Source organism: Rhodococcus sp. NPDC060084 (assembly GCF_042730335.1).
Lineage (GTDB): Bacteria > Actinomycetota > Actinomycetes > Mycobacteriales > Mycobacteriaceae > Rhodococcus.
The window spans coordinates 114,792-172,462 of record NZ_JBHWWX010000004.1; the positions used below are offsets into that span (position 1 = coordinate 114,792).

A 57,671-nucleotide genomic window follows, 5' to 3' on the forward strand; every position below is an offset into this window, starting at 1 on the left:
GAGGAGAGGTGCGGGCAGCCACTCGTATTTGGGTTGTTGTGCGCGGACCCGTCGGACGATCGAGGCAACCGTCCCCTCGTAGCCGGCAGCGACCTCGGCATGGACCGATGCTTCCTCGGCTCGCGCCTGCCGGATCTGTTCCATCAGCGTCGCTCGACGGCCGAGTGCATCGTTCCGCTGCGTGGTGAGTTCGTCGATGCGTTCCTGCGCGCGCCGCGCGTTGAATTGCGCTTTGCGAATGGCGATTTCACTGACACTGCGGGTGAGTTCCACAGACCCGCCGTCGACCGGGTCGGTCACCGCAACACACAGGTCCTGAAGCTCGTTTGGGAGCTTGTCCCGAAGTACACGGAGCGCCTGCGCCTTCTCGCTGGTGACCAGCACGCGCTGGCCACGCGCCAGCAACGCGGACACGATGTTGGCGATGGTGTGGGTCTTGCCCGTACCCGGTGGGCCTTCGATCACGACGCCGCTGTCACCCGCGAGCCGGTCGAGGATCTCGCGTTGTTCCTCGTTCGCGGGTAGTGGAAGCAGCGGATCCCCGGTGAAGAGACCCGACGGCGTGCCGATGCGGTCGAGCCATGTGACACGGTCCGCCGGTTCGATCGCCTCCACGAGTTGCGCCAAACCGAGCGGCACCGGGTTCGCTTCGTCGGCGGCGGACTCGGTCATGCGGTTGTAGTACTCGATGAGCGCGTGGGCACCGCGCTTGCGCAGGACGAGTGCCGGTGACGGGGTGACGAATGCGTCGGGCGCCGATGCTTCTTCTGCACGCTCGGCGACCTCGACACGCAGGGTGAGCGCGCGCTCGGCCCAGCTCTTCAAGAACGCCCGGGCGGCGGGGTCGAGGGGCGACGCGACCTGAGTGACAAGGGAGTCGTGCAGTTCCCGGACACTCGACGGGTCGAACACCTCCAGTCCGGTGAGGATCTGGACGTCTTCCAACGACGGGCCGGCGCCGGGATCGAGCCGGACCACCAGGTCGCCGGAGTCGCCGTGCCGCTCGATCAGAGCGGACTGCGTGATCAGGTGCGTCCGAACCCGCGCGCCCGCAACCCGCTCGGACAGATGCAGCAAACCCGACGCGACGACGAGTTCGAGCGATTCAGGCTGGTCTTCGAGGTCCAGCATCGTTCGCTGCAGGAACGTGTACAGATGCGATGCGGCTCGTCGTTCACGGTCGGCAGCCGCCCATGTCCGCCAGTCCGTGAGCCAGGCGTCGAACCCTGCCACGGTGTCGGGGGCCGTCGGGTCGAGTGCGGGTTCGATGTCGGAGTCGCCGATATCTCCGCGAACATACGTCGCGAACTCTCCGGAAGGGAGTGGCGGGTCTTCGAGCTGAGCACGACGCGCGCGCAGGAAGACCTCACCCGACGCGGCGTGGGCTTTCAGGCCGGCTCTGATGTTTCCCTCCTCGAGGGACATCACGGCACGGTGTTTGTCGACGATGCGAACCGGTGCGCTGCGGGCTTGGACGAGCTCTGCCATGAAGGCAAGCAGGCGTTGCACGCGGTCCCTCAGTTCGGGATCGTTATCCCTCGACGCGACGTCCACTCCACACCCTGCTTCCACCCGCCGACGGCAACGGACCACACCACCTTAGAAACCGTCTCCGACGGGTCCGCGTCCGGTCCCGCCTCGTCCCCGCACAAGTGCATTGAATTCCGCCGACACTACCCTTCGACCTGCGTAAAAATCCCCTGCTGTTACCGCCAGGACAGTGCAGGGGCACCAGTTGCGAGCAATCAGCCGACGCCGGGCTTTCCATGCATGCTATTTGCTCGCCCAACGGGGATCCGCGCACGGAAATGCGCGAGCGAATCACCATTGAGCGCGCAGATCGACAACGGTTCGGCTCATCAACCCTCACTGAGCAGGCGACCGCATCCCCATTCGTCGGTCGGAGCAACCACCCCTGGTGTCCGCCCGATAGAGCCAAGTCCGCGTCCGGTACCTGGCTGCGTCCCTAGCCGGTGGCTTCGACAAAGCGCGAACCAGAAGGCACCGGCTTGTTAACCAGCTCCCGCGGCGAGTGAAGATTCACGTACAACCGCGGAATCGAAGCCGGCGTCACCGCCAATTCTGCCGAGTGCGCGACAGTCTCGAGACGAGTCCGCACCGGGAGAAGCTGAAAGGCTACGCTCGGCTGGTAGTCGTGGGCAGCGGGGCTTCACACCCCGCCCAGCCGTTTCAGCAACTCCTCTCCACCGACCGTCCGTATGAATGTCGGATCCCCGCACACGATCAACTGGTCACGTGCCCGGGACAGCCCCACATACAATCGTTCCCGCGATCGCTCCTGCGGCCGTGATTCGTTCACGGCAAGCACGACGGCCCGACGCTCGAGTCCTTTGAATCCCAGGACGTGACCGTAGAACACCTGGTCGCTGTCCCAGAAACTCTCCCAGTACGCTTCAGGCCCGGCTTGCTGCCTCTCGACCTGCTCCGGATGTCGACTCCCGGTCGCGAGGAGCACGACATCCTCGGGCCGCCAACCGCTTTCGAGCAACGTCTCGATGGCATCGTCGGCGCGATCGAGCGCATCTTCCGGTGCGCACGGAACGAAGGTGACGTCGGGTCCGTCGCCGCCGAGCAATCGCATGCGTTGCCCGACGAGCGGTGTGAAACACCCGGCGATCTGCTTGGTGTTGCGGAGGTTCTGATCGAGCACCAAACGGCACCAGCGCAACCGGGGGAACACCTTCCCGATCGAAGACCCGCTGCCCTTCGTCGCTGAACACGTAGATCTCGCCGGCATCCTCGTCTCTCAATACAGCGAGAACCGGCCGCCACCAATCGTCGGCGAAGTCCTGCGCTTCGTCGACGACCACGGCGTCGAACCGCTGCCCGTTCGGAAGTTCGGCTGCGAGTTCCGCCATTCGCGCCGGGAGCACATGCTCCCAGAACGCCACGGTTTCTTCCGTGCGCACGCTCTCCGGCGGACCTTCCGGGGCACCCCAGCGTCGGCCGAGTTTGTGAAATTCACCGACATAGGCGGGACGCTGTTTCCGTGGCAGTGCCCTGGTGACGCGTTCGAGGTAGGACGCGAGCCCGTGGGAATAGCAGATCAGCGCGACACGCTTGCCCTCCTTGGTGAGCCTGCGAGCCTTTTCGATCGCGAGGAAGGTCTTGCCACTTCCCGCTCCTCCGCGGATCTCGACGCGGGGAAGCAGACGCGCCGCATCGAGTACCGCGGCTTGCTGCTGGGTGAGCAAGTTGCCGGCGTCTTCGTTCTCGAGTGCGCGCGAGACCACGTCGCGCTGAGGCAATCCACGCCCCGACAGCACATCTGCGAGTTCGAGGATCGAATCCGCGTCGATCCCGGTTCTCGCGACGTGCTGATCGATGAGCACCTTCATGAGCTTGCCGACGATTCCGCTCAGATCGTCACGGTCGACCACCTTCCAGCGGGGACATTCCGGCAAGGCGAAGTCTGCGGGAAAGGAACTGTTGGGGAACACGACCACGTGATCCCACCGCACGTGGCCGACGGGACGGCGGGGATCGTCGTCGACGTACCGGCGTAACGCGTACATTGCGCCTCGCACCTGTCCCACCGGATCGATGACGGCGGGTCCGCCCGGGCGACGCTGATACCACGCGCCGTTCTCGTACCAGACTCCCCCGCCCTTGACCTCGAGGCAGATCACACCGTAGCCCTCGAGCGCCACGACGAAATCTATTTCGTGGTCCTTGTCGTGGTCGGTGACGCGCTGGTTCGCGACCACGAGGTCGTTCGGCCCGAGCTGATCGATCAGCGCCCGCCACACCACTTCTTCGGTGACATGCGCGAACCTCGGCTCCTGGGGAATACGAATGCTCATCGCAGATCTCGCGACGGCAGTACCCGTGACCGTTCAGGCATCGACGTCGACCCCGTACCGCACCGCAAGGGCCGCAAGGCCGTCGTCGTAGCCCTGCCCCACCGCCCGCAGACGCCACTTGCCTGCCCGGCGGTAGATCTCGGTGAGCACCATCGTGCGTTCGGTGGTCCCGGCGTCGAGAACGAAGGTCGCGGCAGTGCCGTCGTCGCTGTCGACGCTGACGGAGACGGCGCCGAGGTCACCGAAGGTACGGTCGCCGTCGATAGCCGCCGCGATGGCGATGCGCTCGCACTCGGCGGGCAGCGACGCGAGGTCGACGCGGACGCACTGCTCACTGCTGCCGTCGATGGTCAGTTCCACCACCCCGTCGTCGAACACGGGGTTGTTGTAGAAGACGAAATCGTCATCGGTGTCGACTTTTTCGTCCGAACCGAGCAGGAATGCGACGATGTCGATGTCGAACTCGTCGTCGACAGCTTCGGCTTTCCACGCGATGTTCACCGACCAGGACGTGATCTTCGCGGGCAGGTCGGTCACCTCGCCGAGCGACAGCACCGGCGCCGTCATTCGGGATTCGGTCCGCATGTGCGGTGGGATCACACCCTTCTCCACCGCGGCGTTGACGTCGTCGGGGGTGAGGACGGGCAGCGCGCGTTGCAGCACCCGGGGCATCCGCTTGTCGCTTTCGCCGCCGCCGAGGACCAGCGCGTCGGTGACCGCGGCCGTGAAGTTGAGGGCGGGCCTGGCACCGAGTTGCGCGATGCGTGACCGCATCATCACCGCTTCGAGATGGGTTCCGCCCAGCAACAGTACTTTTCGGCCCGACCACAACTTGGGCTTGTGGCCCTGCAGCGCCCAGCCCTGTGCCGGCGCCGTGTCATCGGGGGCGGGGGCGGTGACGACCTGCGGAGTCTCCACCGGGATCTGTGCCTGCGGCACGACATCGATGACGGTGGCGACCTTGGGCTCGCCGGGAGCGACCCGGGTGAGAAGGTCGTCGAGGTGTCGCTCGCTGATGACGGGAATGCTTTCGGCCATCGCCTTGCGCACCTTGGCGGTCTGCACGACGGGGTCGTTGCACACCAGCACACTGGTCTGCCGGCTCACCTGGTTGAGGACGTCGAGCCCTGCTTCGGTGAGGCGCTCGGCGAGTGCCGTCCGCGGCGTGGCGGTCGACCCGCTGATCACGACCTTCATACCCTGCACGAGACCGGCGTCCGTGAACTTGCCCGGGTTCTTCCACCGGCAGGGAACCCGGGTCACCGATGCCGGGTACACCGACTTGCTGCTCCGACAGTTCACGACGGGCAGCGGAAGTTGCAGTGTCTGTGCCATTCCGGCGCTGCGCAGGAAGATTTCGGTCAGCACACGAGCGTCGTCGTACGCGTCGTGTGCCTGGAGTTGCTGAATCTGCCAGTGCTCCGCGAGCGTCGCGAGCCGGTAGTTGGGAAGGTCCAGGTCGAGGCGGCGCGACAACGCGAGCGTGCACAGCCGCTGCTGCACCGGAAGTGTCCTTCCCGCCCGCCGGAACTCGGCGTCGAGAAAGCCGTAGTCGAACGACGCGTTGTGGGCGACGACGGTGCCGCCGGCGAGAATGTCCGCCAGCTCCGACGCGATGTCTTCGAAGCGCGGCGCTCCCGCGAGCCGCTCGCGGGTGAGGTTGTGGATGTGCACCGGCCCGGGGTCGCAACCGGGATCGACGAGCGACGAGAACTCCCGCTCGACCGAACCGTCCTCGCGCAACGCGAGCGCGGCGACGCTGAGCACGCGGTGGGCGTTTGCACGCACACCGGAGGTCTCGACATCGACCACCACCCAGCGATGCCCTCGGGGCAGCGTGACGGTTCCACTCGCCGGCGCACGAAGATCGATCACGTCTACCCCTCCGGATGTCCCTCCGGACCGAGCAGAAACTCGGTCCGATCGGACATTCTTACCGGAGGTTTCGACGCGTGAAAATTCGGCCCCGAATTCGGGTCGACCCTGTAACGCCGCCGCTCATTCCGCCGATATGTCTGGCTTCATCGACCGGGAATTAAGTCGAAGAATGGGCTGTGAGCAGCACCTTCAGCGCGCCCGTCTCCCCTGCTCGACTGAAGACGTCGTACGCCTCCATGAAATCGTCGAGGTTGAATCGGTGCGTAATCATCTGCGACGTATCGAGCCGGCCGCTTGCCACCAGCCCGATGAGCGTGGGCGTGGAATACGTGTCGACGAGTCCGGTCGTGATGGTCAGATCCTTGATCCAGATGTCCTCGAGATGCAGTGTCGCGGGCGAACCGTGGACGCCGAGGTTCGCGACGTGTCCGCCCGGCCGGACAAGCGCCACCGCCTGCTCGAACGTCTGCGGCACGCCGACCGCTTCCATCGTGACGTCGGCTCCGAGCCCACCGGTGAGGTCACCCACGACCGCTGCGACATCGTCGCGTCCACCGTTCAGAGCGATGTCCGCTCCGAAGGATCTCGCGGCTTCCAGGCGACTGTCGGCGAGGTCGACGGCCACGATATGGCTGGGACTGAACAACTTGGTGCCCAGAATCGCGGCGAGACCGATCGGCCCGGCGCCGATGATGACCACCACGTCGGCCGGACGCACACACCCGTTGAGTACTCCCACCTCGTACGACGTGGGCAGGATGTCGGCGAGCATGAGCATCTGCTCGTCACTGACCCCCTCGGGGATCTTGTAGGTCGAGTTGTCCGCGAACGGAACTCGCACCAGTTCGGCCTGGGTTCCGTCGATCAGATGTCCGAGAATCCAGCCGCCTCCGTTGAGACATTGGCCGTACCGCGCCTCGCGGCAGTATCGGCATCGGCCGCAGGCGGAGACGCACGAGACCAGTACGCGGTCACCGGCCATGAGATTGCGAACGCCGGAGCCGACTTCGACGACAGTGCCCACGGCTTCGTGACCGAGAATTCGTCCGTCCGTCACCGCCGGAACGTCACCACCGAGAATGTGCAGATCGGTGCCGCAGATCGTCACCGCGTCGACGCGCACGATCGCGTCGGTCGGTTCGGTGATCGTGGGGTCGGGCACGTCTTCCCACGCGCGTTGTCCCGGACCATGAAATACCAGTGCTTTCATCCTCGGCCTCCCGCCGATCGATGGCGATTCACTCTCCAGAATGACACCGGCCGGGACGTCTCCGGGGCATATCCGGGCTTTCGGACGCCGCGACCGCACGCATGCCGATCACGCCGAATCCGGTCCGGAGCAACCGATATGCCGCTTCCGTCCGCATCGAGACGCAGCGACCCGGTGCGGACGAGATCAGTCCTCATCGCCGCGCGGAACTGTGCCGGGACGCGCCTTCCGGAAACCGTCGCTGTCGATCGGAATTCCATGGCCTCTTCTCCCGAGAATTACCCCCTCATTCTGCTAGTTTTCGTCGCACGGCATCGAATTCCGTCCCCTCGACGTGGCTCCGGCGCAAAAGTCGAAACGGAATGGACGAACTACAGCCCGCCGGCAGAACGTCCTACGACGAAAGCGACCCGCCCGTGACGACGACGACCGACACCACTCCGGCCCCCGCGCCTCATGAACGCGTCTCCCTTCCCATGCGAATGCGGCATGGAATCATGGAGTGGCTCAGTCGGTTCAGCTTCCTCGGGCTGGTGGTGGCGTTGCTATTCTATTGCTGGTCGCTCACGCCCTCGCTACTTCCGCGTGCGTGGTATCTGCAGGGGGTCGCCACCGGAATCAGCATCGTGACGGGCTACGGGATCGGCGTCCTGGTGGCATGGGGGATACGCAAATGCGGATTCGACGTCCGAGTGCCACCGAAAGCCGCAAAGGTCCTCTGGATACTGCTCGCGTTGGTCGCGATCGTGGTGGTGCCGACGTTCCTCGCGCTCGGGTCGCGCTGGCAGAACATCAGCCGCGAACTCGTGGGCATCGAGAGCGGAAGCAACTGGGACTATCCCGGCGTGCTGGCCGTAGCCCTGTTCCTCTCGCTGATCCTCCTTCTCATAGGGCGAGGTCTGCGTCGTGTCGCGCAGTTCATCACTCGGCAGGTCGTGCGGATTCTGCCGGTGCCCGTCGCGCGGGCAGTGAGTGTCGTGGTGGTGGGAGCCGTCGTATTTCTTGCGCTCGAGGGCCTGCTCGCGGCCGGGATCACGCGTATCGCCGACGGGTCGGCGAAGGTGGTCGACGAGGGCACCGCAGCCGGTGTCGTGCAACCGCAGTCGCCCGACCGGTCCGGATCCGACGCGTCGGAACAACCGTGGGACTCGCTCGGACGCGAAGGCCGGACGTTCGTCGCCGGCGGACCGACACCGGAGGAGATCGGTGCGGTCACCGGTAGGCCGGCCATGATGCCGATCCGGGTCTACGCGGGTTACCGCTCGATCGATAACGCCGGAGGACAGTCCGAACCCGAAGAGATGGACACCCTCGCTTCACGTGTGGTGGCGGAACTCGACCGCACGAACGCATTCGATCGGGAGTATCTGGCCGTCGCCACCACGACGGGACGTGGATGGGTCAACGAAGACGTCGCGTCCAGCCTCGAATACCTCGCGGACGGAAACTCGGCGATCGCCGCGATGCAGTACTCCTTTCTGGCGAGTCCGCTGGCGTTCCTCGCCGACCGGGTTTCCCCACGCAACGCCGGTCGCGCACTGTTCGAAGCCGTGTACGACCGCTGGAGCGACCTGGACCCGAACACACGGCCGAAGCTACTGGTCTTCGGTGAATCCCTCGGGTCGTACGGCGGCCAGTCGGCGTTCTCCGGGGCGCAGGACATGATCACCCGCACCGACGGTGCCCTGTGGGTGGGCACCCCCGATTTCACCGAGCAGTGGCGCAGGATTACCGACTCGCGCGACCCGGGCAGTCGCGAGATCCTTCCCGTCGTCTACGGCGGTCAGAATGTGCGCTTCGCCGCCACACCTGCGGATCTCACCGACCTCCCCGGACTGCGCCAATGGGAGTTCCCCCGCATCGTGTACTGGCAGCACCCGAGCGATCCGATCGTCTGGTGGTCCACCGACCTGATCCTGAACCGCCCCGATTGGCTCCGGGAAGAGCGCGGCGCCGATGTCGACAAGAGCATGTCGTGGATCCCGTTCGTGACGTTCTGGCAGGTGACCCTGGACATGGTGTTCGCCGCTGACGTACCCAGTGGCCACGGCCATGACTACGGCACCGAAGCAGCGTATTTCTGGGCGGACATCCTGGGAATTGAGGACCAGGCATTCGCTCAGCGCGTCTTCGATGCCCTCTCTGCGGGACCAGGCTGAGGGCGCGGACTCCGCCGAAGTTCGTTCCGCTCCGCCGAACCGGGTGTGCTAGCGTCTGGCGCCAACTGCGGATCCGGGGGGCTCATGAGCAGGCGGGGCTTGGCGACGTGTTCTCTCGTGGCCGCAATAGCTGTCACGACAGGATGCGGGTCTCCACCACCCCCCGACGAACGTGCTCGAGCCGAGACGGTTGTCGAGACGTCGGAAGTGCGCACACCGCGCGTCGTCGACGACTCCGGACGTCCTCCCGTCACCTTCGATCCCTGCCTCGACCTCCCCGACGATGTGATGACGGAGGCCGGCTACAACGCGGCGCACAAAGAGTTTTCGGATATGCCGATGGGGTCGTACACGTTCCTGGGCTGCACTTATCGGGATCCCACTGTCGTTCCCGGAGTTCGCCGCGGATACAGCCTTCTCGTGCTGGCAGGCAACGTCACACTCGAAGAAGAACTACAAAAGAACGGTCACGTTGCTACCGAGACCATGATCAACGACCGCCCCGCCCTCCTCGAGATCGATCCCGCCACTGGCGGGACCTGCAGGTTCGTTCTCCGAACGGCTTTCGGCATGGTTATCTTCAGCAGGATTTACCACAAGGACCACCCTGGCCCCGTGCCGCAACGCGAATGGTGCGAGGGACTGGAAGCGCTCGTAACGGCGCTCGAACCATCTATCACGAGCTGAGCCGAAACCGCTTGGGAGGAAACCTGTGTCAGCCTTCGTTCGACTCGAACCCCATGTGATCGACGAACTAGTCACCATCTGTAACACCATGCTTGCCGAGCTGCACAAGGTCGGGGAAGCAACTGAGAGGCTTTCCGCAACGCACGGTTTCGGCGATCTCGAATCCGCCCGCCAACTCGCCGCCGGTTACAGCCGCAAGGCGGCCGGCACACCAGAATCCGCGCGCGAGCGGATCGAACAGTTCATCGACACTCTGACCCAACTGCGCGACGCGTTCGCGTCGGGAGGCGAGGACTTCCTCGACACGCAATTCGACTGGGCACGCGCACTCGATACCGCGGACAGGGACGTGTAGATCTTGATCTGCGCGTCGAACGGAGATTCGCTCACGATATTCGCCGCGCGAATCTCCGTCCGGCGCGCATTTCCTCCCTTTCAGATGGTTAACGGGGAGCGGCGTCCACCAGGTCGTGGGCGACGCCGTAGTCCACGCGCATACGGTCCATCGCTGCGTCCCGAACCTTGTACGCCCGCGCTGTTGTCCGAGCCTTGTCCGGGTAGCGCCGCTCCTGGATCCGGTTGACGAGGGCGAGCGCGGGGCCGGCCCGGCGCACCACGTGCTTGAGCGGGCTGTCCGGGATCCCCAGCGCATCGGCCTCCGCATCACCTACGAAGACACGCTGCAGGCAGTGCATCAGCGTGCGAGCGAGAGATGTTCGCACACGGTCGTTTCCGGGCAGGAGGTTCGCGAGTTCCGGGACGAGATAGTCGTCGGTGAGTGCGGCCACGAAATCTCGGTCGTCCTGGCTCGGTCCCGGAGAGGTCAACCGGTACAACTCCTCGACGAGCACGTGATCGGCTTCTTTACACAGGTTGAGTTCGTCGCTCATGCCGATCACATGCCCGACGTAACGCCACAGGTGGTAGATGTCGTCGAGTTCCGTCCGGGTGAAGCGCACGCCGAGCGTCTGCATCGCTTCGACGCAGATGTGCCCGAATTCGGCGATGGTGAACGCCATATAGGGCTGTGGGATCGGCACTCCCCATGCGTCCTCGTCCCACAGTCCGCTCGCGACGATCCCCCGGCGCACGTGTGCGTGGATGAGCCGCACCCGGACGGTGAATGCGAAACCTTCTCCGTTGCGGCGCATTCCGTCGCGCGCGATCACATGCCGCAGCCACTCCCCCACCTCGACGGAGCGCACCGCCGGCTGGCTCACGTAACGACCGGTCAGCGCGAGAGGTTTCCCGGCGATCTCGCTGGCGGCACCCCGAAGCAGCGACGCCGCCCCGAGCACCATGCCCATCACGGGGGTGTGACGGATGAGGGCATCGCCAGCGTTGTCCAGGCGGTCGTGGTCGAGCCACTCGGGTTCGTCGTCGAGGCGTGTGAACAGCGCTCGTAGCGACTCGGGAGCGTTCGGGACAGCGTGGATACCGTCTGCCAACGCCCTGCGTACTTCGGCTGTGGCCGAGGAGGAACCGAAGTCGTCGGCGACGACCGCGTCGGCCAGTGGGTCGGCCTGCCACATCCCGTCCAGCCATCTGCTCGCGAGGTCGCCGTAGCGGCGCACAGCGAGATCTGCGTTGACAAGTTCGCGCGGAATGCGTCGATTCATGCATTCCATGCAAACACGAGAAATCCTCACTTACTATTCATTTCTTGTGACCAGCACACCGAACGGCAATTCAGCCGGTAGAGGGGTACGAACATCCCCGACTCAGCGCCGTGCCAGAGAGATGCGTACGCACCTTCTCACGTCCACTCACGAGCTTCTCGAGCGTCGGCCCGGGGCACGCGTCAGTACGACGGCTCTCGCCGAACACGCCCACGTGAGCATCGGTACCGTCTACCGCTACTTCCCGGACATGGACGCCATCATCGACGAACTGAGGATGACGGCCGTCCACAACATCACCACGGCGCTGTCGACGGCAATCGCCCGTGCGATGGACCAGGCGCCCCTCGACGCGATGGTCACGGTCGTGGAAGGGCTCACCTCCGCATTCGAGAAGCATGCCCCGGTCCTGCGAGTGTCCTACACCTCGAACGAGGCCGAGTTCGGCTTCGCCTGGGCCGACATCGAGGCCCCCCTCCGCCCCTTGGCGCGCATCATTCCTACACGCCTGCGCCCCGATCTCGACGACGACGCACTCGACGACCTGGTCTTCATCGTCATGGGTGCCACCGCGAGTCTGTGCTCCCGGATCGCCCTGCTCCGGCCCCCGGATGCCGACCGGACGAAGCTGATCTCGGTAGCGGCGAAGATGCTCCTGGCGGCAGTCGAAGGTGCGTGACCGATCAGCCGCGCACGTCCTCGAGTAGGTCGTCGTCCAGCGAGACGCGAACGAGCGCCGCAGCAAGCGGAGCGAACCGGCCGTCGGGCGCGTGCTTCTCCAATTTCTCCGACTCTGCTGGCACACCGAGCGCTTCGGCGCCTTGCCGGGCACGCTTGTCGAGGTAGGGCCGGAGCCAGGTCCACACGTCCTGGACTTCGCGCAGGAAGATTTCCGCTCCCACAGGTCCGATTCCGTCGAATTCCTCCAGCAGACGGGCCGCTGCCGCAGCGTCACCGTCAGCACGCTGTGCCAGTTTTCTCAGATCGCCCTGGTACTCGGATTCGACTCGTTCGCCCATCTCGCGCAACCGAGTGGCAGTGCTCTCGTCGTACCGAACGTAGTGACCGCGTCCGAGCGCAGCAATCACGTCCGGACGTGGCGCCTTCGCCATTGCCTCCGGGGTACGCCATCCTGCCTGAAACAGTTCTTTCGCCGCAGCGACGGCGATATCCGCCGATATTCGCGTACTCGACAGCAACGCGAGGACGAGAAGCTCGAACAAGGGCTTCGGGGTGTCTTTCAGTGTGATGCCCGCATCCTCCGCGTACGTTCGTCCGGCGCGATCGAGCAGTTTTGTCACGGTGTCCATCGACATCCTCCTGGAAGCGGCTGGTTCTGTCGTGGTACCCGAATTCCCGACCCACACACTCACCCACTTCGACGGGGATACGCTGCTGCGAAGCCCCGTCGAAGGAGCCTGATGACCGAGGACGCACCGAACCGCTCCCCCGCCGGCATCGTCGCCGGAGCAACTCTCGAAGAGAAGGCGGGCTTGACCAGCGGGCTGAACTTCTGGTTCACCAAACCGCTTACCCGGTTGGGCATTCCGTCGATCATGCTCACAGACGGGCCGCACGGTGTCCGCAAGCAGTCCGAGGGCGGCGACCATCTCGGGCTCGCCGACTCGGTACCGGCGACCTGCTTTCCGCCCGCCGTCGCGCTCGGTTGCTCGTTCGACGCGGCCCTTCTGGAACGTGTCGGCGTTGCGCTCGGGTCCGAAGCCCGCGCCGAGCAGGTCGGCGTGCTGCTCGGTCCGGGGATCAACATCAAGCGGTCGCCGCTGTGCGGACGGAACTTCGAATATTTGTCGGAGGATCCGTTGCTCGCGGGCATCCTCGGCACCGCGCTGGTTCGCGGTATCCAGTCGCAGGGTGTCGGTGCGTCGCTGAAGCACTTCGCGGCGAACAACCAGGAAACCGATCGGATGCGGGTGTCGGCGGACGTCGACCCGCGACCTTTACGGGAGATCTACCTGCGCGCTTTCCAGCGCGTGGTCGAGGATGCACGTCCCTGGACGGTGATGTGCTCGTACAACCGCATCAACGGGGTCTACTCGTCGCAGAATCCGTGGCTGCTCACCGACGTGCTGCGAGGCGAGTGGGGATTCGACGGTCTTGTCGTCAGTGACTGGGGCGCCGTCGCCGATCGGGTCTCGGCGGTGGCAGCGGGCCTCGACCTCGAGATGCCGTCGAGCGGAGGTCGCACGGATCAGGAGATCGTCGACGCGGTGCGGTCGGGCGCGCTGGACGAAACGGTGCTCGACACGGCAGCAGCGCGGGTCGTCGACCTCGTCGGCCGCGTCGCCTCGCGCGCCGACGCCGACGCGACCTACAACGCCGACGACCACCATGCCCTCGCACGGGAAGCTGCGGCAGCGAGCGTCGTGCTCCTGCAGAACGAGCGCGCCCTGCTTCCACTCCCTCTCGACGTCGACGTTGCGTTGATCGGCGAACTCGCCCGCACTCCCAGGTATCAGGGAGCGGGATCGTCGCGGATCAATCCCACCCGGATCGACACACCACTCGACGAGATCAACGCACTCGCGTCCGGGAATGTCGCTTTTGCCGCGGGGTACTTGCTCGACGGTACCGCCGACGACGCACTCCGCACGGCTGCCGTCGACGCCGCTGCCGGCGCCGAGGCGGCTGTGCTGTTCCTCGGACTCCCCTCCGAACTCGAATCGGAAGGCTTCGACCGCCCCGATCTCGAACTCCCGTCCGAGCAACTACGACTGCTCGACGACGTGGTTGCGGCGAACCCCGACACGGTGGTCGTCCTCTCCAACGGAGGTGTCGTGCGGGTCTCCGGCTTCGCGCACAAGGTGCCCGGGATCGTCGAAGGGTTTCTGCTCGGACAAGCGGGTGGCGGCGCGCTGGCCGACGTGCTGTTCGGCATAGTCAACCCGTCCGGGCGTCTCGCCGAAACGATCCCGGTCAGGCTCGAGGACACTCAGTCGTTCACGAACTTCCCGGGCGAGCACGGGCACGTCCGCTACGGGGAAGGATTGTTCGTCGGCTACCGCGGCTTCGATGCACGACGCCAAGATGTGTCGTTCCCGTTCGGACATGGCTTGTCGTACACGACCTTCGAGTACGGCGCCGCGGCCGTGACCGCTGGCGACGATCTGGCCGTGACCGTCACGGTGACCAACATCGGAGACCGCGCCGGGTCTGAAGTCGTGCAGGTGTACGTCTCGCTGCCGTCGTCCGCCGTGTCGCGGGCACCCCGCGAGTTGAAGGGATTTGCGAAGGTATTCCTCGAACCCGGCGAGTCGCGGGAGGTCCGAATCGCGGTTCGCCGATCGGACCTCGCATACTGGGACCCCCGTGTCGATGCGTGGGTGGTGGAGGGCGGCCTGTACACCGTGGAGGTCGGCGCGTCGAGCCGCGATATCCGGGTCACGGCGACTGCGGAAGTCGCCGGCGATGCCGTGAACGTGCCGTTGACGTTGGAGTCGTCGATCGGTGAAGTTCTGGCCAACCGTGCTGCCGCCGAAGCGCTCTCGACGATCTTCGTGGCGTCCGGAGACCGGCAGGCTCCGGCTCTCGATCCTGCGGTCCTCGCCATGGCAGCGTCGATGCCCATCGGCCGGATTCTCAGCTTCGGCGATTTCGGAATCGGCGAGGACGAAATTCAGCGCCTGCTCGATGCCGCCAACGGGTAATCCGTCGAATTTGCGCGGTGAATTGTTATCTGCCAACGCTATTGCGTGAGTAGATCCCGATTGAGCGCGCAGATCGCGGCGATACGGTTCTGCGTTCCCTGTGCTAGCGTCTGCGGCAATCAGCGGATCGGGGGGTCGCGTGGGTGGGCGGAATCGTGTCGTGCGAGCGGTCGCATCGCTGGCTGTCGTGGTGACGGCGGTGGGATGCGCATCCGGCGCGGCGACGCCGAGCGAGCCGGAAGCTGTCGAAACGCCGACCTCGACGACGAGGACGCCGCGGGTCGTGGACGACTCGCGTCGCCCGCAGATCACGTTCGACCCGTGTCTGGATATTCCGGACGAACTGCTCGCGTCTTCGGGTTTCGATCCCAGGAGCAAGAGGCCCAAAGAGTTGCCGATGGGCACCTACAGCTTTCTCGGCTGCGATTATCGAGGCACGCTCCACATACCTGGCGTCCTTCGCAGTTACAGCCTGATCATCCTTTCGGGCAATGTCACCCTCGAGGAAGAACTCGCGAAGAACGGGCACGTCGCGACGGAGACGGTGATCAATGGTCGACGCGCTCTCCAGGAAGTCGATCCAGCTCTGTCTGGCAGCTGTGCCTTCGTACTCGAGTCGGAGTTCGGAATCGTCATATTGAGCCGCATCTACAACGCCGATCACACTAGGGGCGTTCCCCAGACGGAGTGGTGCGCGGGTTTCACGGAACTTGTCACGGACATCGAACCTCTCATCGACGGCTAGGACATCACTGAATGAGCCACTTCGTACGACTGGAACCGCACGTCATCGAAGAGATCGTCGCAATCTGCAACACAATGCTTCACGAATTGGGGTTGGCACGGGCTCAGTCGGAAGGGCTCACACGGACCGACGGTTTCGGCGACCTCGAGTCCGCCCGACAACTCGCCGACGGTTATGCACGCAAGGCCGCCGGAACACCGGAATCCGCGCGCGAGCGCATCGACCAATTCATTGCCACGCTCACCGACCTGCGCGACGCTTTCGCTTCGGGAGGGGAAGCATTTCTCGAGGCCGAGTTCGACTGGGCACGGCAACTCCGGGAGATGGAAACCGAGCTGTGATGATGCCGCCGCGTGTGTCGGGCACGGAACATCGAGTGCCCGTGGCAGGCTCACGAGAATGCATCCGTACGACGAAGGATTCGAGCCTCCGAAGGCCTGTGCCGAGTGGTGCCGGGCACGGCCCTTCGATCTTCAGGTGCTCGACGACGGCGTGACGGTCGATCTGCAGTGGTGGAACGATCATCTCGAGGACGCGGGACACGAGATCAGGTTGCGCGGACGAAACCTCGACGGCCGCATCGTCACCACCGGCACTGCGGTGGTGCAGCGCAACGACCTTCGGTTGGGTAGCGACCTGATCGATGCCGACCACGAGGCTCTCGGCCTGTTGTTCCTGTGTGCGGCATGGCGCAGCGCGCATCCACGACGAAAAGCGGTGCGGCGGTTCCCCGACGTCCGCGACGTGCGCACCCCCGAAGGTCGCCACCCGTTCGCGAAGATCAAAGGTGTCCTCGACTATTGCGCCAAGACGAAAGGGCTGCCCGACACCTCTCGTCAGACCTGGTCGGGATGGCCCGACATTCCGGGAGTGGGTGTGCCGTTGATGGCGTCCTACCTGTGGGCGGTGGAGGCGCGCACGGACACCGGTCCCGCGCAGATGCTGGACCAGCACGGTGTATCGACGCTCGTGCACGAGGGATGGCTCGAGGACCCGTCGGTCGCAGACTTCACCGTGCGTCGCTATCACCGGTACGTCGAACTGATCAACACGTGGGCCGGTCTCATGGCCACGCGACCGGAATTGGTCGAGATGTGGCTCGTCGATCGGTGGCATGCGCGGGTCGTCGAAGCCCGGGACGGATCCCACGCGACTCCGCGCCTGTTCTGATCCGCGCGTACTTGTCCGCAGACACGGCATTTGTCCACAAGGGCGCCGGTACGTTGCCTTCGAACGCTCGGACCCGTGACCTGATCGGGCACGATCCGCTGCATGGACGAGCCGGAAGTGCTGACGAGGACGTCGCTCACGGCCGCAGGGGCGTCGGACAACGACATACGGCACGCGCTGCGCGCGGGCACACTCGTCCCGCTTGCCCGCGGCGTCTACCTGCGGCGGACCGAGTACGACGCGCTCGACGAGGCGGGGCGCCACCGCGTGCACGCGCGCCACGTCGGTTCGCTTCTCGAGCCGGGTGAAGCGATCAGCCATGTGTCTGCGGCGGTTCTCCATCGTCTCGATATCTGGAAGGTGCCTCTGACCCGCGTGCACGTCTCGCGTCCGGCGCGACACGGGCGGATCACGCCACACCTGCACGCGCACCACACGACGTGGGGCGATGACGATCTCGTGGATATCTGCGGAGTCGCCGTCACGTCGGTCGCCAGGACGGTCGTCGATCTCGCCCGCACGCTGCCGCGCGACCAGGCGGTGGCAACCGGAGACTCCGCTCTACGCCTTCACCCGAACACACGCCTGCAGTTGGCCCCGGTACTCGCGCGGGCACGACACCACACCGGTACGACTGCCGCGGCGTCGGTTCTGGATTTTCTGGACGGGAGAAGCGAGAGCGTCGGTGAATCGCTGTCGCGGATCCGTATGCGAGAGTCCGGGTTACCCGCACCGGATCTGCAACGCGAGGTGGTCGTGCGCGACGGACGACGGTACCGCCTCGACTTCTTCTGGGACGGCCTCGGCATCGTCGGCGAGTTCGACGGCAGCATCAAATACCGGGACCGTCGTGACCTCCTCGCCGAGAAACGTCGAGAAGACGCATTGCGCGACCTGGGACTGGAAGTAGTCCGCTGGAACTGGGCAGAGCTGGAGCGGTTCGAGGTGGTCGCGGGCCGGTTCGCACGCGCCGTCACCCGTGCACGCTCCCGGAATGCCGCAGCCGCGCGGTGAGTGGAGAGTTGCGCACGCTGTTCCGGGAGCCGATCCCCACTTACCGCGCAAATACCCCAGTTCACCTGCGGCGTATGATTCCCGGAGAAGTCCTGCCCGTCGAGAAAGGCCCCATCGTGTACGTCATCACCAACCGCATCGAGGTTCCCGCCGAGACGGCAGAGGCATTCGAGAAGGTCTTCGTCGACAGCATGCGCGAAACCCTCGACGGCGTTCCCGGCCTCAACCGCACGACTCTCCTCCGTCCGGCGGCCGACGGTCTCCCCTACCTGTCCACGATGGAGTTCGACTCCAAAGACGACTTCCTCGCCTGGCTGCGTTCCGATTCGTTCAAGGCCGCGCACTCCGACGATCAGGCACCGGGCATGCAGGCGCCGTCCGCCGTCGAGCAGCACACGCTCGTCGAGGACATCGTCTTCGAGAAGTAGCAACACCCTCTTACACACGACGGCGCCCACCGGAGAATCTTTCCCGGTGGGCGCCGTCGTATCTGGGGTACGTCTACACCGCGACGGGCTGCCGCTCGGGAGCCACGACCGGCACGACCACCGGCGGCTGCGGCTTCGTCGCAGGCCGGGTGACCAGTGCAACCGTCACGTAGGCGACGAGCGCCACGATCGCCCCGAGGAAGGTTGTCCAGCCGTCGGCGGCTGCGGTGACGAGGTCGTTCGGGATGTAGAACAGGGTGTTGTCGACGCCGTAGATCGTCGGGGTGAGTACGAAGAAGCCGACGCGCACGCCGATGCCGCAGATCGCTGCCGCGGCGACGGCCCGGCCGTCACCCCGCTTCCAGAACAGCCCGAGGATGAACGGCACCACGAGCGACGCCAGCAGCAGGTCGAAGGTCAGGGTGAGCAGGATGCCGGTCTGCGGAACGCGCAGGGCGACCAGCGCTCCGAACGCCGCCATGGGCAGCATGCACAGCCGGGTGGCCCGCATGACGTCCGAGGACATGGCGGCGTGTTCGCCGCCGACGCGGAAGAGGTTGCGTACCAGGACAGTTGCGGTGGAGAGCAGGACGCCGCTGATGGTGGTGAGCGAGGCCGTCACGAGTCCGGACAGCACCAGGATCGACAGCCACTTCGGGGCGTACTCGCCGAGCAGCACGTACAGGATCGGGCCGTCCACGGCGCTGTCCCCGACGATGGAGATTGCCGCAAGTGCGACGAACGAGAGCGGTACGCACAGGACGAGGATGCCGGTAGCCGCCGAGAAGCAGGCCCGCTGCGCGGCGTGCGGGCTCTTCGCCGAGAACACCCGCTGCATCAGGTCGATCGCGACGATGTTGCCGAGGCCGAGGGCGATCAGCGTTGCCCAGTTGATCGCGGCACCCTGCGCCGGATCGGTGAGCTGCCCGAGACCGCCGATGCCGAGCCCTTCCGGAGCCGAGAATCCGGGACCGAACGCCACCCATCCCAGCAGGCAGACGATGCCGACCGCCATGACTGCGAACTGCACGACACCGGTGTAGACGCTTGCGAACATTCCCCCTGCCATCGTGTAGGCCAGAACGAACGGGATCAGAACCAGCACTGCGACGGTGTAGTCGAGCCCCACGAAGTATTCGAGAAGGTACCCCAGCGCGACGAGGTTGCCGGCGAGGAGGATGCCGAAGCTTCCGACCGTCAGGACCGAGGCGGTGATCTCGGTGCCGCGCCCGAAACGCTGCGCGAAGTACTCCGGCAGGGTCACGACACCGGTCGCCCTCAGCTTCTTCGCGAAGAACAGCCCGACGATCAGCACGCTCAGCGCGACGCCCAGCGGCATCGCGGCACCGGCCCAGAACCCGAACCCGGCAGCGAGATCCGCGCTGCCCAGTGTCGCGTTGGAGTCTATGACCTGGGACATGAGCAGCACCGCGAGGATCGGTGCCCCGAGGGATCGTCCTGCCAGGAGGAAGTTCCCCGTATCGCCCCGGACCTTACGGGTGGAATAGAAGCCTGCGCCGAGAAGAACGACGAGGCATACGGCAACACCGGTGATGATCATGGCAACTCCAGATGAGGAGGTCAGACGGCAGGAGCGCTGCGTTGAGCTTCGCGTCCGAGCGAGTAGAGGGGTCGTGCGTTGTCGGGAAGGGTGATCTCGCCCGAGGCGAGTCGGCGCTGCAGGTAGGTGAAGCTCTGCGCGGTTTGCGCGAACAGGTGGTCGCCTGCCCGCACACCGTCGTATCGCGGTCCGTCTGTGGTGACGAACTGAGGCAACGGCTCGACCCACGTGTTGTAGTCGACGTTGAAGAACAACGGGAACGAATAACGCTCGTGCGATACCTTACGCACCCGATGTGACGTCGCCGTAAACTCTCCGTTGGTCCAGATCTCCAGCAGGTCACCGATATTCAGCACGAACGCATCGTCGGCGTAGGGAACGTCGATCCACGTTCCGTCTGCGTTGACGACCTCGAGTCCGGGGGCGGTGGGCCGGAGCAGCGTGAACACCTCGTAGTCGGTGTGGGCGCCGATGCCGGGACGGTCTGCGGCGCTGGGGTCGTGCGGGTAGTGGATCAACCGCAGCTGGGCGGGCGGGGTGCTCACGTGCTTGTCGAAGAGGTCCGCGGGTTCTCCGAGCGCTTCGGCGAAGGCGCGCAACAACAGTCGTCCCAGCGAGAAGACCGCGTCGTAGTAGGTGGAGACGGGTTCGGCGAAGTCGTCCAGTTCGGGCCATTGGTTGGGACCGAGCAGGGGGTTACCTGCCAGATAGTCCGGGTGATCGGACGGGAGGTCTATCGACAGGTCGTAGGCTTCCTTGTGGTCGGGAGTCGCACCCGCGAACACTTCCTCACCGGCGGGGACGTATCCCCTGTGGTTGGTCGAATTACCGATGTACACCTTCATTTTCACATCGTCCGGTTGCGCGAAGAACCGCTCGGCGGCACGCTGCACCGCCGCGAACGACGCGGGGTCGATGCCGTGTCCGACGATCTGCGCGAACCCTATTTCTCGTGCGGCACGACCCAATTCGGCGATAACGGCGCCGCGGTGCACCGGATCGCCGGTGACGAGTCCTGTGACGTCGATGGTCGGAATGCTGGTGAACGTCACGCCATGCCTTTCTGTTCTGTCTCGGGAAGATCGAGTCGGCGCCAGCGGCGCATGACCGGACGGCCGTCGACGTCGATGTCGGACGTCGACAGGATTTCGCCCGGCACGGGGTCGAGCATGTCGCCGACCCGGAACGGGAGCGTGGAGGCGGTAATACGCCACTCCCCGAGTCCGGTACTCCCGAAAGATATTTCACAGTTCATCAGTTCCCGGGCCGCCGGCAACGTGCCGGCGCCCCGGATCTGCTCGTGCAGCGGCGCCCCGTCGATCGGACGGGTTCGGCCGCGGGCGAAGGCGAAGTCTTCGCCGACGCGGATCAGGATGCCGGGAGCACCGGTCTCGATGTCTTCGAGCAGGTATTCGTCGATGCTCGACGACGTGGCGCCGATCCGCCAGTGCTCGAGGTAGTCCTCGAAGACACCGTGCTCGGCCACGGTCGTGGCGTCGAGCAGTTCCAGACTGCCCGCGTCCGGGTGTGGGCCGGGTGGGTGGATCGCCACCGTGCGGGTCCATTCCACATGCCCGCCGTGGGAGAGCAGACGCCCTGCGAACCCGTCCTGGGTTGCCAGGACGAGCAGGTCGTCGATGCTCGTCGCGCCCAGCGACCGGGCCTGCACCGGGACTTCCGCCGCGGGCCGACGAAGATCGCAGTACAGGCTCGCACCCTGCAGCCAGACGACCCGGCTGGTGGTGTCGGGCGCCGCGCCCGGGCGCGCCAGCAAGGTGCGCTCGAAGCGGGTGCCCGAAATCGTGAGGGTGTCGGCGGCAGTCATGCGCCGCCGGCTTCCCAGCGCGCCCGTTCCTGCGCGAAGGCAACGGACTGGACCGCTTGGAACGACTCGATCGATTCGGTGTTCTCCGAGAGGAATTCGCGGTGTTGCGCGAGGGAGAACGTACCGTCGGTGATGTCCACGCCTCCGCCTCGGCCGGCCGCGAGGTCGGCCCGCAGATCGAGGAGTTCCTCGGGGTCGACCGGGTACCACGAGATACGGTCGAAGAACCTGAGCAGCCACGGGGTGCCGTTCTCGAACGCGCCCGCGGGTTGCGGGTGCCGGTGGTTCCACACCTGGGTGGTCCGGCCGACGAACTGGTAGCCGCCGGGTCCTTCCATGCCGTAGATGCACAGGTAGGCGCCGCCGATGCCGACCGCGTTCTCCGGTGTCCACGTGCGGGCGGGGTTGTACTTGGTGGTGACGAGACGGTGCCGGGGGTCGAGCGGCGTGGCGACCGGCGCTCCGAGGTAGACGTCACCGAGACCGAGCACCATGTAGTCGGCAGCGAAGACGGTGTCGAACACGTCGGCAACCGTGTCGAGGCCGTTCATCCGGCGGATGAACTCGATGTTCCACGGGCACCACGGTGCGTCGGCGCGCACGCCGTGCATGTAGCGCTGGATGGCCTCCCGCGTCGCGGGGTCGTCCCACGACAGCGGCAGGCGCACCTGCCGGCTCGGCACTTCGAGTTCGTCGCTGTCACCGATGGCAGCCTCGGCTTCGGCGAGCAGACCCAGAAGCTTCGGGACGGGCAGCACGTCGGGATCCACCTTGACCTGGAGGGACCGGATGCCCGGAGTCAGTTCGAGAAGGCCGGACGGACGCTCCCCTTCGAGACGCTGGTGCAGCGCGTGGACGCGGGCCCGCAGCGCCAGATCCAGTGTCATGTCGCCGTATTCGACGAGCACGTTGTCGTCTCCGCTGCGCCGGTAGGTGACGGCGGTGTTGCCGTCGCGGCGCGCGAGCACGCCGTCGTCGCCGTCTCCGCCGGCCGACGACACGAGCGAGAGGCCCGCGCGTCGCGCAACGCCGAGGTCGCGGCGTGACGCCGCGTGCTCCGACCGCACGGGCACGAAACGGATGGTGTTGCCCGGGGCGAGTTGCCCCAGCTTCCAGCGGTCCGCGGCGACGACCGTGACCGGGCACACGAAGCCGCCGAGGCTCGGTCCGTCCGGGCCGAGCAGAATCGGAGTGTCACCGGTGAAGTCGAGTGCGCCGATCGAGTAGGCGTTGTCGTGGATGTTGGACGGGTGCAGGCCCGCTTCCCCACCGTCGGCGCGCGCCCACTGCGGCTTCGGCCCGATGAGCCGGACGCCGGTGCGGTCGGAGTTGAAGTGCACCTCGTATTCGGTGGCGTAGAGCGCGTCGATGTCGTCGCGTGTAAAGAATTCGGGCGCTCCGTGCGGCCCTTCGGTCACCGCGATTTCCCAGTGGCTGCTCAACGCGGGCACGTGCTCGGCGGGCACCGCGGCGCAGCGCCCCGCGGTGACGTCGCCGACGACGAGCACATCACCGTCGCGGAGAGTGCGGCCTTCGTGTCCGCCGAACGTGCCGAGGGTGAATGTCGAGGCACTGCCCAGGAACTCGGGTACGTCGAGTCCGCCGCGTACGAGAATGTAGGCGCGGAGCCCGGGGCCGGTCACCGCCCCGACGTCGAGCAGGCCACCCTCGGGGACGACGACGGGCCGCCACTGCGGGACGGGGGTGCCGTCGACGCGCACCGTGACGGGCGCTCCGGTCACGCAGACCTCGGTGGCTTCGGTGAAGCGGAGCGCCGGGCCGGCCATGGTGGTCTCGAGCCCGGGCGCACCCTCGGGGTTTCCGAGCGCGACGTTGCCGAGCCGGAACGACAGGTCGTCCATCGGCCCCGACGGAGGGACTCCGACCTGCCAGTAGCCGGTGCGGCCCGGGTAGTCCTGGACGGTGGTGAGCATTCCCGGTCGTTCGACAGTGATCTTGGTGGTCATGGGCGTCTCATGCCTCCCGCGGCCGGGTGACGATCATCCGCACCGGAGTCGGATCGAAACCGTTGCAGGGGTTGTTGATCTGGGGGCAGTTCGACACGAGGACGAGTACGTCGCGTTCGGCCCGGATCGCGAGGCGCTTGCCGGGAGCCGACAGACCGTCGACGATGCCGAGGGTGCCGTCGGGCTCGACGGGCACGTTCATGAAGAAGTTGATGTTGGACACGAGGTCGCGCTTGCCGAGGCCCCATTTCGCGCCTTCGATGAGGAAGTTCTCGACGCATGCATGCTGGTGCTTGGTGTGATGCCCGTAGCGCAGGGTGTTCGATTCCTGCGAACACGCGCCGCCGACCGTGTCGTGGATGCCCACCTCGTCCGCGACGAGTGTCATCAGCGGTCCGCCGTCCGCGTCGCGCAGTACCGATCCCGTGGTCAGGAACAGGTTTCCCTGCCCTGCGACGGTGGCTGCGGCGCTGTAGCGGGCGGTGTGGTCGTGTGCGTCGTAGACGAGGGTGTCGACGGCCTGGTTGCCGTGGAGATCGACGATGGTGAGCACGTCGCCCGCGGCGACGACAGTGGACCAGGGTCCGCGGACCCCGACGACCTCGTCGAGCAGGACGCGGCCGGAAACGAGGGCGAGGTCCGTGGAGTCGAGCGTGGCGGTCATGTCAGTTCTCCATTCCGGAAGCAGCGGCAGCCCAGGCGTCTTCGGTGTTGAGCACGGCGCGTCGGTATTCGGGGTCGGTAGCGGGGAGCGAGTCGAGGTCGGCGGGGGCACGCCACGCGAGGATTTCGAGTGTGCTGGTCGGGAAGTCCTCTGCCGGGTCCAGCGGGTGCGCGGTGTTGGCGAGCAGCACGATCACCGGCAGGTGGAGAATCAATTCGACGTAGGTGTCGGGCCCCGCCGAGCCGGTACTCGTCAGCGTGCCGTCGTCCTCGACGCGCACGCCGTGGAAGAACGACAGCGACGGGGGCAGGTCGCGCGGGGCGAGATCGTGTTTCGCGGCGGCGACGGTGAAGAGTTCCCGTCCGGCGGGAGCTTCCGAGTGCAACTCTCCCGCTCCGTATTTCGCGGTGTTTCCCGCGAGGTGCGTGGTGCCGCACAGCGCGTCGTGGCGGCCGGAGGTATCGGCGACGATCGTGGCGAGCACCCGGCCCTGATCCGACAGCAGCGGATGGCCGGTTCCCAGATACGCCTGCCACGGCACTTTCAGCGTGTCGGCGACGTTGAGCCGCTCGTGCGGGGCGTCGGCGCGGAACAACAGGAGGTTCGCGCAGGCCGCACCGTGGATGTCGCGGAGTCGCAGGCGAGTTCCCCGGGCAAGCACCTTGCTCGTGTAGCGGCCACCGGGCACGGTCTCGGCCCAGACGAGGGAGGCGGCGCGTCCGGTGGGAGCGGCCGGCCACGCGGACGCCGGAACGGTGGGCATGCCGTCGGTGACGATGCCCGACTGTGCCCGTGCGTGGGCGCGGGCGGCGTGGGTGGTGGCCGTCGCGAGGGTCTCGGTCATGGTGCTCCGATCGTGGCGCTCGGGGAAACTGTCACTCGACAGTTTTCCGAGCGCGCATATTCGGGGAATTGCCGCGGCGTAACAACTCCGTGACCCATGTTTCGTCCGGATTTCGGAGTTCTCACGGCCGGACACGACCGCGCGGCGCACACGACCGTTGTGCCATGGTGAGGGAGTGACCCACGCAGGACCGGGCCGTCCCCGGCTACGAGAACCACGTCGCCCCGGCGCCACCGCGCGTGCCGAAATCCTCGATGCCGCAGCCGAACTCTTCACCACCCGGGGGTTCGCGTCGACATCGACCCGGCTCATCGCCGACGCGGTGGGCATCCGTCAGGCGTCGCTCTACAACCATTTCGCGACGAAGAACGACATCCTCGTCGCACTGCTGGAGGACACCGTCGAGCCCACGATCGAATTCGACGCGGGCCTGGATGACAATCACCCCGCGGCGGTGCGGTTGTGCGCACTGGCCTGGTTCGACACCGCGCAGTTGTGCGCGGGCAGATGGAATCTCGGTGCGCTGTATCTGCTGCCCGAGGTGCGCACCGAGCAGTTCGGGCGTTTCCGGGCAGAGCGGGAGCAGTTGGCGGTTCGTTATCGGGATCTGGCGGCCGAGATCGTCGGAGAGAACGATCCCCGGGCGGGCCTACCGTTCCGGCTCGTCGAGTCGGCCATCGCGATCCGCGCCGACGACGAACGAGTCGACGCCAAGCTCCCCGAGATGCTCGCGACGGCGTCGCTCGACGTTCTCGGCGTGAGCGACACCGCCGCTGTGAAGCGGCACGCACGTGCTCTCGTGATCGGGGTCCCCGATCTGCCTCCCGGGCACTGAGGCACGGGAGGCCGGGTCACCGGTTTTCGTCGGTGCTGTCCGACGGGGAACGGTTGGCCCCTTCGAGCACGTTGACCTCGCGCTTGTTGCTGCCCGGCCCGACGTGCGCCTCGGTGCGCATCTTCTCGGACATGTGCGGGTAGTGCAGTTCGAACGCGGGGCGCTCCGACCGGATCCGCGGTAGTTCGGTGAAGTTGTGCCGCGGCGGCGGGCAACTCGTTGCCCACTCGAGCGAGTTACCGAAGCCCCACGGGTCGTCGACCGTGACGACCTGGCCGTAGCGGTAACTTCTGAACACGTTCCACACGAACGGCAGCGTAGAGGCACCCACTATGAAGGCACCGACCGTCGAGACCGTGTTGAGCGTGGTGAACCCGTCCGACGGCAGATAATCCGCGTAGCGACGCGGCATGCCCTCGTTACCGAGCCAGTGCTGCACCAGGAAGGTGGTGTGGAAGCCGATGAAGGTCAGCCAGAAGTGCCACTTGCCGAGGCGTTCGTCGAGCATGCGCCCGGTCATCTTCGGGAACCAGAAATAGATGCCGGCGTACGTCGCGAACACGATCGTGCCGAAGAGCACGTAGTGGAAGTGCGCCACGACGAAGTACGAGTCGTGCAGGTGGAAGTCGAGCGGGGGGCTCGCCAGGATGATGCCGGACAGACCGCCGAACAGGAACGTGATGATGAAACCGACGGCGAACAGCATGGGTGTCTCGAAGGTGATCTGCCCTCTCCACATCGTGCCGATCCAGTTGAAGAACTTCACGCCCGTCGGGACGGCGATCAGGAACGTCATGAACGCGAAGAACGGCAGCAGCACCGCGCCGGTCGCGTACATGTGGTGCGCCCACACGGCGATCGACAGCGCCGCGATGGCGATCGTCGCGTAGACCAGACCGCTGTAGCCGAAGATCGGCTTGCGGCTGAAGACCGGGAAGATTTCCGAGACGATGCCGAAGAACGGCAGCGCGACGACATACACCTCCGGGTGGCCGAAGAACCAGAACAGGTGTTGCCAGAGGATCGCGCCACCGGTCGCGGGATCGTAGATGTGGCCCCCGAGCACCCTGTCGACGATCGCCCCCATGAACGCTGCCGCGAGCAGCGGGAACACCAGCAGGACCAGGATCATCGTGATGAAGATGTTCCAGGTGAAGATGGGCATGCGGAACATCGTCATGCCCGGAGCGCGCATGCAGACCACCGTGGTGATCATGTTGACCGCGCCCAGGATGGTGCCGAGACCCGTGATGACCAGGCCGAGGAACCATAGGTTCGCGCCGACACCCGGCGTGTGTTCCTCGGACGCCAGCGGCATGTACGACGTCCACCCGAAGTCGGCGGCACCCCGAGGGGTGACCAGGCTGTACACCACCGTGAGCGAGCCGAACAGGAAGAGCCAGTAGCTGAACGCGTTCAGCCGGGGAAACGCGACGTCGGGGGCGCCGATCTGCAGCGGGAGGATGTAGTTCGCGAACCCGAACACCACCGGGGTCGCGTACATCAGCAGCATGATTCCGCCGTGCACGGTGAAGAGCTGGTTGTACTGCTCGTTGGACAGGAACTGCAAGCCGGGACGCGCGAGCTCGGTGCGCATCAGCAACGCCAGCAGCCCGCCGATGAGGAAGAAGACGAAGGAGGTGACGATGTACATCAACCCGAGCGTCTTCGGATCGGTCGTGGTGATCAGGTCGCGAATGACCGCGCCCTTCGGCTTGCGTCGAGGGGGATACGGCCGCTTCGCCTCGACCGGAGCAATCACCGCGTTCATCGGGCCTCCTCACGCCGCACGGGGCGACGATCTCGACGATGCAGACGGACCTGCACGCGTTCGACGGCGTGCGTCCTCAGCCTGCGGGGCAAGCAGATGCGTCCCAGAGTAAGGCGTGTACCTATCCCGCGGAGCGGTTCTCGGTGATTAGTTTTCGATCCTCACGTAGTGCCGGAACGACCTTTTCGCCGAGCAACCGCATGCTCTCCCACGAGGGCTCCTCCGGCATTCCGGCACAGAGCGGATGGGTGGTGACGACCGGGAGAAAGCCCTCCCTGCACCGGCGGATCAGGCCGTCGGGCGTATCCACGACATAGGTGCCCGCGGCACGGAGTTCTTCGATCGTCGTGGATCGGTCGAACACGTGCGACAACGCCGTACCGCTCTGGTGCCATGCGGCGTAGCCCCGGGCATCGGCGAGCAGATGATCCCCGTACCGCGCCCAGAATTCGTCCGGATCGGCTGCGCAGAACACCGTTGCCGGTCCGGGCGGGGGCATCATCACGTGCCCGGGCCGGCGCCCGAGCCTCTCGCATTCCGCGCGGTACAGGTCGCGTAGCGCTTCGTCGGCGATCTGGGGCTGGAAATTGAGGCCGAGCCTTGCTGCCCGGCGCGCAGCGGTCGGTGTGCCACCGCCGTAATAGGCGACGGGGTGCGGGCGGGACAAGGGTGCCGGGGTCACGGCGCCGACCCGCCCGGCGCGGTCCACTCGCTGGGTCCGCAGTGCCTCGAGCACCAGTTCGAGTGCGTTTTCCGTGTCTTGCCCGCGACTGGTCCACGGTCGGCGATAGAGCGCGTACTCCTCGGTGCGATATCCGAGCGCGAACACATACGACACCCGGCCACCGGACAGCAGGTCGATCACCGCGATGTCCTCGGCGAGCCGCACGGGGTCGTAAAGATTGACGATCAGCGCAGAGACAGTGATGGGGATCGTGCGGGTCCGGGCCGCGAACGCCGCGGCGACCGGGAGCGGACTGGGCAGGTACCCGTCCTCCGAACCGTGGTGTTCGGAAAGCATGACGACGTCGTGCCCGGTGGATTCCGCGTACTCGACCTGTTCGAGTGCGCGCGCGAACAGCGCCTGCCGGTCGCGTGGTGTCGCACCGGGCGCACGGAAGTCGAAACGGGTCGCGAACAGGGTTCTGGACACGGCAGCCACTCGTTTCTCTCCGGCGTAACTCGGAACAGCCACAGCGTCGTCGTTTCACGCTGTGGGCGATTACCTTGCCGAATCACCGGACAACTGTCCAGACTCCTCGGTACGCGTGTTCCGGGTGTCGGCTCGAGGAGGATCGGTCCATGAACGGCAGGACAGCAGTGGTGATCGGCGGGGCGTCGGGAATCGGCTGGGCCACGGCCCGGCTTCTTCACACTCGCGGAGCGACCGTGGTGATCGCGGACATCGACGGGGCCGCCGCTCGCGCGCGGGCCGGCGAACTGGGCGCAGGCGCCCGTGCGAGCACCACCGACGTCACCGACGAGAGCAGTGTCGAAAGGCTCTTCGCCGAGGTGGTGGCGCGCGAAGGCGCTCCGGACACGGTCGTCGAATGTGCCGGGGTGTCGATGCCGGGGCGCATCACCGACCTCGCGCTCGAGGACTGGCAGACCACGGTCGATGTGTGCCTGACCGGTGCTTTTCTGGTCATGAAACATGCGGGGCGCGTGGTGCGCGACGGCGGCAGCATCACCACGATCGCGTCGCTCAACGGGCGGCAACCCGCTCCCGGGATGGCTGCGTACTGTGCGGCGAAGGCGGGCGTCCTCATGCTCACCGAGGTTGCGGCGCTCGAACTCGGTGCACGAGGAGTACGAGTGAACGCCGTCTCCCCCGGACTGGTCGACACCCCGCTCACAGCGGGAGTCGCGCTGGTGCCCGGTCTGCGCGAGGACTATCTCGAGAACACCCCTCTCGGACGCGCGGGACGTCCTGAGGAGGTCGCCGAGGTGGTCGCGTTCGTCGCCTCCGATGCGGCGACCTGGATGACCGGAGCGACGATCGACCTCAACGGCGGCGCCCACACGCGCCGCTACCCCGATCTGCTCGCGCACCTCGCCGCGATGGCATCGCCGCTGCCGGACGCCACGAACCCGGGAAAGTAACCGCGATCCACGCCGGTGCGGCGGTGTGGTCCCGGCGGCGCGGACAAGGCATGGCTCTACCCGAGAACGTGTTCTACATTGTGACCGTCGTCACCGAACACTCCGGATTCACCCGACGTTGGGGGAAGGTCATACATGTCGGCACCGAGTACCGCTGTCATCGGCGCGGGAATCAGCGGCCTGACCACGAGCAAGATGCTGTCCGACTACGGCGTGCCCTACACGTGCTTCGAGATGTCCGATCGCGTGGGCGGGAACTGGGCCTTCGGTAACCCCAACGGACGCAGCAGTGCTTACCGTTCGCTGCACATCGACACGTCGAAGCATCAGTTGTCGTTCAAGGACTATCCGATGCCGGCGTCGTATCCCGATTTTCCTCACCACTCCCAGATCAAGGACTACCTCGACGGATATACCGACGCCTTCGGCCTCCGCGACAACATCGAGTTCGGCAACGAGGTGCTCCGCGCCCGGCGCCTGGACGAAGGGGGCTGGGAACTCGACCTGGCAGACGGCGGCACCCGGCGGTTCGAGTTCCTCGTTGTCGCCAACGGCCATCACTGGGACCCCCGGGTCCCCCGATTTCCGGGCGACTTCACCGGGGTGGCGATGCACTCCCACCACTACATCGATCCGCAGACTCCGCTCGATTTCGCGGGCAAGCGCATTCTTGTCGTCGGCATCGGCAACAGTGCCGCCGACATCGCCGTCGAACTGTCATCGAGAACGCTTCGGACGGAGGTGACGCTCTCGACTCGGTCGAGTGCGTGGATCGTTCCCAAATACATCGCCGGGCGCCCCGCCGACAAGTACTACCGGACGGTGCCCTACGTACCGCTGGCCTGGCAGCGCAAGCTCGCACAGTGGGGGCAACCCCTGCTCTCCGGCAGGCCGGAGTTGTACGGTCTCCCGTCGCCCAACCACAAATTCTTCGAAGCCCACCCCACGCAGTCGGTGGAGTTGCCACTGCGTCTGGGTTCGGGCGACATCACCCCGAAACCCGACATCGAGCGGTTCGACGGCCGCACAGTGCATTTCGTCGACGGTAGCTCGACCGAGATCGATATCGCCGTCTACGCGACCGGCTACAACATCACGTTCCCGTTCTTCGAACCCGATTTCCTCAGTGCGCCGGACAATCACATCGCGCTCTACAAACGGATCTTCGCACCGGGACTCCCCGACCTCGCCTTCGCCGGTTTCGCACAGGCGACGCCGACGCTGTTCCCCTTCGTCGAATGTCAGGCGCGGGTGATCGCCGCGTATGCCGTCGGCCGCTACGCACTGCCCGCGGACGACGAGATGGAACGGGTCATCGTCGCGGACCAGCAGAAATTCACCGGGCACATGCTGGATCGTCCACGGCACACCCAGCAACTCGATTATTTCGCGTACGAGCACGACATCCGCACACACGAACTGCCGGCCGGACTTGCCCGTGCCCACGGAGGCGACCGATGACATTCCACTCCTTGCAGTTCCGGTCACGCGACGCCGATGTCGACGCCTGGCACTTCCCCGCGAAACCGGGACGGCTCGACGCGTCCGGACGAGCGCCGGTCGTCATCATGGCGCACGGACTCGGAGGAACGAAGGACTCCGGACTCACCCCGTTCGCGGAACGCTTCGCCGATGCGGGGATGCACGTCGTGGCGTTCGACTACCGGGGGTTCGGTTCGTCCGGCGGTGACGACCGTCAGCGCGTGGACCTCGACGGCCAGCTCGCCGATTACCGTGCCGCGATCGACGCGGCGCGGCGCCTCGACGGAGTGGACCCGGATCGCGTCGTACTGTGGGGTGTCTCGCTGTCGGGTGGTCATGTCCTGACGATCGCCGCACACGACTCGGGTATCGCAGCGGTTGTGGCACTCACACCGCTGGTCGACGGCCTCGCCGCCGGACTGCTCGCCGCGCGTCACACACCGGCGGCGAGCCTGCTGAGATCCACCGCCACGGGCGTTCGAAGCAAAGTCGGATCACGAATCGGTCGCGGTGCCAACATGATTCCGCTGGTCGGGGAACCCGGCGACATCGCAGCGTTGAATCTCGACGGGCACCGCGAGGGCTATCTCGCCATCGCGGGCCCCACCTGGCGCAACGAAGTCGACGCGACGATCGTGCTGGAACTCGGTACCTACCGCCCCGGCCGCCACGCCGCGTCGATCCGGTGCCCGGTACTGGTGCAGATCGCGGACTTCGATCGCAGTGCGCCACCCCACTCCGCTGCCCAGGCAGCCTTCCGGGCGCGCGCCGAGGTTCGCCATTATCCCTGCGACCACTTCGACGTGTGGCCCGGGAAAGACTGGTTCGATCCGGCAGTGACGCACCAGATCTTCTTCCTGACACGGCATCTCGCGGACTCTTCGACTCCGAAGCCGGACACCCCCGAGGTCTCCGGCGACCCCGTCTCTCCCCTCCCACCACACTGAGGACGATCACCATGGCCGACACCGTTCAGCAGGCACTGCGCGCACTACTCGACGACGACACCGCGGCGATCGTTCACGACACCGGACGCTGGACCTGGCGAGAGCATCTGACGGAGGCGTCGGCTCAGGCCTCGGCACTGCTTTCGATTCTCGACCACACCCGGCCGGTGCATGTCGGCACGCTACTCGGCAATACACCCGACATGCTGCACGCTGTGGCGGCCGCAGGGCTCGGAGGGTTCCCCCTCGTCGGCATCAACACCACGCGACGCGGCGAGAGCCTGGCCGGAGACATCCGACGCGCCGATTGCCAGGTGGTGCTCACCGATCCGGCGCATGCCCCGCTCCTCGACGGACTCGATCTCGGTGACATCACGGTGCTCGACGTCGCGAGCCCGCAGTGGCGGTTGCTGGTCGAAGGTGCGCCTCCCCTCGAGCCGTACCGCGAGGTGGAGATGATGGACCCGTTCATGCTGATCTTCACCTCCGGTACGAGCGGCGACCCCAAACCCGTTCTGCTCGCTCAGATCATGGTGATCTTCGCGGGCAACAACCTGGTGTCGCGCTTCTCGATCACCTCGGACGACATCGCCTACCTGTCGATGCCGATGTTCCACTCGAACGCGATCCTCGCCGGGTGGTGCGTGTCGCTGTGCAGCGGCGCAGCCATGGCGCCGGCGACGTTCTCCGCGTCGGCCTTTCTCGACGACATCCGCCGCTACGGAGCGACGTACATGAACTACGTCGGCAAGCCTCTCGCATACCTTCTGGCGACGACCGAACAGAAGGACGATGCCGACAATCCGCTGCGGGTGGCCTTCGGCAACGAGGCAACCGACCGCGACATCGACGAGTTCGCGAGGCGGTTCGGGTGCACCGTATGGGACGGCTTCGGTTCGACGGAGACAGCCGTCATCATCACCCGCGAGGAGGGCACGCCCGAAGGCTCCATCGGAAAAGGACTCGCCGGGGTGGAGGTGTACGACCCCGTCACCGTCACGCAGTGCGCGCCTGCCGAGTTCGACCACAACGGTGCCTTGAGCAACGCGGACAAGGCCATCGGCGAACTCGTCAACACGCAAGGGGGCGGCTTCTTCACCGGTTACTACAACGATCAGGAGTCGACCGACGAGCGGATGCGGCACGGCATGTTCTGGTCGGGAGATCTGGCATACAAGGACGCCGACGGCTGGATCTATCTCGCCGGCCGCACCGCGGACTGGATGCGCGTGGACGGTGAGAACCTCGCGGCGGCACCGATCGAGCGGATCCTCCAGCGGCTTCCGCAACTGAGCCGGGTGGCGGTCTACGGTGTTCCCGACGAACACGTCGGCGACCAGGTGATGGCAGCCATGGTGCTCCGCGACGACACCACACTCACCCCGGATGAGTTCTCCGAATTCCTTGCTGCTCAGGCGGATCTGTCACCGAAGGCGTGGCCGCGCCACGTCCGGATCGACGCCGACCTGCCGGTCACCGCGACCAACAAGATCCTCAAACGCGAACTGAAGGAGCAGGGAACAACCGCCGGAGCCGGCGCGCTGTGGTTGCGGACGGGTACCGACTACACCCCGGTGTCGTAACCGCCCGGCCACGCGGGCACGGGTCGCGCAGGGCCGCTCGCCGACCGCTCAGCTGCTACGTGCGAGGTACTCACCGAGCGCGGGGGCCTTCGGTCCGTCGAGACGCCAGAACGTGTCTCCGTCGTGCGACTCGATGTCGCCGCTGAGGAAACCCGCGACGGCGTCGGCGGCGGTGGTGGGGTCGGGGAAACGTCGCCCCTCCATCGGTCCCCGCGTGATCTCGAGCGCGCCCGTAGTCGTGTCGAAGCGTCCCTGCACGCGGTAACCGCCGACATCGGCGCACACCGCGACGCGCGGGTCGACCTCTTCCGGCTGCGCTGCGGGACGCGCTGCGGGGGCTGCCGTCCGGCGGGGGCTGCGCCGCGTAGGAGCGCACGTACGAGTGGTGTCCTTGACCGCGTCGAGCCCCAGCAGGTCCCAGCGGTCGAGGCCGTGCGCAACACCACTGAGCGGGATGGGATGACTCCCGGTCGCGGTCCGGCCCGGGCGCTCGGTGAGCCACAGCGCGACCTCTTCCTCGATCCCGGCCTCGATCTCGGCCGACTCGACGATATAGAACGCGGGGGGCTTCTGCCCGAGGTCGACGAAGACCCAGTGCGACGACCCGGTCTCGTCACTGCCGGCGATGCCGTCCTGCCGACGAGCGAGCCACGGTCCGCCCTCGGTGGTCCGCACGCGGACCACCCGCTTGACCCCGTCGGTACCGCGGACCTTGACGGTGCGCTGGTCGTCGAGAGGTTCTGCGCGTCCGCCGCGCTGTTGAACGTCCGTCACAAAAGCGGCCATGCCCTGACCTGCGATATCACCCATGCCTGCTGTCCTTCTCTCGTGCACGAAAACCGACGCGAGGTGGCGTGACGGCGTCGCCGCACAACTCGGGGGGTCTGCTGGTAACCCTACGGGTCTCAGCCTGGTAACGACAGTTTCTGTGAAGCATCACCGAAATACGTCCCCCTTCGTGGTCAGGGCTTTGACCCGTTCGACGATGCGATCACGCAGTTTCGAGGGCGTGCGCCACCGCATCGCGAGCTTGTCGTAGTCCATCGCGTGCTCGGCGATGATGTCCTTGAGCCGCTCCGCGTCGAGGGCGTCGAGTTGCACCCGCAGCCCGGGCTCGCCGGCTTCGCGGTAGACAGCGAACGGGTCGAACGGGCCGGGCGCGCGCTTGCCGCGACGAGCAGGCGCTTTCTGCGCCGGGGCTACGCTCCCTTCCGGGGCTGTGTCGTGAGCCGGGGCTGTGTTTTCGGGGTCCGCCGCACCGAGCGCATATCGGATACTCGAGGCGCCTCCTGGCCCGGATGCCGGTCCCGCTCCCGGTGACAACGCTCCCTGCGAGAGCACGGTCGACAGCGACTTCGCGAAGCGGGGCGTACGGGCCGCTTCGTCGGCGACGACCCGGACGAGCGCGACGAGTTGTCCCGCCGTCCCCGGCGCGGTGTCGTCGAGCCTGAGCAGTGCCGCGGTCGCTTCGCCGATCTGCATGCGCAGACGAGCCTCGCCGGTGTCCGGTTTCGTCACAGGTACACCTGCGCGTTCATCAGAATCGTCTCGGTGAGAATCCGCAGCGCGTCGAACTGCCCCGTATTGCCGTACTTGCGCTTGAGAGTGCCGTACGGCACGAACTCTGCGGAGGCGGCGATCTGGTTCGCTTCCGGAACCCACGCGGGTACGACGTCGGCGATCCGGTCGTCACGCTGCAACTGTTCGATGATGCTGCGGTGGAGGTTGGAAGCGCTGCGATACTTCGTGATGACCAGACCGATTTCCCGGAGGGGATGACCCGTGCGCTGCGCAAACTCCTGAATACGCTTCTGCAGCTGGGGAATTCCGTACGTCGACAGGATGTCCGGGATGGTCGGGATCAGATACCCGTCGGCCGATCTCAAACCGTTGAGGGTGAGCATGCCCAGGTTGGGCGGGCAGTCGAGGAGTATGTAGTCGTATCGATCGGCGATCGGTTCGATCGCCGTCGTGAGGATCTCGATCGGCCGATGCGACCCGGGATCCGCATACTGCCGGTGGCTGAGACCCTCCTGGATCTCGATGAGATCGAGCGAGGACGCCAGGAGATCCACCCCGCGCACGGCCCGGACCGGCGAGACGTCGTGCTGAAGGGCCTTCTCGATGTCGAACGACGCGGTATCGGATTCGATCGCACCCCGGAACAGCGCCGCAAGGGTGCGGTCGAGCTCGTTGAGTTCCTTCCAGCGCTCCTCACCGATCATCATGGTGGTGAGGTTCGTCTGGGGGTCGAGGTCGACGAGCAGTACCCGCTGCCCGAACTCGGCGGCCATGAACTCGCCCAACGCCGCGGTCGTCGTGGTCTTACCGACGCCACCTTTCAGGTTGATCGTCGCGATTACCCGCGCCACCGTGCACCTCTTCGGAAAGATCGACTGCTCTTCCGATAGAAACGTACACCGCGATCCGGACAAACATGACGTCCGGTCTTATCTGCCCTTCGCCTCGACACCGACTCTCTCCAGCCCGCCCGAGGTATCCGCGCGGACGACCGAGTCGGCAGTTGCGAACCCGCTGAGCGCAAGCGCAGGCGCGCGGTCGACGACCGCGTGCACCACGCGCCCTTCCGACATGAACACGATCATTCCTTCGGCGCCCACCGTCGGGAGGTCCTTCCACACGAGACCCGAGGTATCGAGGATGCGGTTGACCTCGCTCATGAGCAGAGGAACGCGGAAGTAGTACATCCGGTCCCAGTCCTCCCCCTGCAGGTCCGCAACCTGCGCGAGATCACCGAGCGTGCGTTCCTGACCGCCGGCGAGCACCTCGCTGAACGCTGATTCGAGCTGGGGATCGTCCACCACCGTCACCGCAGGATCCCCCCCGCATCCTGCGATGACCATCGCCATGACCCCGGCTGCTACCCCTGCCGATACCCGTCGTGCAAACACCCACGCCACCCCCGTCATTCGACCCCCAGATGAACGCGAGGAAGCTACCACCGAATCGGACATTTGCACCAGTGAGGCGTCTCACATTTTGGGGACTGGGTGGCCGGACCCTGCCACACGCGGGAAACCTGTGACCGGACACAACGGACACGGTCAATCCTTGCCGGTGAGCTCCGCAATGTCGCTCCGGAGCGCGGTGTGCAGCGAACCGATGAGTTCCGCGGCCGACCCGAACTGGTCGCCGACGAAGTCGGTGTTCTCGGCCGAGAGCTCGCGCGCGCCCGACCGCCCGATGAGATCGTCGATACGCTCGTCGAGGCTCGCGGTGCGGCGTGCGACATCGACCATGCCCATCCGGCTTTCCGCGTTTCCGAGCAGATCGCCGATCCTGGCGAGCGCCGCCACCCGGGCGAGAAGCTGGTCCCACACGGGATCGAGCGCCGCGACCCGCGCGTCCAGCGCAGCCCGTGCGCCGGCGCCCCGTTCGGCCGGGATACTCCCGATCGCGGCGCCCAATTCCGCGAGCAGTCCGCGCAACGACACCGTATCGACGGCGATCTGAGTGATTTCCTCGGCCAGATCGAGCTGGGCCCGCTGTACCGCGAAGTACTCGGAGCGCCACGCCGCCGACGACTCGATCCGGTCGTAGAGGGAGCCCGCCAGGAACAACAGGGTGTCGTACCGGTCGACGAACCGGTCGTCGTCCTCCGGCATCCGGCGCGCGAGGAGATCCGCCGCTCGGCGGCCGGCGTCTGCGGCGGGGGTGCGCTCCGACCACCGCGACACACGGTCCACCGCCACGGACAGGGCGGCACCTCGGGCCTGTTCGGCGGGCGCGACCGGCAGCGGCGCCGGAGTCTGCCGCAACGCCGCGAACAACGCTTCCCGCTGATCGAGTTCGAGGTGGAGCCCATCGCGGCGATCCCTGCGAACCGCACGCACACCCTGCGCGTAGTGCGACGGCGAATGCACGATGGTCTGCTCGGCAGCGCGGAGGCGCTTGGCGAGTTCGTTCGCGCGGTATTCGAGGACCAGGCGGGCGGCCCCGGGACGCTGCCTGCCCAGGCGGGCCACGAGATGAGCATGCTCGTCGGAAAGAAGGCGCAACGCTCCGAAACCGTCGACGGTGGGGAATCGCCGACCGGCACGCCGCCGGTTCGCGAGGACCGTGCGTGCCGATTCGTCGAGATGACCCGCGGCCAGCGCGAGTGCCGCCGCATCCGAGAGCGGGCCGTGCCTGCCGTCGATGGCACACCGGTCGCACCAGCGGCGCACCTGTCCCGCGACGCGTTTCCGTCGCAGGTCGGGCGTTTCGAACTCGTCGGATACATCGGGTCGGTCTGAGCCGGGCATCGGGGCCTCCTCGTCGCCTTACTGTCTTCCACTGTCCCAGAAAACCGCGGTCTCCGATCGGCCCGGCGACGGACTACGCGATGCCCGGACGAGACTTCGGCACGCGTGTGCGGGCGAATCAGTTCGATTGAGCGGACGCCGTATTCACCATTCGTGATCGATGTCACAGAAAGAGCCGGGCACGATCCTCCATCGGTCCACATGCGCTCGTGGATTGTCAAAATCGTTGCGGCACAAACGCCTACCCGGCGGTACGACGAGGGCAGTCGGCCCCGCTGCAAGTTACCCACCGGTGTTACCGCGCGGTACGAGCGAACGAGCCCACCGTAGCCGGCCCTCCTTCCCGCGGACGACCCCCGAAAAGCCCTGTACGGCAACGTTCGAGACCCGAAAAAGGAACGGTTTCCGCAGGTCACGCCGATTCGGGAAGTCAAACGTGACAAAGCCTCATGTTTCGGCCATGCTGTTACCCGTACGGGGCGTTTCCATCCGCACGGGGGTGTGTGTCGTCGATGGCGACGGCCACCGGATGAGGACAGGGGCGCGTTCGCACCGCCTTGACGATTCGGTTCGACAGAACCACAGCGTCGGCGATCGACACACGCATGCCCACCACACAGCACGAGGAGCCGACCGATCGATGTTCCCGCTCACGTTTACCGATCCGTGACGTAGGAACCGAAGACCGGATAAATTGTCTTCCTCATCGGGGTGGAGCTTTCGACGCGCGGCACCCACGCGCACAACCATGGAGAACGGTGGCAACGAGTATGTTCAAGCGGATCGCAGTGGTCAACCGGGGTGAGGCGGCAGTCCGCCTCATCCGGGCAGTCCGGGAGCTCAACTCCGAACACGGCTACGGCATCAAGACGATCGCTCTGCACACGGACGCCGAACGCCGTGCCATGTTCGTCCGTCAGGCCGACGAAGGCGTCACCCTTCGCCCTTCGACGACGGCCGCGACTTCCTACCTCGATCACGCAGAACTCGAGCGCGCACTCCTCGAAGCGAAAGCCGACGCAGTCTGGGTCGGCTGGGGATTCGTGGCGGAAGATCCCGTCTTCGCCGACCTGTGCGCGCGGCTGAACATCACATTCATCGGTCCGTCCGCGGATGCGATGCGTCTCCTCGGTGACAAGGTCGAAGCCAAACTGCTCGCCGAGAAGGTCGGGGTGCCGGTCGCCCCGTGGTCCGGCGGACCCGTGGAGTCCCGCGCCGATGCGCGTCGTCATGCCCAGGCCATCGGTTACCCGCTCATCATCAAAGCGCGCTCCGGCGGCGGCGGTCGCGGCATCCGCAAGGTCTACGCCGAAGACGAACTCGAACTGGCACTCGAGCGCACGCAGGGCGAAGCCGAACGGTCCTTCGGCGACCCCGTCGTCTTCATCGAACGCCTCGTCACCGACGCGCGCCACGTCGAGGTGCAGGTCATCGCCGACACGCACGGCAACGTGTGGGCTCCCGGCGTGCGTGACTGCTCCATCCAGCGCAAGAACCAGAAGGTCATCGAGGAATCGGCTTCCCCGCTGCTCACCGCGGAACAGTCCGACCACCTGCGCTCGGTGTCCGCCGACCTCGTCCGGGCCGCGGGATACTGCGGCGCCGGAACCGTCGAGTACCTCTACCAGCCGCACTTGAAGACGTTCACCTTCCTCGAGGTCAACACCCGCCTGCAGGTCGAACACCCCATCACCGAGGTCACCACCGGCATCGACCTCGTCAAACTCCAGATCCTCGTCGCCTCCGGAGAGCCCCTCGTGGGTGACTGCCCGCCGGAATTCGGCCACGCGGTCGAGGCACGGCTCAACGCCGAGGATGCCGCCAACGGCTTCGCGCCCGCGCCCGGCACGGTGCAACTGCTCAAATTCCCGCTGGGGTCCGGCCTGCGGGTGGACACGGGCATCGCGCAGGGAGACGTGATCCCTCCCGACTACGACTCGATGGTCGCCAAGGTCATCGCTTGGGGACGGAACCGCGGCGAAGCGCTCGCACGCCTGCGCACCGCCCTGCGAGAAACCACGGTCGTCCTCGACGGAGGCACCACCACCAAATCGTTCCTGCTCGACCTGCTCGACCGCCCGGAGGTCGTCGACGCGTCCGCCGACACCGGCTGGCTCGACCGCACCGGTGCCGGCAGCGAGTCCGGGCCGACGCGAGTCGCCGACATCGCACTCGTCGCAACCGCCGTCGATGTCTACAACGCCGACGAAGCCCGCGAGCGCACCGCGTTCCTCGCGTCCGCACGCGGCGGCCGGCCACGCGCCGGACATGCCGTCGGCCGCAAGATCGAACTGAGCTACCAGGGTCAGGCGTACGAACTCGTGGTCGGCCAGGTCGGACCGCACCGCTACCGGCTCGACACCGGAGTGACCGAGTTCGACGTCGAACTCGAACGTCTCGGAGACTACGAATCGCGGCTCACGCTCGACGGTCGCCGCCACCACGTCGTCTCGATAGCCGGGCCCGCCCATTTCCTCGTCGAGGTCGACGGGATCAGCCACCAGATCAGCCAGGACGAGGCCGGAGTCGTCCGCACTCCGGCGCCCGCTGTCGTCGTTGCCGTCCCCGTCGCGGTCGGCGACGAGGTCGAAGCCGGGCAGACGCTCGTCGTTCTCGAGTCGATGAAGATGGAGACCGCGGTCCGCGCTCCGTTCGCCGGTAAGGTCCGCGAGATCCTCGCCGTCGTCAACGCCCAGGTGGACGCCGGCGCCCCGCTGCTGCGCGTCGACCAGATCGTCGAAGAAGTCGTCACCGAAGCCGTCGAGCGCGTGGAGTTCCCCACCCCCGGACCGGCGCTCAGCGACGATCTCGCTGCGGATGCGCTGGCGCGGCTCGATTCGCTCGGAGCGCTCATCACCGGGTACGACGTCTCGGCCAAACGGACCGCGGCGCTTCTCGCCGAGTACGAGCGTCTCTCGGCAGGTGTGCGGTCGTGTGATCTCGTGCGCGCCGAACTCGCTCTGCTGACCACGTTCGCAGACGTCTGCGACCTTTCGCGCAACCGTCCGACCGACGAAGAGCGGAACACCGAAGACCGCGTGCACAGCCCCCGCGAGTTCTTCCACGGCTATCTGCAGTCGCTCGACGTCGAAGTAGGCGGTCTGCCCGACAGCTTCCGTGCTCGCCTCTCGCGCGCGTTGCGCCATTACGACGTGACCGACCTCGCGCGCACCCCCGACCTCGAAGACGCCGTATACCGGCTGTTCCTCGCGCTCGAACGTATCGAGACGCACGTGCCGGTCGTCACCGCACTGCTCGAGCGCTGGACCGACCGCCACGACACGGAGGCCGGCGTCTCCCACGAACTCAACGAAGTCCTCGACCGGTTGATCGTCGCGACGCAGGTCCGCTTCCCGGTCATCGGCGACACCGCACGCAACTTGCGCTACAGCTACTTCGAAGAGCCGATGATCCGGAAGGCGCGCGAGCAGGTGTACGACGGGGTGCGCGGTTCGCTCGCCTACCTCGCCGAGCACCCGCAGGCTGCCGACTACTCGCAGCGCATCGAGTCCCTCGTCACCACGCCCGAACCTCTCATCGACCTTCTCGCCCAGCAGATTTCACGCCCCGGCACCGTCCCCGGTCCGCTGCTCGAAGTCATCACGCGACGCGCCTACAAGATCCGGACCCTCGAGGACGTGCGGTCGTGCGTCGTCGACGGGCGCCAATTCGTCACCGGTAACTTCGATCTGCGGGGTACCCGGCTGTACCTGATCTCCGCGGAGACATCGCATTCCGGCCTCACCTCGGTACTCGACGCAATCGAGCAATCGGCGTCGAACCTGCCCGGTGTCGAGAACCTGGTGATCGACCTGTACGTCGCCTGGGAGGACGCGCCGGCCGACGCGGACGCTCAGGCCGCGGCGCTGTCCTCGGTCCTGTCCACCCGCGAGATCATCGCGCGCGCACGACGCGTGACGGTGACGGTGTGCCACACCGATATCGCCGAAGAGCACGTATTCACCTTCCGCGCCTACGAATCCGGGTACGCCGAGGAAGGCAATATCCGCGACATCCACCCGTTGACGGGGCAGCGTCTCGATCTGTGGCGACTGAAGAACTTCGACGGCACGCGCCTGCCCTCCAACCCGGACACGTACCTCTATCACATTGTCGCGCGGGACAATCCGTCCGACGAGCGCTTCATCGCCCTCACCGAGGTGCGGGATCTGACCCAGCAGCGCGACGACAGCGGCCGGATCGTGAGCCTGCCCGCCTTCGAACGTGCCCTCGCGAGTTCGCTCGACGGCATGCGCCGCGCCCAGGCCGCACGCGGTGGACGACGCCTCGATACGAACCGTGTGGTCCTCTACGTCTGGCCCGTCGTCGACCTCGACGTGAAGGATCTGCGCCGGATCGCCCGCAGTGCCGCACCGTTGACCGTGGGTGCGGGCCTCGAGGAGATCACCGTCATCGGATGGTTGCGCGAGAACCCGGGTCAGCCCGCGCGTGAAGTCGCGTTGCGCTTCTCGTACCGCTCCGGCGCCGGTGTCGTCGTGCGGGTCACCGAGCCGCCCAAGGAACCGCTCAAGCCGCTCGACGAGTACACCCAGAAGGTGCAGCGCTCGCGGGCCCGCGGAACCGTGTACCCCTACGAGCTGATTCCGCTGCTGACCGGCAGCGACGGTACGTTCGTCGAGTACGACTTCGACGAGCAGGGACAGTTCGGCGCCGTCGACCGCCCGTACGGCCGCAACACCGCCGGCCTCATCGTCGGCATCGTGGACACTCCGACGCCCCGCTATCCCGAGGGCATGACCCGGGTTGCTCTGTTCGGAGATCCCACCAAGGCACTGGGCACCGTCGCCGAAGCCGAGTGCTCGCGCCTGGTGGCCGCGATCGACCTTGCCGAGAGTCTCGGTGCGCCGGTCGAGTGGTTCGCGTTGTCGTCGGGTGCCACGATCTCGATGGACTCGGGTACCGAGAACATGGACTGGGTGTCGCGGGGTCTGCGCCGCATCATCACGTTCACCCAGAACGGCGGCGAGATCAACATCGTCGTGACCGGTATCAACGTCGGGGCGCAGCCGTACTGGAACGCCGAGGCGACGATGCTCATGCACACCAAGGGCATTCTCGTCATGACCCCGGACAGCGCGATGGTGCTCACCGGTAAGCAGTCGCTCGACTACTCCGGTGGAGTGTCCGCGGAGGACAACTTCGGTATCGGCGGATACGACCGCGTGATGGGTCCGAACGGCCAGGCCCAGTACTGGGCGCCGAATCTCCGAGTAGCGGTCGAAACCCTCTTTGCGCACTACGCGCACGCCTATGTCACTCCCGGCGAGCGCTTCCCGCGCAAAGCCGACTCCGCCGACCCGGTCGATCGCGACGTGCGCCTCTACCCGCACGTCCACCCGTCGAGCGACTTCACCACGGTCGGCGAGATCTTCTCGTCCGACACCAATCCGGATCGCAAGAAGCCGTTCGACATCCGCACCGTGATGCGCTCGGTCGTCGACCAGGACCACGCCGTGCTCGAACGGTGGGCCGACATGGCCGACGCCGACACCTCGGTGGTCTTCGACGCGCACCTGGGCGGTACCCCGGTCAGCGTGATCGGGATCGAGTCGCGCGCCATCCCCCGCAAGGGCTGGTTCCCGACAGACGGGCCGGACCAATGGACGTCCGGGACGTTGTTCCCGAAGTCGTCGAAGAAGACGGCCCGCGCCATCAATGCCGCAAGCGGAAACAGGCCGCTCGTGGTGCTCGCGAATCTGTCGGGCTTCGACGGATCGCCCGAGTCGCTGCGCAACCTGCAGCTCGAGTACGGCGCCGAAATCGGCCGGGCCATCGTCAATTTCGACGGTCCCATCGTCTTCGTGGTGGTGTCCCGGTACCACGGCGGAGCATTCGTCGTGTTCTCGGGCGCACTGAACGAGAACATGGAAGTACTTGCGGTCGAAGGCTCGTTCGCGTCCGTTCTCGGCGGCGCTCCCGCTGCCGCGGTGGTCTTCACCCGGGACGTCAACAAGCGCACGGCGAGCGATCCCCGCATCACGGAGATCGAGTCACGTCTGGCGGCAGCCGAAGACGGGGAGAAGTCCCGTCTCGGTGTCGAACTGGGCGCCTTGCGCGTCGCGGTACGGTCCGAAAAGCTCGGCGAGGTCGCTGCGGAGTTCGAGGCGATCCACAACATCCAGCGTGCCCAGCGGATGGGCTCGGTGCACCGGATCGTTCCCGCCGCCGAACTGCGCCCGCAGATCATCGCTGCCGTGCAGCGAGGAATGGCGAAATCGCTCGCCTGACACGGCCGAGCACAGGGGGCCCGCACCGATCGGTTCGGGCCCCCTGTGTGTGTGCCTCCGGACACAAGACCCTGTGCAGCACAAACGATCCGGGACGCAATGCACGTCGATTTCTGACTTCTTTCTCAGGAATGTTTCATGTCCCGCTCCTACCTTCGGTACTGAGGACCAGTAAGGAAAGGGGTGCGGAAATGCGCATCGACAAGCGATGGCTCATCGCGGGTGTCGCGGCAGTGGCCGTGGCAGCCGGTTCGGTGGGGATCGCAACCGCAGTGGACTCCGACGAACCCACAGGTCCCGGCGAAGTGGTCGCACAGACCCAGGACGGCACGCAGGAAGCGGAGGACGGCCAGGACACCCACGACTCCACCGATCGGGGCCGCGAACGTCCGGACTCGGCGACGGCTCCGGACGCGCAGCGTGATGTCGAACGCGAACCGGGCGACCGCACGCGCCACGGCGGAGAGCGACCCGACGGACCGAGAGGACCGCATTCGGACCGCGAGACCGGACCCGAGGAGGGTGACGGACCTCGTGCAGAGCGCGGACAGGGCGACGGCCTGCGCGACGGGCGCGGACCCGGTGCCCACCATCGTGAGCACGAAGGCGAGCACCCGGACCACGACTCCGGACCTCATGACACCGAGCAGGACGGTACGCACACCTAGGCCCCTGCTCGCCGTCCGGCGAGGTGGACCACCGGAACAAGAGCCCTGCCGCGCATGCGCGGAGGGGCTCTTCGTGCCTCGGTCGCTGTCGACCGACCAGTTAGGTCACACCATGGCGAAGGCCCCTTCCATCTCGGATGGAAGGGGCCTTTCGTCTCGATCGGATCAGAGCCAGCGCGGGGGCGTCAGGTCTCCGCCTTCGACGCCGACGGCGCCGCGTCCGGCAGCCCACCGCACCACTGCAGGAAGCGAACCGCGCACCACGTGGATGGCTTCCGCGTCCGGCGTCACGGCGATCGTGCTGCCGCCGTCGACCTCGAGTGCGATACCCGCGCCGAGTTCCTTCTTCCGCCACATGCCGACGATGTCGTCGAGCAGCGACTCGAGGACCACCTTCGGGAAATCACCGAAGCGTCCGCCGTTGTCGAGATCCACCGCGTGGATCCAGACCTCACGCGTGCGCATCCAGACAGTTTCCTCGGCAGGAACCAAGCGGCCCTGTGCGGTCCGGACCTGCGCCTGCCACGCGGACTCCGGCAGGTGACGCCACTTCTCGTCGAGCCGGGCCACGGTGTGAGCAAACAGGTTACGAAGCGCGGCGGGACTCAGCGTGGCGCCCTCGGCGATCTCCTGCGCCCGCTGCTCGGTGGAGGCGTACATCGGGGTCTCCACACCGGTGGCAGCCCAATCCATCAACCGGCACAGTGCGGCCGCGTTGTACCCGATATGCGCCGTCAGGTGCTGGCGGGTCCACCCGTCGAGGAGGCTGGGTCCGGCGAGTTCGTCGTCGGTCAGTTCCGCGAGCCGCTGCGACAGGTACGCCGTGCCGCGACGTGCGATGAGCAGGCGTTCGGAGAGTTCGAGATCGTTGAATCCCACGGTCTTCCTTCTCCTACTTGATGATCGTCTTGTTCTTGACGGACCCGAGGCCCTCGATGGTGACCTCGCAGACGTTGCCGTCCTGGATGTAGCGTGCCGGCTTGCGGGCATGGCCCACGCCACCGGTGGTGCCGGTGATGATGACGTCGCCCGGCTGCAGCGTGACGATGTGCGAGATGTAGTCCACCAGCTTGGCCGGGGTGAACACCAGATCGTTGGTGTTCGACGACTGCATGACCTCACCCTCGAGGCGGGTTTCGATCTTGGTGCCGAGCTTGTAGTCGGTGTCGAGGACGGGGCCGAAGCCGCTGGTCTTCTCGAAGGTCTTGCCCTGGTCCCACTGCAGCGTGCGGTACTGGTAGTCGCGCATGGTGTAGTCGTTGATGACCGAGTAACCCGCGATGTACTCCTCGGCGTCGGCCTCGGACACCTGGTACGCCTGCTTGCCGATGACGACGGCGAGCTCAGCTTCCCAGTCGAGCTGCGAACCGGCGTACGCCGGGACGATCACGTCGTCGTACGGGCCGGTGAGGGCTTCCTTGAACTTCGAGAACAGCGTCGGGAACTCGGGGAGTTCGCGACCCATCTCCTGGATGTGGGTGGCGTAGTTGAGTCCGACGCACACGATCTTGCCGGGGCTGGGGACGACGGGTGCGTAGTCGGCATCGGCGAGGTCGACGGTCTTCCCCGCTGCCTTCTCGGCGACGGCCTTCCAGTCTGCGTCGTTCAGCAGTTCGGACAGATCGGCGTAGCCGTCGATCACGGTGGCGGTGGAGTCGTCGTCGACACGCACCGCAGCGGTTGCGCCGTCGAGTCGGAGAGTTGCAAGTCGCATGGTGGGTCAGGCTCCTTCGGAGATGATGGTGCGGTTGAAGTGCAGACGCTCCACGATGGGTGCGTCCGAGAACGCGAACAGGTCGACGCCCTCATCGGTTTCGAGCGACCACTCGACCCAGGACGGGACGACGATCATGTCGCCCTTGGCAACATCGTGCGGGGTTCCGCCGAGATCGAAGCGACCCTGGCCTTCGAACACCTGGAAGACGAGCGACCCTACGTCGCGACGGGGGCGGGTGTGCGCGCCGGCGCGAAGACGGTGGAACTCGGCGCGGATCGTCGGCATGACGTCGCCGCCGGTGGTCGGGTTGGTGTAGCGGATCGCGGCATGGCCCGGCTCGGGCGTCGCGGCGTAACCCTCGTCCTCGAGCGCAAGCTGTTCGGTGAGGGCGCGATCGGTGTGCTCCCAGCGGTAGCAGGCGATGGGCGAGCTGGTCTTGCGGTCGAGCCCGACGAGCGGACGCAGACCGGGATGGACCCACAGTCGCTCGGAGCGTGAGATGTCCGGCGTTCCCTCGTCGGTCACGCCGTCCGAACCGAACTCGAAGAATCCGGTGTCGGTGTAGTGAACGAACGGAATGTCGAGACCGTCGATCCACGCCATCGGCTGATCGGTCTCGTTGTGGTGGCCGTGGAAGTTCCACCCGGGCGTGAGCAGGAAGTCACCGCGGCGCATCGCGACGGGGTCACCGTTGACGACGGTCCACACGCCTTCACCCTCGACGACGAATCGGAAGGCGTTCTGCGAGTGGCGGTGCTCCGGTGCGGTTTCCTTCGGGCCGAGGTACTGGATCGCTGCCCACAGAGTGGGCGTGATGTACGGGACTCCGCCGAGGCCGGGGTTCGCCAGGGCGATCGCACGGCGTTCACCACCGCGCCCGACGGGCACGAGGTCGCCCGCGCGCTGCGCGAGCGGGTAGAGCGTCGACCACTTCCAGACGAACGGAACCGCCTTGGAGGTCGGCGCCATCGGCATGAGGTCCCCGAGCTGCGTCCACAACGGATCGAGATGCTCGGCCTCGAAATCGTCGTAGAGCTTCTGCAGTTCCGGGTCGTGCTCGGTCATGATTTCTCCTCGCGAAACGACACACACGTTGGGCGTTGATCACAACCTATGCTGCACCGTCCGCCAGAGCACACAATATTCTTCCCTGTGGAATCTTGACGTAGATCTCATCCTTCGATGTGTGCGACGTCCACCTCGAGGCCCCGGATCGCCGCCCGCATCTGCTGCACCAGTTGCCCGTGCAGGTGCTGCCGGTACCGGGTCGCGGGTACCGCTGCGGTGAGCGCCGCGATCGCGTGCCCACGACCGTTCCGCACCGCGACCCCGAATGCCGCGACGCCCTGTTCGGTCTGCTCGACGTTGACGGCGAATCCCACGCGCCGGGCCGCTTCGAGTTCACTGACGAAGATCTCGAACTCACCGGGAGCGAGCCGCCGGTCCGTCTCGGATGCGGTCGGGCCCTGGCTGATGGTCGGCGGGCCCGCCGGTCGGAGGTACAGCTGTTCGAGCGTGCGCCGAGGGAGTTCGGCGAGCAGGATGCGCCCGCCCGCGGTGAGTTCCGCCGGGAGTACCTGGCCTTGCCTGTCCCCCACACGCAGCATCGTTGCCGCTTCTGCCGTGTACAGGAAACGTGCCTGCGACCCGATCCGGAGAACCAGGTTGATGGTCTCGCCCGTCATCATCGCGAGCGCCTCCATGTGTGGACGCGCGATATCTGCAAGCTCTCTGGTCCATCCGTGCTTCGCCGGCCCGGCCCCCATCGCGGGACCGGGGTGGTAGCGGCGCTTCTCGTCCTGCACGGCGAAGCCCCGGTAGACGAGCATCGCCAGGAGCCGATGCGCGGTCGACGGCGCGGTGCCGAGCGCCTCCGCCGCGTCCTTCACCCGCAGTGCTCCGACGTCGCGGAGCAACTGCAGCAGGTGCAGCGCGTTGTCCACGGACTCGAGCGAGTACGACGGCTTCGTGATGCGTTTGCCTGGTTTCGGCGCATTCTGCATAGAAGAACTTTATTGCACCGAGCACGTGAGCGCATCAACGTTGGATTCATGCACATCTCCCCAGGGGCCACCGTCGCCTCCGGTGCACGCCGTCTGCCCATGGCTCCCGGCAGCATCGCAGCAGTCGTCGTCTGCTGGCTGTTCGTCGTATTCGACGGATACGACCTCATCGTCTACGGCAACGTGATCCCCAGCCTGCAGGACGAATGGGGAATCAGTTCCTCGACGGCCGGCACACTCGGCAGCCTGGCATTCCTGGGCATGATGATCGGCGCCGTTCTCGCGGGCCGGTTGTCCGACGCGATCGGACGCAAACAGGCGGTGGTCGGCTGCGTTGTCGTCCTCTCCGTGTTCACCGCGTTGTGTGCCGTCGCTCCCGGACCTGCGGTCTTCGGCATCCTGCGCCTGATCGCCGGAATCGGCCTCGGCGGACTGGTGCCGACGTCCAACGCCCTGGCTGCCGAACTGGTGCCGAACAAGTGGCGCGCCGCCGTCGCGACGATGATGATGTCCGGCGTGCCGATCGGCGGTTCGATCGCGGCCCTCGTGGGCATCCCGGTGATTCCCCACTGGGGCTGGCGCCCGATGTTCCTCTTCGCGCTGATCCCGCTCTTCATTCTCGTTCCGCTGGCGATCAAGGTGCTGCCCAAGCACGCCCCCGATGCCCATCCCGGCAACGCCGCGGGCGGCTTCAAGGAACTGCTCGGTACCCGTTTCCGCGCCGTGAGCATCATGTTCGCGGCGGTGACCGTGGTGACCCTGCTCTCGTGGTACGGCCTCGGCACCTGGCTTCCCAAGCTCATGCAAGGTGAGGGCACCGACCTGGGCAACGCGCTGACTTTCGCGCTGGCGCTCAACCTCGGCGCCGTCGTCGGCTCGTTCGTCACCGCCTGGGGCGGCGTGCGCTGGGGTTCGGTGCCGACGAGCATCGTCGCCGCGCTGATGGCCGGTGTCGCGCTGCTGACCCTGCTGCTCGATCCGCCGGTCGCCGCGGTGTACCTGATCTTCGTGATCGCCGGTGTCGGTACCCACGGCACCCAGGCACTGATCATCGCGGCCGTCGCGTCGTACTACCCCGACCACCTGCGGGGCACGGCGCTCGGCTGGGCTCTCGGCGTCGGCCGGATCGGTGCCGTTGCCGCCCCACAGATCGGTGGATGGCTGCTCGCCGCCGGACTCGGCGCCCACTCGAACTTCATCCTCTTCGGCGTCAGCGCCTTGATCTCGGCGCTGTTGCTCACGGTGATCTGGCAGAAGTTCCCCGTCCGCCACGACGCGCCGCGCGGCCCGATCCTCACTCACTGATCTCACAGTTCCCCCCACCCGAAGGAGTGTCATGTCCGATCTGAAGGACGCGCGAGTACTGATTGCCGGCGGCGGCATCGGTGGCGTCGCCAACGCCCTCGCTCTCGCCTTGAAGGGTGCGAACGTCACGCTCTTCGAGCGCGCCGCCGAGTTCGGTGAGGTGGGCGCCGGACTCCAGATCGGACCGCACGGCTCGCGCATCCTCCAGTCGCTCGGCGTCTACGACGAGGTGATCGCCAAGGGTGTGCTGCCCAAGAACCTCGTCTTCCGCGACGCTGTGACCGCCGAAATCCTCACCAAGGTGAACCTCGGCCGCGACTACCAGGAGCACTACGGCGGCGTGTACTTCGTGGTACACCGCTCCGACCTGCACTCGGTACTCGTTGCCGCTGCACGTCGCGCGGGAGCCGACCTCCGCACCGATTCGACGGTGACCGATGTCGTCACCGAGGGCGACACCGTGCGCGTCATCCTCGAGAACGGTGAAGAGCACATCGGTGACATCGCGCTCGGGATGGACGGGCTGCACTCGCGCCTGCGTCCCAAGCTGTCCGACGACAAGCCCGTCGGCTCCGGCTACGTCGCGTTCCGCGGCACCTTCCCGATGAACGAAGTCCCCCTCGAAGAGGACATCGAGGACGTGGTGGGCTACATCGGCCCGCGCTGCCACTTCATCCAGTACCCGCTTCGTCAGGGCGAGATGCTCAACCAGGTCGCCGTCTTCCAGTCGCCGGCGTTCCTTCGCGGCGAGGAGAAGTGGGGCAGCCCCGAGGAACTCGCGCACGCCTACGACCACTGCCACGAAAGTGTCCGCTCCGCCCTGAAGTACCTGTGGACGGACCGCTGGTGGCCGATGTTCGACCGCAATCCGATCGACAACTGGGTCGACGGCCGCATGCTCCTTCTCGGCGATGCCGCACATCCGCCGCTGCAGTACCTGGCTTCGGGCGCCGTGATGGCCCTCGAGGATGCCAAGTGCCTCGCCGACTACGCGTCCGAGGACTACAAGGGCGACAACGCGAACTGGCCGAAGATCCTGCAGGATGTCAACGCCGAGCGCGCACCGCGCTGCAACCGCATCCTCACCACCGGCCGGATGTGGGGCGACCTGTGGCACCTCGACGGTGCAGGCCGCGAAGCTCGCAACGAGTTGTTCCGCATCCGCGACACCTCGAGCTACAAGTACACGGACTGGCTGTGGGGTTACTCCTCGGACCGTAACCGCTGAGCCGGGACACCCCCGCGCGACGATCACGCCTGTGGCCCGCAGATCCGGAAGATCTGCGGGCCACAGGCCTGTCACGCGTCCTACACGACTGTTTCGCTCAGCTCCGCGAGTCGGCGTTCCGCGCGCACCACCGCGTCGCGGGCCTCGGCAAGATCCGCCCGGATCGCCTCGAGGTGCCGTCGGATGCCGAGCGTCATGTCCCCCGGTTCCGGGATCGAGACGACGAAGGAGCCCCTCCCCTGCCGCGTCTCGATGAACCCCTCCTTCCGCAGCACTTCCTGCGCGTCCTTCACCACGGACGGCGACACCGCGTAGTGAGCCGCGAGCTCGTGGATCCCCGGGAGCTGGTCGCCGACTGCCCATTCGTTCCACGTCATCCGGTGCTGGAGATCGGTTGCGACGGCTTCGTACTTGTAGGCCATACCGCACACCGTAACACTTTTACGTAACACCGGAACGGTATTGTCGCCGGTGCTGCTCTTGGACCGGCCACAACAGCGGTGTCGTGCACGCCGGACCGCGCGGTGTCCGGGTGCAGGCGATGAACGCCGACGGCAGCCTCGAAGACGATTTCGTCATCGCCGGACGGGGACGCCTCGTTCACCTGTGCAACGCCCCGTCACCCGGCGCCACGTCGTCCCTCGCCATTGCCGAACACCTCGTCGCGACGGCCCTCGAACGCGTGCGCCGAGGACGCCCACGCGTAGAGACGAACGAATACGGGCATGCTCACCGGAAGAATTCCCCACGACGCTAGGAGCATCGACATGGCACGTATCGCGGTTTTCGGCGGACACGGCAAGGTGGCGCTCCACCTCGAACGTCTCCTCTCCGACGCCGGCCACGAGGTCAGCGCGGTCATCCGCAATCCCGGCCACGCCGACGACGTGCGCGCCGCCGGCGGCACGCCGGTGGTTGCCGACGTCGAACAACTCGATGCGCTCGCGTTCAACGAGTTGCTGCAGGGTCACGATGCGGTCGTGTGGTCCGCAGGCGCAGGCGGGGGCAGCGCGCTCCGCACATACGCCGTGGATCGCGACGCCGCGATCGCATCGATGACGGCGGCGCAGCAGGCGGGTGTCCGGCGGTATGTGATGATCTCGTACTACGGGTCACGTCCGGATCACGGTGTGCCGGAGGACAACAGTTTCTACGCCTACGCCGAGGCGAAGGCGGCGGCCGACACGCATCTGCGGGCCGCCGAGTTGGACTGGACGATCCTCGGGCCGAGCAAACTCACGCTGGATCCGCCCACGGGTCGCATCGACATCGCGGGTCACGGCGCGACCGAACCGGGCGAAGTGTCGCGTGCGGATGTGGCAGCCGTCGCCGCCGCGGTACTCGAGCGACCCGAAACCGCCGGTCTCACCATCGAATTCAACAACGGCGACACGCCGATCGGCGAGGCGCTGGACGCACTCCGGTAATCCGGCCTACGTCGGAAGTCGTACTGCGGTTACGTCGCCGGACGGACGACGGTGACACGCCGGAAAACTAGCGTCGTCACCATGACACACAACACTTTCTCGCCCCGTACCGCGGTGATCGTGGCCTACAGCTGGGTCACGCTCATCGCGTTCGGTGCAATCCTCACCGAAACAGTCATCCTCTACCCCAACGTTTTCCACGATCCCCCGGCGTCTCTGGATCTGACCGTCGAGTTCATGTCGGAAGCCGGTCCGTCGGACTTCTTCCCGCCTCTGGGTGCGCTGACGGTAGCCCTCGCAGTGGCGTCCGTGTTCCTGCTCCGGCGCGACAAGAAGGTCCGGCCGTGGGCGGTGGCGAGCCTGATCTCGCTGGTCTTCGGCGAGTTCGCGTTCTCGGCCTTCTACTTCTGGCCACGGAACACGATCATGTTCGACGAAGGGGCCGCCGTGCATTCTGTCGAGGTTCTCCGACAGACCGCGGTCGAGTTCGAGACAGGCCACTGGGTTCGTCTGACCATGAGCGGCGTGACTGCCGTCCTGGCCTTCGTCGCGTTGTTCAAGGTGCTCACGGCTCGCACGTCCACGCCTGTGCCGGTCGAGGCTCGGGTCGGGTGACACGCCCGGTAGTTCCGCTCACGGGCGTACGGCGAGGTGACGACCCCTCGCCGTACGCGCATTTCGGTTCCGGGCCCAGGCTGCCGCCGGTAATCTCGCCGACGTAGCGCCGATCGCCACAGGTGCGGGCGGGATCGCCGGGTACTCCGTCACTGCCGCCCGGAACGGTGATCACACGCACGACCGGAGGAAAGGCACCGACCATCTCCGCGCAGACCAGCCCAGCAGCCGGAAATATGTTCCGGCAGGACCGCACGACCGATGCGCTCCTCGCCGGGGGATTGTTCGCGATCATCTGCATCGCGATCGCCGCCGATCTCGGGGGCGGCGAGCAGGGGCCACCTGCGCTCGCCTTCCTGTTCGGCGCGTTGTTCGCCGCACCGGTCTTCTTCCGCCGGCAGCGCCCGGTCACCGTTCTGCTCGTCACGGCCGCCGTCCTGGTGGCGTATTACGCCCTGGGGTTCCCGCCCATCGGCTTGGCCCTCCCGCTTGCGGTGGCGCTGTACTCGGCCGCGGAGTCCGGGCACCTGCGATGGGCGATCGCCGTTTCGGGCGCGCTGGTGATCCTCTCGACAGCGGTCAGGATGTTCCAGGGCGATGATCTTGCCTACCTGCTCGGATTCGAATCGGCGGGGTCGGTGGGTCTGATGGCGGCGGTGATCGCACTGGGCGACAGCGTGCGGTCCAGACGCGCACTCGGCCGAGAACTGGTCCGCAGGGAACACGCGGCCCGCCTCGAGCGCGAACGCGAGGCCGCCCGTCGCGTCGAACGCGAACGGCTGCAGATCGCACGCGATCTCCACGACCTGCTCGCGCACACCGTGTCCGTGATCTCGCTGCACACCGACGTGGCTGCCGAGTCCCTCGACGACGATCCCGCCCTCGCACGCCGATCGCTGGTGGCCGTTCGCGACTCGTGTTCGCGCGCGGTGTCCGAACTGCATGCCACGGTCGAGGCACTCCGCTCCCCCGCCGGCACCACAGCACGCGGGGACCACTCGCCTACACCCGGACTCGCCGAGATCCCTCGACTCGTCGACACCGTCTCCGACGCAGGCGTAGCGGTGCACATCGAATCCCGGGGCACCCCGGCAACACTGCCCGCCGTGGTGGACGCGACCGCGTACCGGGTGATCCAGGAGGCTCTGAGCAACGTCCTCCGTCATTCCGATGCGACGAGAGTCGTTGTCACCCTGGACCACCGCAACGATGTACTGCGAGTCTGTGTGAGTGACAACGGCCGCGGGTCGCGGGGCGGCCGCACCACCGGCTGGGGCCTGACCGGCATGCGCGAACGCGTGGCACTGCTGGGCGGGACCGTCGACACCGGCACTCCGGACGGCGGAGGATTCGTCGTCGATGCCCGCATTCCCGCAGGAGGTCCGTCATGATCCGGGTCGTGCTCGTCGACGATCAGGCTCTTGTGCGTGAAGGGCTGCGCGCACTGCTCGAGCGCACGGACGACATCGTGGTGGCGGGCGAGGCGGACGGCGGGGACGCAGGCGTGCGCGTGGTCACCGAGACGCGTCCCGATGTGGTGCTGATGGATATTCGGATGCCCGGGACCGACGGGATCGCCGCGACCCGCCGGATCATCGGCGATCCGGCGCTTTCCCACGTGCACGTGGTGGTACTCACGACATTCGACACCGACGACAACGTGCTCGACGCGATCCGTGCGGGTGCCGTCGGCTTCCTCGTGAAGGACACCGCACCCGGAGATCTCCGCAACGCGATCCGCACCGTGGCGGGCGGGGACGCCATGCTCTCGCCGACTGTCACCCGGCGCGTGATGCAGGCCGCCGCACGCGGGGCAGGCGCGCGCGACACCGGGCAACTCGACGGACTCACAAACCGGGAACGCGAGATCCTTGCCGAGGTCGGCCTGGGTCTGTCGAACGAGGGGATCGGCTCGAAGCTGTTCATCAGTCCCGCAACGGTCCGCACGCATGTGACCCGCATCCTCACCAAACTGGGTGCGCGCGACCGCGCCGGCCTCGTCGCGATCGCCTTCCGTACCGGCCTCGTCACGCCGGAGGATCGGTAGACCCCGGTCGTTACCCGAACCCGAACAGCGGCGGGATGACGACGACCGCAACCGCGGCCCACACGCCGTAGACGGGCAGGTACCGCGTCTGCCAGCGTTCCACGGCGTCGAAACCGCAACGGCGGCGCAAGAAGCGGACGCCGAACCATCCGGCCCCGACCAGGTTGACCAGCAGGACCAGGTTCAGCCCGAGCGCCGTCACCTTGTTGGCGGTGAATCCGAACTCGGCGATCCGCGTGAGCATCGCGGCGAGCATGAGTGCGTCGACGGCCAGCGCTGCGGCGACCAGAACGACCTGAAGAGTGTCGAACACGTCCGGAGGCGCGTGCGGGTCGCGGGCGGAGATGGAATACAGCAACAGCCCGAGGACCAGCACCAGGATCAGATCCATGAGGATGAGCAGTTCGCGATCGACGCCCAGGATGCTGCGCGATGCCACGGACGCGACGAACAGCGCGAGCAGCATCGCGACGGTGAGCGGCGTGAACACCCGGGTGAGGACGGGAGCGATGTTCTCGATCACCTCCTGTTTGGCCTCGACGAGCCAGGCCGCCGCGATCATCGCTCCGGGGGGCGCGAAGGGCACGACCCATTGTTCGAGGAACCACTCGACGTCGACGCCCAAGGCACCGAAGGCCCCGAGGGTGAGTCCGACGAGGACCGCGCCGCCGAGCGCGAGCAAGGTCAGATAGACGACCCACTCCCCGGTGAACCTCACGAAGTCCATCCGCCGCCGTTGGGATCGCCACTCGCCTCCCACGTACGCGACTCCCACGACGAGCCACAACAGAATGGGGGCGTGGATCGCCGCGATGATTTCGGTGGAGCCGGCGGCGACGAACGGGAAAAGGTTCAGCGCCGACGCCGTGAGCAGGAACGGAATCGCCAGGGCCACCGCGGCGCGCACCGGCATATCGCGCTTCCAGGCGAAGTATGCGACGAGGAACGGCAACACGAACAGCGACGCATTGCGTACCAGTGCCTGCTCCGGGAGCCACTCCAGTCCGGCTTTGACGGCCACCCCCGCGCAGGCCGCGAGCGCGATCACCACGCCCAGCTCACGCGGATGCCGGCCGGAGGCGGACTCGGTGCCTGCCGGAACGAGCACGAGTTGCTTCCACAGGCGGTCGGAATGTTCGCGGGCGAACTCGCGAGAAATCTCGTCCACGCTGCCCATGCGTCCCACCGCGACCAGGAATGCTTCGCTCGACGTCAGCCCGGCAGCCGAGAGATCCTCGACCTGATCCCGCAGGTGGCCTTCCATCTCGTCGACGTCGAGCGGGGAAATCACCCGGTGACCGGAGACGTAGCCGCGCCAGCGGGCGATCTGGGATTCGAGTTGCGCGTCGGCGTCCATCACGTCAACCCTTCTGCCGCCGGGGGCAGCGCGGACTGCCACACCTTCTCGAGGGCCGCGGCGACGACCGACCATTGCGCCGCGCGTTCGACGAGCATCTCGGTGCCGGCGTCGGTGAGTGTGTAGTGCTTGCGCCGGCGGCCGTTCTCGGCGATATGCCAGGTCGCAACCACATAGCCCGCGCGCTCGAGGCGATGTAGCAGGGGGTAGAGCATTCCGTCGGTCCATTGGATGCGACCGCCGGACAGCTCGTTGACCCGCTTGAGGATTGCGTATCCGTAGGACTCGCCCTCGGCGAGTATGCCGAGTACCAGGGGCGTCGCCGAGGCTGCGACCAGATCCTTGTCGATGAACACGAACCCTCCATACCTAGAGCATCTAGGGATATAAAAGCGAACCTAGCAGCTCGAGGTATCCGTGGGCTAGAGGGCGTTACGCCCGGTCGGGATCCGCGGCAGATCCCCTGGCCTCGTCTGCTCTGTCCCCGTCTGCCCTGTCCCCGTCGTCGCGGCTCAACGTTTCCGTCACCCGGGCACGACCGCGCTCGAGGACGTCGCCGAGCGCTCCGCCGACCGCCTTGAGGGGACTGTCGATGGAGTCGAGCGCCTCGGCGACATCCGGATCTTCGTCCGCGAGCCAGCCGGCGTCATCGGCCCGAAAGGCCGCGCGGTAGTCCTCGAGATCACGCCGCAGCGTCGACAATGCGCGCGTGGTGCGGCTCGAGGACAGCCGGCGAACCACCTCGAGCGGCGATCCCTCCGCGAACCGCGCGAGGGTCCTGCGCGCCCGTCGCAACAGGTCGGCGTCCCC

At 66.5% G+C, this 57,671-nt stretch carries 49 protein-coding genes and 2 pseudogenes (2 of these 51 cut by a window edge); 24 read left to right on the top strand and 27 right to left on the bottom strand.

All coding sequences use genetic code 11. The features are described 5' to 3' along the window. The 4 genes and pseudogenes from ACFWBU_RS03970 to ACFWBU_RS03985 form a co-directional block, all read right to left on the bottom strand. Positions 1-1,509: the 5' portion of an AAA domain-containing protein gene (locus tag ACFWBU_RS03970; protein ID WP_378527561.1), read on the bottom strand. 276 nt of this gene lie to the left of the window's left edge; the window shows 1,509 of its 1,785 coding nt (coding positions 1-1,509); it begins with the start codon at positions 1,507-1,509; its stop codon lies off the left edge, out of view. 661 nt (positions 1,510-2,170) lie between these two features. Next, positions 2,171-3,824 (bottom strand): annotated as a pseudogene (locus ACFWBU_RS03975) (NERD domain-containing protein). Positions 3,825-3,857: 33 nt separating this feature from the next. Then, entirely contained in the window at positions 3,858-5,699 is a 1,842-nt protein-coding gene (locus ACFWBU_RS03980) for a TerD family protein (RefSeq protein WP_378527562.1), read from the bottom strand. Between the two features lie 160 nt (positions 5,700-5,859). Next, entirely contained in the window at positions 5,860-6,912 is a 1,053-nt protein-coding gene (locus tag ACFWBU_RS03985; RefSeq protein ID WP_378527563.1) for a zinc-dependent alcohol dehydrogenase family protein, read from the bottom strand. Between the two features lie 497 nt (positions 6,913-7,409). Here ACFWBU_RS03985 and ACFWBU_RS03990 point away from each other — a divergent pair, with 497 nt between their 5' ends. The 3 genes from ACFWBU_RS03990 (at position 7,410) to ACFWBU_RS04000 (ending at position 10,113) form a co-directional block, all read left to right on the top strand. Continuing rightward, positions 7,410-9,071, top strand: coding sequence for an alpha/beta hydrolase (locus ACFWBU_RS03990; RefSeq protein ID WP_378527564.1), 1,662 nt, complete (start codon positions 7,410-7,412; stop codon positions 9,069-9,071). 84 nt (positions 9,072-9,155) lie between these two features. After that, complete coding sequence (locus tag ACFWBU_RS03995) at positions 9,156-9,758, top strand: DUF3558 domain-containing protein (RefSeq protein ID WP_378527565.1); 603 nt, start codon at positions 9,156-9,158, stop codon at positions 9,756-9,758. Between the two features lie 25 nt (positions 9,759-9,783). Next, entirely contained in the window at positions 9,784-10,113 is a 330-nt protein-coding gene (locus tag ACFWBU_RS04000) for a hypothetical protein (protein WP_378527566.1), read from the top strand. 88 nt (positions 10,114-10,201) lie between these two features. On the opposite strand, the gene ACFWBU_RS04005 is transcribed toward ACFWBU_RS04000, so the two are convergent. Further along, the gene (locus tag ACFWBU_RS04005; protein ID WP_378527568.1) at positions 10,202-11,377 is read right to left on the bottom strand and encodes an oxygenase MpaB family protein; all 1,176 of its coding nucleotides are present in this window, start codon (positions 11,375-11,377) and stop codon (positions 10,202-10,204) included. Between the two features lie 121 nt (positions 11,378-11,498). On the opposite strand from ACFWBU_RS04005, the gene ACFWBU_RS04010 reads away from it, so the two are divergent. Next, positions 11,499-12,056, top strand: a complete 558-nt coding sequence (locus ACFWBU_RS04010) for a TetR/AcrR family transcriptional regulator (RefSeq protein ID WP_378527569.1) — start codon at positions 11,499-11,501, stop codon at positions 12,054-12,056. A 4-nt stretch (positions 12,057-12,060) separates the two neighbouring features. Here the strand turns inward: ACFWBU_RS04010 and ACFWBU_RS04015 are convergent, their stop codons facing one another. Then, positions 12,061-12,687 carry an endonuclease gene (locus ACFWBU_RS04015; protein WP_240952689.1) on the bottom strand — a complete coding sequence of 209 codons (627 nt, stop codon included), beginning with the start codon at positions 12,685-12,687 and terminating at the stop codon, positions 12,061-12,063. A 111-nt stretch (positions 12,688-12,798) separates the two neighbouring features. Here ACFWBU_RS04015 and ACFWBU_RS04020 point away from each other — a divergent pair, with 111 nt between their 5' ends. The 6 genes from ACFWBU_RS04020 to ACFWBU_RS04045 all read left to right on the top strand — a co-directional run bounded on the left by ACFWBU_RS04020 (position 12,799) and on the right by ACFWBU_RS04045 (position 18,399). Continuing rightward, positions 12,799-15,042: a glycoside hydrolase family 3 C-terminal domain-containing protein gene (locus ACFWBU_RS04020; RefSeq protein ID WP_378527570.1), complete on the top strand. Its 2,244-nt coding sequence runs from the start codon at positions 12,799-12,801 to the stop codon at positions 15,040-15,042. Between the two features lie 160 nt (positions 15,043-15,202). Further along, positions 15,203-15,787, top strand: a complete 585-nt coding sequence (locus ACFWBU_RS04025) for a DUF3558 domain-containing protein (RefSeq protein WP_378527572.1) — start codon at positions 15,203-15,205, stop codon at positions 15,785-15,787. 11 nt (positions 15,788-15,798) lie between these two features. Then, the gene (locus tag ACFWBU_RS04030) at positions 15,799-16,128 is read left to right on the top strand and encodes a hypothetical protein (protein WP_378527574.1); all 330 of its coding nucleotides are present in this window, start codon (positions 15,799-15,801) and stop codon (positions 16,126-16,128) included. Positions 16,129-16,186: 58 nt separating this feature from the next. Further along, a complete protein-coding gene (locus tag ACFWBU_RS04035; protein ID WP_378527575.1) occupies positions 16,187-16,957 on the top strand; it encodes a hypothetical protein in 771 nt (256 codons plus the stop codon). 102 nt (positions 16,958-17,059) lie between these two features. Further along, positions 17,060-17,971 carry a hypothetical protein gene (locus ACFWBU_RS04040; protein WP_378527576.1) on the top strand — a complete coding sequence of 304 codons (912 nt, stop codon included), beginning with the start codon at positions 17,060-17,062 and terminating at the stop codon, positions 17,969-17,971. 74 nt (positions 17,972-18,045) lie between these two features. After that, positions 18,046-18,399: an antibiotic biosynthesis monooxygenase gene (locus ACFWBU_RS04045; protein ID WP_206037343.1), complete on the top strand. Its 354-nt coding sequence runs from the start codon at positions 18,046-18,048 to the stop codon at positions 18,397-18,399. Positions 18,400-18,472: 73 nt separating this feature from the next. On the opposite strand, the gene ACFWBU_RS04050 is transcribed toward ACFWBU_RS04045, so the two are convergent. Genes ACFWBU_RS04050 through ACFWBU_RS04075 form a run of 6 tightly spaced genes read right to left on the bottom strand, consistent with a single transcriptional unit; the run spans position 18,473 to position 25,260 of the window. Next, positions 18,473-19,960, bottom strand: a complete 1,488-nt coding sequence (locus ACFWBU_RS04050; protein WP_378527577.1) for a sodium:solute symporter family protein — start codon at positions 19,958-19,960, stop codon at positions 18,473-18,475. 20 nt (positions 19,961-19,980) lie between these two features. Beyond that, positions 19,981-21,012 (bottom strand): isopenicillin N synthase family oxygenase, encoded by a 1,032-nt coding sequence (locus tag ACFWBU_RS04055; RefSeq protein ID WP_169622688.1) that lies wholly within the window; start codon positions 21,010-21,012, stop codon positions 19,981-19,983. Then, complete coding sequence (locus tag ACFWBU_RS04060) at positions 21,009-21,785, bottom strand: hypothetical protein (protein ID WP_378527579.1); 777 nt, start codon at positions 21,783-21,785, stop codon at positions 21,009-21,011. Before ACFWBU_RS04060 ends, ACFWBU_RS04055 begins: the two co-directional genes overlap by 4 nt. Further along, positions 21,782-23,752 carry a 5-oxoprolinase/urea amidolyase family protein gene (locus tag ACFWBU_RS04065; protein WP_378527580.1) on the bottom strand — a complete coding sequence of 657 codons (1,971 nt, stop codon included), beginning with the start codon at positions 23,750-23,752 and terminating at the stop codon, positions 21,782-21,784. The genes ACFWBU_RS04060 and ACFWBU_RS04065 overlap by 4 nt, the downstream gene beginning before the upstream one ends. 7 nt (positions 23,753-23,759) lie before the next feature. After that, entirely contained in the window at positions 23,760-24,416 is a 657-nt protein-coding gene (locus tag ACFWBU_RS04070) for an urea amidolyase associated protein UAAP2 (protein WP_169652664.1), read from the bottom strand. 1 nt (position 24,417) lies between these two features. Next, on the bottom strand, positions 24,418-25,260 hold the full coding sequence (locus ACFWBU_RS04075) for an urea amidolyase associated protein UAAP1 (RefSeq protein WP_169652663.1): 843 nt from the start codon (positions 25,258-25,260) through the stop codon (positions 24,418-24,420). Between the two features lie 175 nt (positions 25,261-25,435). Between ACFWBU_RS04075 and ACFWBU_RS04080 the strand changes: the two genes are divergently transcribed. Continuing rightward, the gene (locus tag ACFWBU_RS04080) at positions 25,436-26,095 is read left to right on the top strand and encodes a TetR/AcrR family transcriptional regulator (RefSeq protein WP_169652662.1); all 660 of its coding nucleotides are present in this window, start codon (positions 25,436-25,438) and stop codon (positions 26,093-26,095) included. Positions 26,096-26,111: 16 nt separating this feature from the next. Here ACFWBU_RS04080 and ctaD read toward each other — a convergent pair whose 3' ends face one another. Both ctaD and ACFWBU_RS04090 read right to left on the bottom strand, forming a co-directional pair. After that, a complete protein-coding gene (gene ctaD / locus ACFWBU_RS04085; protein ID WP_169622682.1) occupies positions 26,112-27,866 on the bottom strand; it encodes a cytochrome c oxidase subunit I in 1,755 nt (584 codons plus the stop codon). 121 nt (positions 27,867-27,987) lie between these two features. Next, on the bottom strand, positions 27,988-29,019 hold the full coding sequence (locus ACFWBU_RS04090; RefSeq protein WP_169652661.1) for an LLM class flavin-dependent oxidoreductase: 1,032 nt from the start codon (positions 29,017-29,019) through the stop codon (positions 27,988-27,990). 149 nt (positions 29,020-29,168) lie between these two features. Here ACFWBU_RS04090 and ACFWBU_RS04095 point away from each other — a divergent pair, with 149 nt between their 5' ends. The 4 genes from ACFWBU_RS04095 (at position 29,169) to fadD1 (ending at position 33,981) form a co-directional block, all read left to right on the top strand. Beyond that, positions 29,169-29,969: an SDR family NAD(P)-dependent oxidoreductase gene (locus ACFWBU_RS04095; protein ID WP_206037341.1), complete on the top strand. Its 801-nt coding sequence runs from the start codon at positions 29,169-29,171 to the stop codon at positions 29,967-29,969. A 135-nt stretch (positions 29,970-30,104) separates the two neighbouring features. Further along, on the top strand, positions 30,105-31,430 hold the full coding sequence (locus ACFWBU_RS04100) for an NAD(P)/FAD-dependent oxidoreductase (RefSeq protein WP_296548959.1): 1,326 nt from the start codon (positions 30,105-30,107) through the stop codon (positions 31,428-31,430). Beyond that, the gene (locus ACFWBU_RS04105; RefSeq protein ID WP_378527583.1) at positions 31,427-32,398 is read left to right on the top strand and encodes an alpha/beta hydrolase; all 972 of its coding nucleotides are present in this window, start codon (positions 31,427-31,429) and stop codon (positions 32,396-32,398) included. Before ACFWBU_RS04100 ends, ACFWBU_RS04105 begins: the two co-directional genes overlap by 4 nt. Positions 32,399-32,409: 11 nt before the next feature. Beyond that, positions 32,410-33,981 (top strand): fatty-acid--CoA ligase FadD1, encoded by a 1,572-nt coding sequence (fadD1, locus tag ACFWBU_RS04110; RefSeq protein ID WP_378527584.1) that lies wholly within the window; start codon positions 32,410-32,412, stop codon positions 33,979-33,981. Positions 33,982-34,029: 48 nt separating this feature from the next. Here fadD1 and ACFWBU_RS04115 read toward each other — a convergent pair whose 3' ends face one another. From ACFWBU_RS04115 to ACFWBU_RS04135, 5 genes are all read right to left on the bottom strand, one after another. Further along, entirely contained in the window at positions 34,030-34,791 is a 762-nt protein-coding gene (locus ACFWBU_RS04115) for a hypothetical protein (RefSeq protein ID WP_169622678.1), read from the bottom strand. A gap of 126 nt (positions 34,792-34,917) precedes the next feature. Further along, the gene (locus tag ACFWBU_RS04120) at positions 34,918-35,499 is read right to left on the bottom strand and encodes a hypothetical protein (protein ID WP_378527586.1); all 582 of its coding nucleotides are present in this window, start codon (positions 35,497-35,499) and stop codon (positions 34,918-34,920) included. After that, positions 35,496-36,353 (bottom strand): ParA family protein, encoded by an 858-nt coding sequence (locus tag ACFWBU_RS04125; protein ID WP_378527587.1) that lies wholly within the window; start codon positions 36,351-36,353, stop codon positions 35,496-35,498. The genes ACFWBU_RS04120 and ACFWBU_RS04125 overlap by 4 nt, the downstream gene beginning before the upstream one ends. A gap of 78 nt (positions 36,354-36,431) precedes the next feature. Beyond that, a complete protein-coding gene (locus tag ACFWBU_RS04130; protein ID WP_240952687.1) occupies positions 36,432-36,851 on the bottom strand; it encodes a hypothetical protein in 420 nt (139 codons plus the stop codon). A gap of 195 nt (positions 36,852-37,046) precedes the next feature. After that, a complete protein-coding gene (locus ACFWBU_RS04135) occupies positions 37,047-38,246 on the bottom strand; it encodes a hypothetical protein (RefSeq protein WP_378527588.1) in 1,200 nt (399 codons plus the stop codon). A gap of 770 nt (positions 38,247-39,016) precedes the next feature. Between ACFWBU_RS04135 and ACFWBU_RS04140 the strand changes: the two genes are divergently transcribed. Then, a complete protein-coding gene (locus tag ACFWBU_RS04140) occupies positions 39,017-44,494 on the top strand; it encodes a carboxyl transferase domain-containing protein (protein WP_378527606.1) in 5,478 nt (1,825 codons plus the stop codon). 191 nt (positions 44,495-44,685) lie between these two features. After that, a complete protein-coding gene (locus tag ACFWBU_RS04145) occupies positions 44,686-45,162 on the top strand; it encodes a hypothetical protein (RefSeq protein WP_378527589.1) in 477 nt (158 codons plus the stop codon). Positions 45,163-45,327: 165 nt separating this feature from the next. On the opposite strand, the gene ACFWBU_RS04150 is transcribed toward ACFWBU_RS04145, so the two are convergent. From ACFWBU_RS04150 to ACFWBU_RS04165, 4 genes are all read right to left on the bottom strand, one after another. Beyond that, complete coding sequence (locus tag ACFWBU_RS04150; protein WP_378527590.1) at positions 45,328-46,041, bottom strand: maleylpyruvate isomerase family mycothiol-dependent enzyme; 714 nt, start codon at positions 46,039-46,041, stop codon at positions 45,328-45,330. A 13-nt stretch (positions 46,042-46,054) separates the two neighbouring features. Next, complete coding sequence (locus tag ACFWBU_RS04155; protein ID WP_169622673.1) at positions 46,055-46,876, bottom strand: fumarylacetoacetate hydrolase family protein; 822 nt, start codon at positions 46,874-46,876, stop codon at positions 46,055-46,057. Between the two features lie 6 nt (positions 46,877-46,882). Continuing rightward, positions 46,883-47,944 (bottom strand): cupin domain-containing protein, encoded by a 1,062-nt coding sequence (locus ACFWBU_RS04160; protein WP_169622672.1) that lies wholly within the window; start codon positions 47,942-47,944, stop codon positions 46,883-46,885. A gap of 107 nt (positions 47,945-48,051) precedes the next feature. Further along, positions 48,052-48,882 carry an IclR family transcriptional regulator gene (locus tag ACFWBU_RS04165; RefSeq protein WP_169622671.1) on the bottom strand — a complete coding sequence of 277 codons (831 nt, stop codon included), beginning with the start codon at positions 48,880-48,882 and terminating at the stop codon, positions 48,052-48,054. A 99-nt stretch (positions 48,883-48,981) separates the two neighbouring features. On the opposite strand from ACFWBU_RS04165, the gene ACFWBU_RS04170 reads away from it, so the two are divergent. Next, positions 48,982-50,187, top strand: a complete 1,206-nt coding sequence (locus ACFWBU_RS04170; protein WP_240952712.1) for an aromatic acid/H+ symport family MFS transporter — start codon at positions 48,982-48,984, stop codon at positions 50,185-50,187. Positions 50,188-50,218: 31 nt separating this feature from the next. Further along, entirely contained in the window at positions 50,219-51,415 is a 1,197-nt protein-coding gene (locus ACFWBU_RS04175) for an FAD-dependent monooxygenase (protein WP_169622669.1), read from the top strand. A gap of 80 nt (positions 51,416-51,495) precedes the next feature. Here ACFWBU_RS04175 and ACFWBU_RS04180 read toward each other — a convergent pair whose 3' ends face one another. Then, positions 51,496-51,837: a winged helix-turn-helix domain-containing protein gene (locus tag ACFWBU_RS04180; RefSeq protein ID WP_169652653.1), complete on the bottom strand. Its 342-nt coding sequence runs from the start codon at positions 51,835-51,837 to the stop codon at positions 51,496-51,498. An 83-nt stretch (positions 51,838-51,920) separates the two neighbouring features. Between ACFWBU_RS04180 and ACFWBU_RS04185 the strand changes: the two are divergent. The 5 genes and pseudogenes from ACFWBU_RS04185 to ACFWBU_RS04205 form a co-directional block, all read left to right on the top strand. After that, positions 51,921-52,097, top strand: a pseudogene (locus ACFWBU_RS04185) (L-2-hydroxyglutarate oxidase); the annotation flags it as partial. 85 nt (positions 52,098-52,182) lie between these two features. Then, positions 52,183-52,842, top strand: coding sequence for an SDR family oxidoreductase (locus ACFWBU_RS04190; RefSeq protein WP_378527592.1), 660 nt, complete (start codon positions 52,183-52,185; stop codon positions 52,840-52,842). Positions 52,843-52,923: 81 nt separating this feature from the next. Beyond that, on the top strand, positions 52,924-53,457 hold the full coding sequence (locus tag ACFWBU_RS04195; protein WP_378527593.1) for a DUF1772 domain-containing protein: 534 nt from the start codon (positions 52,924-52,926) through the stop codon (positions 53,455-53,457). Between the two features lie 167 nt (positions 53,458-53,624). Beyond that, positions 53,625-54,848 carry a sensor histidine kinase gene (locus ACFWBU_RS04200; RefSeq protein WP_378527594.1) on the top strand — a complete coding sequence of 408 codons (1,224 nt, stop codon included), beginning with the start codon at positions 53,625-53,627 and terminating at the stop codon, positions 54,846-54,848. Beyond that, positions 54,845-55,504 carry a response regulator gene (locus ACFWBU_RS04205; protein WP_378527595.1) on the top strand — a complete coding sequence of 220 codons (660 nt, stop codon included), beginning with the start codon at positions 54,845-54,847 and terminating at the stop codon, positions 55,502-55,504. Before ACFWBU_RS04200 ends, ACFWBU_RS04205 begins: the two co-directional genes overlap by 4 nt. Before the next feature lie 10 nt (positions 55,505-55,514). Here the strand turns inward: ACFWBU_RS04205 and ACFWBU_RS04210 are convergent, their stop codons facing one another. From ACFWBU_RS04210 to ACFWBU_RS04220, 3 genes are all read right to left on the bottom strand, one after another. Then, complete coding sequence (locus ACFWBU_RS04210; protein WP_378527596.1) at positions 55,515-56,861, bottom strand: permease prefix domain 1-containing protein; 1,347 nt, start codon at positions 56,859-56,861, stop codon at positions 55,515-55,517. Next, on the bottom strand, positions 56,861-57,217 hold the full coding sequence (locus ACFWBU_RS04215) for a PadR family transcriptional regulator (RefSeq protein WP_378527597.1): 357 nt from the start codon (positions 57,215-57,217) through the stop codon (positions 56,861-56,863). Before ACFWBU_RS04215 ends, ACFWBU_RS04210 begins: the two co-directional genes overlap by 1 nt. A 76-nt stretch (positions 57,218-57,293) precedes the next feature. Beyond that, positions 57,294-57,671: the end of a hypothetical protein gene (locus tag ACFWBU_RS04220; RefSeq protein WP_378527598.1), read on the bottom strand. Its footprint extends 528 nt past the window's final position; the window shows 378 of its 906 coding nt (coding positions 529-906); its start codon lies off the right edge, out of view — the gene reads right to left on this strand; its stop codon occupies positions 57,294-57,296.

Coding starts and splice junctions, on each gene's coding strand:
- ACFWBU_RS03985 (WP_378527563.1), bottom strand. CDS start 6,912: ATGAAAGCACTGGTATTTCATGGTCCGGGACAACGCGCGTGGGAAGAC.
- ACFWBU_RS03990 (WP_378527564.1), top strand. CDS start 7,410: ATGGAGTGGCTCAGTCGGTTCAGCTTCCTCGGGCTGGTGGTGGCGTTG.
- ACFWBU_RS03995 (WP_378527565.1), top strand. CDS start 9,156: ATGAGCAGGCGGGGCTTGGCGACGTGTTCTCTCGTGGCCGCAATAGCT.
- ACFWBU_RS04005 (WP_378527568.1), bottom strand. CDS start 11,377: ATGAATCGACGCATTCCGCGCGAACTTGTCAACGCAGATCTCGCTGTG.
- ACFWBU_RS04010 (WP_378527569.1), top strand. CDS start 11,499: ATGCGTACGCACCTTCTCACGTCCACTCACGAGCTTCTCGAGCGTCGG.
- ACFWBU_RS04015 (WP_240952689.1), bottom strand. CDS start 12,687: ATGGACACCGTGACAAAACTGCTCGATCGCGCCGGACGAACGTACGCG.
- ACFWBU_RS04020 (WP_378527570.1), top strand. CDS start 12,799: ATGACCGAGGACGCACCGAACCGCTCCCCCGCCGGCATCGTCGCCGGA.
- ACFWBU_RS04030 (WP_378527574.1), top strand. CDS start 15,799: ATGAGCCACTTCGTACGACTGGAACCGCACGTCATCGAAGAGATCGTC.
- ACFWBU_RS04035 (WP_378527575.1), top strand. CDS start 16,187: ATGCATCCGTACGACGAAGGATTCGAGCCTCCGAAGGCCTGTGCCGAG.
- ACFWBU_RS04040 (WP_378527576.1), top strand. CDS start 17,060: ATGGACGAGCCGGAAGTGCTGACGAGGACGTCGCTCACGGCCGCAGGG.
- ACFWBU_RS04045 (WP_206037343.1), top strand. CDS start 18,046: ATGATTCCCGGAGAAGTCCTGCCCGTCGAGAAAGGCCCCATCGTGTAC.
- ACFWBU_RS04050 (WP_378527577.1), bottom strand. CDS start 19,960: ATGATCATCACCGGTGTTGCCGTATGCCTCGTCGTTCTTCTCGGCGCA.
- ACFWBU_RS04060 (WP_378527579.1), bottom strand. CDS start 21,785: ATGACTGCCGCCGACACCCTCACGATTTCGGGCACCCGCTTCGAGCGC.
- ACFWBU_RS04065 (WP_378527580.1), bottom strand. CDS start 23,752: ATGACCACCAAGATCACTGTCGAACGACCGGGAATGCTCACCACCGTC.
- ACFWBU_RS04070 (WP_169652664.1), bottom strand. CDS start 24,416: ATGACCGCCACGCTCGACTCCACGGACCTCGCCCTCGTTTCCGGCCGC.
- ACFWBU_RS04075 (WP_169652663.1), bottom strand. CDS start 25,260: ATGACCGAGACCCTCGCGACGGCCACCACCCACGCCGCCCGCGCCCAC.
- ctaD (WP_169622682.1), bottom strand. CDS start 27,866: ATGAACGCGGTGATTGCTCCGGTCGAGGCGAAGCGGCCGTATCCCCCT.
- ACFWBU_RS04095 (WP_206037341.1), top strand. CDS start 29,169: ATGAACGGCAGGACAGCAGTGGTGATCGGCGGGGCGTCGGGAATCGGC.
- ACFWBU_RS04100 (WP_296548959.1), top strand. CDS start 30,105: ATGTCGGCACCGAGTACCGCTGTCATCGGCGCGGGAATCAGCGGCCTG.
- ACFWBU_RS04105 (WP_378527583.1), top strand. CDS start 31,427: ATGACATTCCACTCCTTGCAGTTCCGGTCACGCGACGCCGATGTCGAC.
- fadD1 (WP_378527584.1), top strand. CDS start 32,410: ATGGCCGACACCGTTCAGCAGGCACTGCGCGCACTACTCGACGACGAC.
- ACFWBU_RS04115 (WP_169622678.1), bottom strand. CDS start 34,791: ATGGGTGATATCGCAGGTCAGGGCATGGCCGCTTTTGTGACGGACGTT.
- ACFWBU_RS04130 (WP_240952687.1), bottom strand. CDS start 36,851: ATGGCGATGGTCATCGCAGGATGCGGGGGGGATCCTGCGGTGACGGTG.
- ACFWBU_RS04135 (WP_378527588.1), bottom strand. CDS start 38,246: ATGCCCGGCTCAGACCGACCCGATGTATCCGACGAGTTCGAAACGCCC.
- ACFWBU_RS04140 (WP_378527606.1), top strand. CDS start 39,017: ATGTTCAAGCGGATCGCAGTGGTCAACCGGGGTGAGGCGGCAGTCCGC.
- ACFWBU_RS04145 (WP_378527589.1), top strand. CDS start 44,686: ATGCGCATCGACAAGCGATGGCTCATCGCGGGTGTCGCGGCAGTGGCC.
- ACFWBU_RS04155 (WP_169622673.1), bottom strand. CDS start 46,876: ATGCGACTTGCAACTCTCCGACTCGACGGCGCAACCGCTGCGGTGCGT.
- ACFWBU_RS04160 (WP_169622672.1), bottom strand. CDS start 47,944: ATGACCGAGCACGACCCGGAACTGCAGAAGCTCTACGACGATTTCGAG.
- ACFWBU_RS04165 (WP_169622671.1), bottom strand. CDS start 48,882: ATGCAGAATGCGCCGAAACCAGGCAAACGCATCACGAAGCCGTCGTAC.
- ACFWBU_RS04170 (WP_240952712.1), top strand. CDS start 48,982: ATGGCTCCCGGCAGCATCGCAGCAGTCGTCGTCTGCTGGCTGTTCGTC.
- ACFWBU_RS04175 (WP_169622669.1), top strand. CDS start 50,219: ATGTCCGATCTGAAGGACGCGCGAGTACTGATTGCCGGCGGCGGCATC.
- ACFWBU_RS04180 (WP_169652653.1), bottom strand. CDS start 51,837: ATGGCCTACAAGTACGAAGCCGTCGCAACCGATCTCCAGCACCGGATG.
- ACFWBU_RS04190 (WP_378527592.1), top strand. CDS start 52,183: ATGGCACGTATCGCGGTTTTCGGCGGACACGGCAAGGTGGCGCTCCAC.
- ACFWBU_RS04195 (WP_378527593.1), top strand. CDS start 52,924: ATGACACACAACACTTTCTCGCCCCGTACCGCGGTGATCGTGGCCTAC.
- ACFWBU_RS04205 (WP_378527595.1), top strand. CDS start 54,845: ATGATCCGGGTCGTGCTCGTCGACGATCAGGCTCTTGTGCGTGAAGGG.
- ACFWBU_RS04210 (WP_378527596.1), bottom strand. CDS start 56,861: ATGGACGCCGACGCGCAACTCGAATCCCAGATCGCCCGCTGGCGCGGC.